Here is a 56,388-nt window from a genome sequence, read left to right as displayed (position 1 = left end):
GGGCCGATCGGCACGCGCCACAACGTCGATGGTGGCAGTGTCGACGACGGGCCAACTGCTGGCGGTGGCATACATGCTTGCACCGTCGGCCAGCACGCGATCATGCATGCTCCGCGTCAACAGATGGAAGTTTGAGGCCGATACGCTCGCCCATTTGGCATAGATGTCGCCCTCGCGATCGTCGATCACCGTGACCATCGTGGCCGCAGAGAGCACCTGCTTGGCTCGATGGGCCGTGCTGATCCAACGTTCCGACTCCTTCTGCTCCAGTGGCCGCTGATCGTGCGGCACCGTAACCCGGCCCTGGCGCGTCCAAATCTTCCCGCCTACCAGCCCCAGACAGGCGTCACTGGCGGCATCCACGGCGGCCATCGCATGCAACAGCAAGCCGTGGCTGTTCCCTTTGCCGATCTCACCCAGCCCGCGCCGACGCTCGGGTTGGGTCCTAAAGTTGATCTCGCTTGTATCCTGGATCGCCAGCACGTGCCGGCCGGCCGCCGCAACCGCCGTCTGTTCGCCCCAGCCTGCGAGCAGTGCTTCCAAGCTCACGTTCTCATTGGCGAGAAATCGGCCGTATCGGACTATCTTGGCCCGATCACCATCCGCCGCTCGACGCAAGCACGAGCTGGCGCGCGTGACCATCCCTTCGAGCAGAGCCGCCCCCCTTTATCGAGACGGCCATCCCCGAACCGACCAAGCCTGAATTGTTCGTTCAACATCTTGGCACCTCAATGGAATCGAAGTGCCAGATACAGAATCACAGCAGACCGTCGCTGCGGAAGGCCAAATCAAGACATCGAGTCATTCCGTCGCAGCCGGCAATGTGTGCATCTGCTAGTGCGTTCGCAGGGACGACGGAGCGATTGGCTTCGGAGGTCGGCGACCGCCCTACTCCCCGCCGTCGATCTGACGACCCATCAGCGCGATCGCCTTCTGATAGACGCCCGCGGCATTCCAGGCCTGGATGGCGGCGAAATTCGGCTCGCCCGGCTGATAGCCGGCACCCGCGCGCCAGCCATGCGCCTTCAAAAAGTTCGCGGTCGACATCAGCGCGTTGGCCGCGTTTTCGAGATTGCCGGTGCCGTAGGCCAGAATGGCCTTGGGCATGAACTGCGTCTGCCCGACCTCGCCATGCATCGAGCCGCGCTGGCTGGCAGGGAGCGCGCCGCGGTCGATCAATTGCAGCGCCGCGTAGAGATGCTCGGTGAAATATTCCGAGCGCCGGCAGTCATAGGCCAGCGTCGCGATCGAGGCGAGCATGTTCTGATTGCCGCGCTGGCTGCCGAACCCGGTCTCCATCCCCCAGATCGCAAGCAGCGGCCCCGGCGGCACGCCATAGCGGCTCTGAATGGAAGCGAACAGCGCGGCCTGCGATTGCTTGAGCTGCCTCCCCCTCGCGACGATCGTGGTGGCGCCGCGCTTGGCAAGAAACTGATCGAGCGAAAGTTTGAAACTGCGTTGGCCGCGGTCGGCGTTGATGGTCGCCTGCGCGTAGTTCGTCGCCATCAAGGCCTGGATGGTCGAAGCGCTGATGCCTTTTGCTCGGGCTTCGCCGGCGAATTGCTGCTTCCAGGATTCGTAGCCGGCGGCGGAATTGCCGCATTGGGCGGCGTGGGATGGGGGGCCTGCAGATGCGAGGATAGCCAAGGTCAGGAAAATGGCCGTCGTAAATCTCTTGCTCTTGAACATCCCGAGTTCCTCGGCTCTACCGACTTTTCGCTCGCGCGGCCAGCTTAACGCAACGTTGGCGGCGGTCTAGGGCGTCTACTCATAAATCCGGGTATGGGCGCGTGCGGCCACATGCGGTTTTACCCACGGGGCCCGTCATGAATCAAGATCGATCATGATAGCGACGTAACGGTGTCTGCTCCGTCCGCATGGGCTGTTTAGATCATCGTGAGCTTGAGCTGGCCGCCTTCAACGGTCCCCGTCGCGAGAGCGTCGCGAGCCATCTTTTCGATGATCGGCCAATTCGCGAGAAGGTACTTCTGCGCCTGTGCCTTCGTAGGGAAGCTGGTTTGCAGTATGCAGCCCTGCCGCGCGTTTCCATTCGCAATCTGAAAAGATACTGTTTGGGGTCCCTCATTGATCTCTTGTTCGGTAGGCTTGGGAAGTTTTCGCATACACTGCTCCTTATGAAAATTGCCGCGCTGGTCACGAATCAAGTTGAATGCAGATAGATAGGGTTCTGTGACCCCCGCTGCTCTAATCGACGCAGGCCGCCCAGCGGCGATCTTATTGGCTTCGGCATGCGCGTCGCCCCGTGGTCCACGCTGGGCTACGTGTACGAACGACCCCGGTCAGCATCTGTCGGAGCTAAGTCTTCGCCTTCCGGCTCCTGCGTGCCGGATTTGCCAGCTAGCCATGCACCTTATATGGGGACGCTTGAGGTAAACGCCACTGGTTACACAAGAATGGAGGCATCAGCCATTTGAGGATGGGTGTCTGCTATCCATGCTCGCTTGCGATTTCGAATTTGCCACGGCCAACCGAGGTGGACTGATCAATAGAGATCCGACAGATTCGATCAGGACCCCATATGCACGCTCGACGATGTCGTCCAAAAATCTGGTCTTCGCGAACATCTCCTGGGCTGCAGCGAGTAGCTGGTCACGAGTTGGCATGTGAGGCGGATGCAGATTCCAACGCAAATCGGCCCGCTGCTGCAATAGAAGCAGCGCGTCCCGCACCGACCACAATTCGGTCTCGTGGACTGATGATTTGATAGCCTGCGCGATGTGTTCGGGGTTGAAACGTCTAGCGAGCTGCTCAGCCGTTCGGCTTAGCACTCGTGATCCCAATCGCTGCTCATTGCGCAGAACCGGCTCCGGCGGCCTCTTTAGATCCCAGACAATCCCGAGCCAGGACAAGGCCACTAGAACATAATAGGTCCCATCAATCTCCCACCAACGGAAGCCCTGCCGAGCGCTGCTCTGGTACGCGTGATGATTGTTGTGCCAGCCCTCACCCATCGTAAGGAGAGCCAGCAGCCAATTGTTGCGGGAATCATCGCCCGTAACATACCGCTTGCGTCCGTGAACATGTGCTAGGGAATTGATGCAAAACGTTGCATGATACAGAACGACGGTGCTCCAGAGGAAGCCGACCACGAGCCCCGGCCATCCGGCGATGAGGAAGCAGAGACCAGCGATCGTGACCGCTGGCAAAACCTCGAATTTGTGCAGCCACATCAACTCAGGATACGATGCAAAATCCGAAACCTTTACCAGATCGGTTGCATCGTGCTGTCGATAGAAGATCCAGCTGACATGACTGTGCACGAAGCCTTTGTGCCGGGGTGAATGCACATCTAGCTCGGAATCTGAATGAAGATGGTGATGTCGGTGTTTCGCAGCCCACCAAAGGACGCTTTTCTGAGCGCTGCTTTGGGCAAGGAATGCAAGGATGAATTGAAACACCCGGCTTGTCGAGTAAGCTCGGTGCGAAAAATACCGATGATACCCGGCACCGATCGCAAACATGCGCAGCCAATATAGAACGACGCAAATTGCAGTCGCTTGCCATGTGATGCCCGACCAGAACGCCGCGACGCACCCTGCGTGGACCAAAAGAAACGGGAGGACCTGCGGGTACATGATGTCATCATGTTCCTGATCTAGATTGATATTGGTAGGCACGTTCCCGACCTCAGTTTTGTTTCAACGGGCAGGCCACCGCCAACAGACTGCTCAAGGCTAAGTCTTAAGGCCAAGTCTTAAAGGCCAGCTTGGCGGCATTGCCGCGATATGCAAAAAAGAACTCCGCGACCGGTAAACCCGGCGCGGAGTCGCGAACCAAAGGCTCTGCCAGTACATCCGTGGTCAAAGCAGCATGGCGTCGGTTGCGGCAGATTACGCGGCGCGCAGATTTTCCGCGGCAGATTTGCCAGTCCGGCGATCTGCAACGACGTCAAAGGAAACCTTCTGTCCCTCGTTGAGGGTACTCATGCCGGCGCGTTCGACAGCGCTGATATGAACGAAAACATCTTGGCTTCCCTGGTCCGGCTGAATGAAGCCGAAACCCTTTTGGCTGTTAAACCACTTCACAGTTCCCGTATTCATGGGAGATCGTCCTTCAAGATAGATGTGTTTGGAACCGCGCTCAAGAACGCAGCAGGCTAATTTCGAGGTCTGGGGAGAGGGTCGTCAGTCAGGCGCGCTATGAGCGGCGAGGCCAAGTCGTTCGGCCGAAACTCGATTGACCATACATGGCTATTATTCGATCATTTCGCAAGTGGCTTCCACTTTCTTTGGCAATGAGCGAACTGCAATTGTTCCCCTTCGCTCCGCGGAAAGGAATGCTGTCGCGGTCGGCATCGCTCCGGCGCGTGCATTCCGAGCTGCTCGGCGGGCGCTCCTCCGAGGACAATGCCATGACCAGGTCCAGTGGTTTCAAAGTCGGAATTGTAATTGTGATCGCCGCACTCACGGGAATCCAGAAGGCGGCCGCCCAGGCGCCGACGCTCTCCGTCGACCCTTCACGATTGCCGCGTCTCGGCACCGTCGACGAGCGCTTTCAATCGTACAATGTGGAAATGGTCGAGGTCACCGGCGGACGCTTCTGGAAGCCTTACAGGGCGAGCGCAGCAGCGCCGTCAGATCGAGGTGGTGATAATGCTGGGAATCTTCCAGCCGGCGCGAATCCCGACCTCTTCGAATATCGAAAGCCCATCGATCTCTCGAACGCCCGGCTGCGCGCATTGGCTGCCGCGCTGGCCCCGGCCTACCTGCGCGTCAGCGGCACCTGGGCCAATAGCACCTACTTTGCTGAAAGCGATGAGACGCCATCAACGCCGCCCAACGGCTTCCGCGCGGTGCTGAGCCGCGAGCGCTGGAAAGGCGTCATCGACTTTGCCCGCGCGGTCAATGCAGAGATCGTGACGTCGATGGCGATAAGCCCCGGTGCCCGGGACGCAGCAGGTCGATGGCGGAGCGATCAGGCGCGTCGCTTGTTCGCCTACACCAGATCCATCGGTGGCAGAATTGCCGCCGCTGAGTTCATGAACGAACCGACGCTGGCCGCCATGGGCGGCGCGCCGAAAGGATACGACGCGGCAGCTTACGGGCGGGACTTCAAAGCCTTTGTTGCATTCATCGGGGACAACGAACCGGATGTGATCGTTCTGGGCCCTGGTTCGATTGGCGAGACAACAGCGTCGCAGTCCGGCTCCGGCTTCATCAGTACGCGGGATCTGCTTGCCGCATCCGGCCCCGGCATCGATGCGTTTTCCTATCATCACTATGGCGCCCTCTCGCAGCGATGCTCCGGAATTCCGGGCCAAACCACACAAGAGGCCGCCCTTTCGGAAGCGTGGCTTAAGAGCACGGAGCAGACGCTCGCGTTCTACCGATCGCTGAGAGACGAGTTTACGCCTGGTAGACCGATGTGGCTGACCGAAACCGCCGAGACAGCCTGCGGCGGCAATCCCTGGGCTGCCACGTTCCTCGATACGTTCCGATATCTCGATCAGCTTGGCCGGCTTGCCAGGGCCGGCGTCCAGATGGTGGCGCACAACACGCTGGCGGCAAGCGACTACGGCCTGCTTGACGAGACGACGCTGCGGCCGCGGCCAAATTACTGGGCGGCGCTGCTGTGGCGCAGACTGATGGGAACGACCGTTCTCGACGCCGGCGTGCACAAGGGGATTCACCTGTACGCGCATTGCCGGCGAGGCGAACGTGGGGCCGTCATATTGCTCGCCATCAATACGGACAGGACGGCCACTGCCCTCTTGCGATTGCCCGCGGCCAGCGAGCGTTACACGCTGTCGGCGGATCATCTGGAAAGCGCCGGCGTGAAGCTGAATGGAACAGTTTTGGATCTCGGCCCGAATGACGGTCTTCCGCGGCTCGCAGCGGTGACGTCGCCACCGGGTTCGGTTGAGATCGCGCCTGCCACCATTACCTTCCTCACGGTCGCGGATGCCAACAACCCGGCATGCAATTGAATCTTTCCCGGACGCTGGTCGCACGCTCGCGCGGCGGATTGATCAGGCTTACCAGCGTGTAGCTGATGATCAGCAGCAAAAACCATGACCCGAGCTTGCCGAAGGACACCATCGACCAGCCCTGCTGCTGTGACGGATAGAGCCAGATCCTGGTGAACGTGCCGATGTTTTCCGAGAACCAGATGAAGAGCGACACCAGCACGAGCCCGAGCAACAGCGGCATCGAACGATGGTCGTGCCAGATCCTGAAATACACGCGGGTGCCGAAGAAGATCCAGCCCGCCCATGCGAACAGGATCCAGCGCAGATCGACCATGTAGTGATGGCTGAAGAAGTTGACGTAGATCGCGACGCTGAGCACGATGAGGCCGAGGCGCCGGGGGTGATCGGAGAACTCGAAATCGAACAGGCGCCACGCACGGCAGAGATAGCTGCCTATGCAGGCATACATGAAGCCGGAGAATAGCGGCACGCCGCCGATCCGGAAGAAATTCGGCTCCGGGTAAATCCAGGAGCCGACCTGCGTCTTGAATATCTCCATCACGGTGCCGACGAAATGATAGATCAGGATCACCTTCGCTTCGTCCGATGTCTCCAGCCGGCCCGCGAAGAGGGCGACCTGAACGGCGATCATGCAGAGAAACAGAAAGTCGTAGCGGGCAAGCGGCGCGCTCGCCGGATAAAAGAGCCAGGTTGCGACCATCAGGAAAATCGCGATGCCGCCGAACAAGCAGGCCCAGGCCTGCTTCACGCCGAAGCGGAGGAATTCGTAAAGGGCTGAAGTTGAGCGGCGCCGCGCCATGAAGCGGCCGAGCCGATGTTCGCGCGCGATGAAGCGGCGTAGCGGCGGCCAGATGGCGGCGGCACTCGGGCCGAGGCGCCGGGCAGCCTGGTTCGGGAGGTGATGCACGCCGCGGAGGGTGGCTGACAATCGGGATCAAAGGTGGGCGGAGATTTGCAGATTTTGCTCAGACAAATGGACTTTCAATCCGCGTGCAGCCGAAGGCAGAGCGCCGCGCTAGCCAGCGCTGAAACTCCCAGAAGCACGGGCACGCCGGAGAATCCACTCAGCGCGAAGACGATGCCTCCGAACGTCACTCCGACTGTGCCGCCTAGAAAGCTGCACGAATTCAGTAGCCCAGAGCCTTTTCCCGCCTGCGATTGGGGCAGCGTTGCAAGTCCGAGCCGCGGCGCCGAAGCGTAAATGAGGGCGATTCCAGCGCCGGCGACAAAGAGACCGGGCATCAGAAGCGCAAACCTCGCTTCGATCTGCAACGACGACCAGATGATCGCGCAGCCGAGCGCAAGCAGGAGCGATCCACCTGTCAGCATGCGCCGCACGCCGATCCTCATTCCAATGGAGGGAGCCGCTCGCGCGAAGGCGAACAGCGCAACGGAGAGCGGCAGCAGCGAAAGGCCGGCCGCAACGGCGGACATGCCGAGTCCGCCTGCGGATTGCGCAAAGAGGTTGTAGTAGAGCAGCAGCGTCATGATGTCGAACATCACGAGGAACAGGAGGCCGGCGGCGATCGCGAAATTCCGGTTCGAAAACAGGCCGAAGTCCACCAGCGGCTGACGGCACCGTATCTCCGTCCGGATCAGTCCACCGAACGCTATCAGCGCCAGCGCGAGCGGGACGATTGCGGCTTGCGGATTGACGCGAACATGCGCCAACGCCTGCAACCCCGTTATCAACGTCACCATGAAGACCGCGAGAATACCAAGGCCCACCCAGTCCATCGACATCGTGCGACCGCCTTGCGCTCCGGGGTGCCGCAGCAGCATCAGCGCTGCGGGCACCATGGCGGCGACGTTCAGCCAGAAGATAAAGCGCCAGCCCGCGTAATGCGTCACGGCGCCGCCGACGAGCGGACCGATGCTGAAGCCAAGCATCAGGAAGCCGGTCCATGCCCCGATCGCCTCCGCCCGCCGCGAGTCGGGCGCGGCTTCGGTCACCGCGGCAAGCGTGCCGGCCACGGCGAACGCGGCCCCCAACCCTTGCAGCGCACGTGCCCCGACCACCACGAATCCGGCTGGTGCAAGCGCAATGATCAGTGAGGCGAGAGCGAACAGGGCGATGCCGGCAACCGAGGATCTTTGCGCCCCAAGCTGATCCGCCGCGCCGCCGCCGACGATGATGAATATCGCTGCGGTGAGTAGATAGGCATTGACCACCCATTCGACTTCCGCCGGACCAAGTTGCAGGCCAGCTCTCATTTCGGGCAGCGCCGCCATGATCGCCGTGCTGTTGTCACCCACCGCCAGCATGGCAAGGCAGCAGGCCATCAGCACCGGTCGGAAATCACTCTTGGTGTTGGAAGCTGCCGGCATCACCAATGCCCTTCCCCTTGTTCCAGGCGAACAGTATGCCGGCAAAGTGGCCATAGACAAATCGCGTCGCCGACGTCCCGCAGGGCAAACCGGCGCGGAGCGAGGGTGATTGACAGCGGCGATCCTATCGAGGACAAGCCGCCCATGGCCAAAAAACCCGGAACCAATCCCAAAGGCGAGTTCGCCTTCTTCAATGTCGTCTACGAGGATGACTCGCAACGCTCCAACCGGCGGGTGCCTGCCGAATTGCTCGGTGGGCTCGACGGCGACGAGCCGGCGCGCGGCTACATTATGGAGCAGGACCGCGAGATCGCTGAGAAATCCGGCCGCGCGCCGCTCAAGATCAAGAGCATCAGCCGCGTCGGCGTGAAGAAAAAATAGTCGGCTAGCGCCTGATAAAGCAAGCTTTCGTCAATGTGATCCATCATCCTGAGGAGCGACGCTTTTGCGTCGCGTCTCGAAGGACGACGGCCACCAGCGGGGCCGCACATCCTTCGAGGCTCGCTGCGCTCGCACCTCAGGATGACGGGTCGCAGATAGCACACAGATCCAACTCAGCGCGCCGAAAATAAGAACGGCGGGCTTTCGCCCGCCGCTTTTGTCTCGATGGATTGCCGGTCAAGCCCGGCAATGACAGTCAGTACTGACTGAGAAAATCAGTTATCGAGGAAACTCCGCAGCTTCCTGCTCCTTGACGGATGCTTCAGCTTGCGCAGCGCCTTGGCTTCGATCTGACGGATACGCTCTCTCGTCACCGAGAACTGCTGGCCGACTTCTTCCAGCGTATGATCCGTGTTCATGCCGATGCCGAAGCGCATGCGGAGCACGCGCTCTTCGCGCGGGGTGAGCGAGGCCAGGACGCGCGTGGTGGTCTCGCGCAGGTTGGACTGGATCGCCGCATCGATCGGCAGGATCGCGTTCTTGTCCTCGATGAAATCGCCGAGGTGTGAATCCTCTTCATCACCGACGGGCGTCTCCAGCGAGAGCGGCTCTTTCGCGATCTTCAGGACCTTGCGGACCTTCTCCAGGGGCATGCCGAGCTTTTCGGCGAGTTCTTCCGGCGTCGGCTCGCGGCCGATCTCGTTGAGCATCTGGCGGCTCGTGCGCACGATCTTGTTGATGGTCTCGATCATGTGCACGGGGATGCGGATGGTGCGCGCCTGGTCAGCGATCGAGCGCGTGATCGCCTGCCGGATCCACCACGTGGCGTAGGTCGAGAACTTGTAGCCGCGGCGATATTCGAATTTATCGACCGCTTTCATCAGGCCGATGTTGCCTTCCTGGATCAGGTCGAGGAACTGCAGGCCACGGTTGGTGTATTTCTTGGCGATCGAGATCACCAGGCGAAGGTTGGCCTCGACCATTTCCTTCTTGGCCTGGCGCGCCTCGCGCTCGCCCTTCTGCACGCCGTGCACGATCTTGCGGAATTCGCCGATCTCAAGCCCCGTCAGCGCCGCCAGCGACTGGATCTCGTGGCGCAACTCCTTGATGCGGTCCTTTTCGTGATGGACGAAATTCTTCCAGCCCTTGGCGGAGAGTTTCGAGACACGGTTGAGCCAGCGCGGATCGAGCTCCGAGCCCTGGTAGTTGCGTAAAAAGTCCTCGCGCGCAACGCCGTGGCTGTCGCCGAGGCGCAGCAGGCGGCCTTCGAACGAGACCAGCTTCTTGTTGATGTCGTAGAGCTGCTCGACGAGTGAATCGATACGGGCCTGGTTCAGCCGCAGCGATTTCACCTCGACGATGATCTCGTCCTTCAGCTTCTTGTACTTGCGCTCCTGCGAGGGCGAGAGCGACTCGCTCTGAAGCTGGTTGGCGATGTCCTGTTCCTGAAGACGCCGCAGCTTCTTGTACTCGGACGCGATCTTGTCGAAGGTCTCGACCACCTTCGGCTTCAGCTCGGCCTCGATTGCAGCCAGCGACATCTGGTTTTCGAACTCGTCGTCATCCATGTCGCCTTCGGCGGCGGCTTCCGCCGGATCCTTCTCCTCGGTCTCCGCATCTCCCGCAGGGGCTGTACGGAACGGAGTCGGCGCGGGAGGTGCAGCCGGCGGCGCGACATGCGCGGGCGCGGCCTCGCCGTTGGCGGCAGCGCCTTCGGCGGGGGCGGCGATCATCGCCGGGTTCATGTTGTTCTTGGCGTCGGGGCCGGCGTAAGTCGCTTCGAGATCGATGATGTCGCGAAGGAAGATCTTTCCTTCGTTAAGCTCATCGCGCCAGATGATGATGGCCTGGAAAGTCAGCGGGCTTTCGCAGAGACCCGCAATCATCGCCTCGCGGCCGGCCTCGATGCGCTTGGCAATCGCGATTTCGCCTTCGCGCGACAGCAATTCCACCGTGCCCATCTCGCGCAGATACATGCGGACGGGATCGTCGGTGCGCTCGCCGGGCTCGGACTTCTTGACCTCGGTGACAGCCTTCGCCGTGACCTCGACAAGCTCGTTGTCGGTGTCGTCGTCGGCCTCTTCCTTCTCGGCCTCCTCGTCGGCCTCTTCGGCCTCGGAGACGTTGATGCCCATGTCCGAGAGCATCGACATGATGTCCTCGATCTGCTCGGGCGAGGTAGTGTCGGAGGGCAAGACTTCGTTGAGCTGATCGAAGGTCACGAAGCCGCGCTTCTTGGCCTGCTTGATCATCTTCTTGACCGCGGCATCCGTCAGGTCGAGCAACGGCGACGGCGCGTCGGGGCTATCCTTCTCAGGGGCGTCCGCTGCCTTGTCGTCTTTTTCCTTGTCCTTAACCTGCAGCGTCTTTGCCTTGGTGGCCATTCATCAAGCTCCCGAAACGCGCTTCATGCAGGCGTGCGTCACACCAACCCGCAGCTCTTCATTCAATTCGTTCGAGATGACGACGTTCGATCGCCACCTCGCTCTGTTCATTCGCCTTCGCATGATCGGTCGAAAGCGGCACCCGCTTTTCCGCACCATGGTTACGACGCGCAAAGGGCGGCGCAGACTGTCGCCACCCCTGCCTTCCGCATCACCGGTTTCTGTCTTTCGTAGCCCGAAGGCCCTTAAGCTTTGCTTAACCCTGTTTTTGCCGCCAAATCATAGATTTGGCGAGTCTTTTCGCGGGCCCGGCCAGAGCCGTCCGCATCATTTTTTAATCGTCAAACGCTTTTGCGGAACCGGCCCGAAAGCTCGCCAAAACCCTCAATCAGGGCCTCGGTGCCGTCGAGGGAGTCCAGCCGGGCGCTGACATCCTTCAGCCATGCCAGATTGGCCTCGCTGGTCTCCTCGGCCAATGCCAGTTCGGCATCTTTCTTCTCCCTAAGTAGGGCGTGCGTTTTCTGATGCAAGACAACGAGTTGCTGCCAAGTGGCCAAAACGTCCTCGCGCGCCGCGCCGGGCCTGGCGGCCCACACCGCCACCGTCGTGATCGCTCGCTCAACCCGTTGAAGAACCTCGCCTAATCCGCGGGCCTCGAGATCGGCGCGCATTTTCTCGGCCTGCTCCTCGACGTCGGGAGAGTGGTGATGATCGTTGGCGAAGGCGGCGATAATGCCGGCGCGGAGCTTGTTGGCCTCGGGATGCGCCAGTTCCAGAGCGGCCACCTCCTCCAGATGATCGTGCAGCAGCCAAGGGTGGTTAATCAGGGATTGCAGGATTAGGGCCTCGCGGCGGGACATCGCGCTGCGTTGGCCGCGCATGATCGGACTGGTCGCAAGCTGGGGGCTCGCCGCCTGGTAGGGGCCGGGGGCGATTCCTGAAGTTATCCCCGGCGGGCGGCCGCCGCGGGGGGCGAATCGGCCGGCCGGACCCGCTCCGCGCGGGGCAAACGCGCGGGGTGATTCGGGGCGGCCGGTCCGGAAATTACCCCGGCCGTAGCCGCCTCGCGCGCCTTCCGGCGCAAACGCGCGCTGCAGGCGTTCGGCGAGATCCTGCCGGTAGTAGCGGCGCACGACCTCGTCGCGAATGCCATTGGAGAGTTCGTTGATGCGCGCTTCCAGCGCCGCACGCCGTTCGGGGGTTGCAAACGTGCCGCCCTCGATCTCGCGCGACCAGATCATGTCGGCGAGCCCGCGCGCGGCACCGATCACCTCTTCGATCGCGACGCGGCCGCCGGTGCGGGCGAGGTCGTCGGGGTCCTGCCCCTCGGGCAGCAGCGCGAAGCGCAGGCTCTTGCCGGGCGTGAGGTTGGGCAGCGCCAGGTCGGCGGCGCGGTACGCTGCTTTCTGTCCGGCGCGGTCGCCGTCGAAACAGAGGATCGGCTCGTCCGCCATCTTCCAGAGCAGCGCAAGCTGGTTTTCGGTCAAGGCCGTGCCAAGCGGCGCCACCGCGCCAGCAAAGCCCGCGGTGACCATGGCGATGACGTCGACATAGCCTTCGACCACGATCAGCGGCGAACCGTCATGGGTCGCCTGTCGCGCGGTGGCGAGGTTGTAGAGATTGTCGCCTTTGTGAAACAGCGGGGTTTCCGGCGAGTTCAAATACTTTGCCGGAACGTCCTTTTCCAGCGCGCGGCCGCCGAAGGCGATGACGCGGCCTCTGGCGTCGGCGATCGGAAACATCACGCGGTCGCGGAAGCGGTCATAAGGAACAGGAATATCGTCGCCGCCAACGAGCAGCCCCGCTTCCACCATGTCCTCGGTGGAAATGCCCTGCGCGCCGAGATGCTCCTTCAGCGCAAAGCGCTCGCCCGGGGCATAGCCGAGGCGAAACTGCAGCTGCGTCGCCGGTGAAATGCCGCGGTCACCGAGATAGCCGCGCGCCTTGGCGCCGTTCCGCGAGGCCAGCGTATCGGCAAAGAATTTTGCCGCGAGTTCCATCACGTCATGCAGCGTTTTGCGGCGCTGCTCGTGGCGCGCAGCGTCAGGTGTCGCCGCCGGCAACGGCAGGCCGGCCATGGCGGCGAGGCGCTCGACGGCCTCCGGAAACGAGACGCCTTCCGTCTCCATGACGAAGTCGAAAATGTTGCCGTGCTTTCCGGTAGAGAAGTCGTGGTAAAATTGCTTCTGGTCGTTGACCGTGAAAGAGGGCGTCTTCTCCTGCTGGAAGGGCGACAGGCCCTTAAACTCCCTCCCTGCCCTCTTCAGCTTGACGCGCCGGCCCACGACTTCCGAGACCGGAAGCCGGGCACGCAGTTCGTCGAGAAATTGGGGCGTGAAGCGCATGGGGTGAGTTTTTGCCTGGCCGTGGGCGAACCGATCATGGATATATGGATGGACCGGTAAAATACGAAGGTTGTTATGATTCTCCCGGTTATTCACAGGCCCTGTCATTCCGGGGCGATGCGTAGCATCGAATTATGGGGCGCCCTTGCGCCCCTGAGAATCTCCGGATTCCGGGTTCGCGTCTTCGACGCGCCCCGGAATGACGGTGACTAGCTTGATCCGATCGCGGTTCCGCGCTTCCATACCCCGCATGTTCACGGTGTTCCGGGGTGGCAGGAGCGGGGCGTGGCGGGTGACGCGGTTTGCGCCGGTGAAGGGCGCGTCGCTTTCGCCGACGCCGTCGCTGTCGGTCGTGCATTCCCTGTCGATCGCACTGCCGATCCTGCCCTCGCCGACCTCGTGGCGGCTGGCCGGCGTCGCCAGCCACCTGCGCTATACCGAGCGGGCCGAGAAGACGCAGCTTGACGCCGTGCCGGCCGAGATCGGCCGACCTGAGGCGACCTATGCGGCGCTGATCCCGATCAAGAAATCGGCGGCGTGGTGGGAGCTGACGCAGGAGGAGCGGCGGCAGATCTTTGAGGACAGATCGCATCACATCGCCGATAGCCTGAAATACCTGCCGGCGATCGCCCGCCAGCTCTATCACAGCCGCGATCTCGGAGAGGCCTTCGACTTCCTCACCTGGTTTGAATACGCGCCCGAGCATGCGGAGGAATTCGAGGAGCTGGTCCGCACGCTGCGCGCGACCGAGGAGTGGAAATATGTCGAGCGCGAGGTGGACATCAGGCTGGAACGGGAGAGGCTGGATGCTGGGTGATGCTCATGCCCCGGATGCTGCGCAGCACGACAGTGATGCGCTGCTAAGCCGGGGCCACACGTGCGGCATAACGAGCATGGGTCCCGGCTCTGCGGCGCAGCGCACTGGACGATGCTTTCGCATCGCCAGGAGCGCTGCACCGCGTCCGGGACATGCGAGCTAGTTCTCCAAAAACCTGCCCGACGCAATGCGCGGCAGGCCGGTGACCGGCCAGTTGTAGAGATAGGTCCACGCCTCGCCCGCCGTGCCGTCTTCCAGCGTCACTTGTAGCATGCGGCGGATGTATTCGGTCGGTTCCGGAAATCCGGCGCCGCAGGCCTCATACATGTCGAACTCGGCCAGCAACGCGTCGCGATCGCGCAAACGATACAGTTCACCGAACACGATTTCGTTGGCGTCATCCGACAGCACCAGCCCCGGATAATGCTTGATCAGATAGAGCCGGCCACGACAGGTAGCCGTGCCCAAAAAATCCGCACTGCGCGACAATAGCTGCGCCATCGGATGGTCGAAGCCGCGCATCAGCGTGCCGTAGACGAACAGTCGATCTGAAATCATGGGTTTTGCATTTGGCTGTCATTGCGAGGAGCGAAAGCGACGAAGCAATCCATACGGTGTTTGCGATGTGCGCAGCAATGGATTGCTTCGCTGCGCTCGCAATGACGGGGCTACGCCGGCACGACCTCCTCGCTGATGACGAAAAATTTCACCAGATCCATCCGGCCAAAACTCGTGGTCAGCGCGACGTCGGCAGCATCCCGGCCGGTGGCCATCAGGATACGGCCGATGCGCGGCACGTTATGGCGGGCGTCGAAGGTGTACCATTGGCCGGAGAGATAGACCTGGAACCAGCCGGAAAAATCCATCGGCGCGGGATCGCGGGGCACGCCGATGTCGCCGAGATAGCCGGTGCAGTAGCGCGCCGGAATGTTCATGCAGCGGCAGAAGGTCAGCGCCAAATGCGCAAAGTCGCGGCAGACGCCGGCGCCCTCCGCGTAGACGTCGTGCGCCGACTTCATGTGATGGGCGTGCTGATAGCCGAAGCTGACGTGGTTGTGCACGAAGTCGACGATCGCCTGCACCCGCGCCCAGCCCGGCGCTGTGTTGCCGAATAAAGACCAGGCAATATCGGTGAGCTTGTCGGTCTCGCAATACCGGCTCGGCATCAAATATTGCAGCACTTCATCCGGCAGTTGATCGATCGGCAATTGCTGCGCGGTCGGCACTACGGCGTCCGGCAGGCCGGAATCGCGCACCAGCGCGTCGCCGCGCAGCGTGACGCCGCCGGCGGGTGCGACCAGCCGGCCGCAGACGTTGCCAAAACCGTCGCGGTAGAAGCCGATCGGCACATCGGGCTCGGCTACAATGCGCTCGGTGCCGACGATGTCGGCAAAGCGCGACGGGTGTATCGAGAGCATGATCACCATCGGCGTCGGCTGCACGGCCGCATAGGCGATTTCGAAGCCGACCTTGATCTCCATGGCTCAGACCTTTTCCGCCTGCTGTACCTCGTGCTGCGCTTCCGTCTCCTGGCCGGCCGAGACGACGTTGACGCTGACCTCCATCCCGGCAAACGCGTCAGGCGAGCCGAGATAAGTGCCATGCAACGGAATTGCCTGGCACGGATCGCGCGCCACCGCGACGCGAATGAGATCGCGGGTGCCGACGATGCCGTTGGTCGGATCGAACTCGATCCACCCTGCGCTCGGCAGATAGACCTGCACCCAAGCATGCGTCGAGCCGCCGCCGACATGACCATGCGCGCCGTCGCCAGGAATGAAGATGTAGCCGGAGACGAAGCGCGCGGCGATGCCGAGCCGGCGCAGCGCCTCGATCATGAACAGCGCATAATCCCGGCAGGTACCGGAGCCAGTCTGCAGCGTGTCGAGCGGATGCTGGGTGCCCTGCTCATGGCGCTTGCGATAGGTAAAGGCCTCGCGAATGCCATGCGTCATGCCGCTCAGGACCTTGAACGTTGGCGTCGGCGCCTCGGCGTCCAGAAATTTCCGTGCCCAACCCGACAGCTCGCCGTTGGGGTCGCCATATTGCGGCGTGACGAATTGCAACAGGTCGGGAAATTCCTCGTCGTCGTAGAGGAACGGATAGAAATAGGCGGGATCGTCCGGCGTCAGCGCAAACTTTTCGGCCGGATTGTGCTCGACGGTAGCGGTTGCGGTGAATGACAAGGTGTCGGCGCGCTCGTCGAAGGTCGCGATCGCAACCGTGTTGCCGAACACGTCGTGAATCCATCGCAACGACATCGGCTTCGGTTCGATCTCGAGTTCGCTTGCGCGGATCCTTAAGTCATGTCCCGGCAGCGGGCGCAGCATGATGCGGTGCTCGCCGAATACGACCGGACGGGTGTAGCGATAAACGGTCTTGTGGTTGACGGTCAGGAGCGGCATCGTCAAACAATCGTCGATTCTGGCAGGTCTGGTAAGGGCCGAATCCTGCCCAATTGTAGATCGGGGTGCCGCTTCGATGGGCAATACTCCAAGGAAAACGCTTTGAACGACGCCGCCAGCACAGCCCTGCTCCTCAGCACCGAAGATGCTCCTCCAGTCCGTGAATATAACGAATCAGGGCGCTCGCCGTTCCTGCTCACCTCCGATCACTATGGAAGGCTCATTCCGCGCGTGCTTGGCGATCTCGGCCTGCCCGAGAGCGAACTGACACGCCATATCGCCTGGGACATCGGAATTGCCGGCGTCGCGGAAGCGCTCTCAAAACATCTCGATGCCCATCTGATCGTGCAGCGTTACTCACGGCTCGTCATCGACTGCAACCGCCCACCGCACGCCGCAGGCTCGATCCCGCGCATCAGCGAGGCGACCACGATTCCCGGCAATGAAGGCATTTCGCGCGAAGCCGCCGCGATACGGCGGGCGCAGATCTTCGATCCCTACCACCGGCGCATCGACGAGATCATCGACCAGCGCGGAAACGCCGCCATGCCGACAGTGCTGGTGTCGCTACACAGTTTCACGCCCGTCTATGCCGGGATTGCGCGGCCTTGGCACATCGGCACGCTCTACCATCGCGACAAGCACCTCCCGCCGCTGTTGCTAAAGCTGTTGCGCGCCGAGGGCGATCTCGTAGTCGGCGACAACGAGCCTTATGCGGTCAGCGACGAGACCGATTACACGATCCCCGTGCATGGCGAGGCGCGCGGGTTGATGAACACGGGAATCGAAATTCGTCAGGATCTGATTTCGGATCAGGCGGGCGAGAAGGCATGGGCGGAGCGGCTGGCGCGGATACTTGGCGAGATTGAGGAGATGTTGCGCAAGCAGCAATTGATCGGGTCTCGCCAAGGCGAAGGTCGCGTTCCCTTCCCCCTTGCGGGTGGAGGCTAGGGAGCACGCCGCTGCATGCGACACCAGTTCGCGGCCGATCGGGACCAGCACATCACATAGACCGCGAGTTCACTTTGCCCGCGTCAGTGCCAGCCAGATGCCGCCGCCGATCATGAAGCCGCCGGAGACGCGCGACACCAGCCGCGTCCGCTCTTTGGAGAAGAACATTCGCGCGCGGCCGGCGAGCAGCGCATAGATCGCATCGGTCGCTGCCGCGATCACCATGAACGTGATGCCGAGCAGCGCCACCTGCGGGAAGTGATCCTTCTCCATGTCCATGAACTGCGGAATGAACGCGCCGAAGAACACCAGCACCTTCGGATTGGAGAGCAGCACCAGCAGGCCCTGCAGGAAAAATCCGCCGCGCGGCGGCGGTGGCGGCTCGTCGGCGTTGACGCCCTCCGCAGGCGACCAGATCAGCTTGATGCCGAGCCATATCAGATAGGCCGCGCCGGCAAAACGCACCCAGTCGAACCAGTAGCCCATGGTCGCCATCAGCGATGTCAGCCCGACTGCGACGATGCCGATCACGATGGCAAGCCCGGTTTGAGCACCGGCGCAATTGATCAGCGCCGCGCGCGTGCCGTGCCGCAGGCCATTGGCGATCAGCAGCGTGACTACAGGACCCGGCAACAACGCGAGCGCGATGCAGGCAGCGACAAAGGCGAGATAAACCTGAAGGGACATGGAGGAGAACTCGGTGGGAGAGCGGTTACGTCATTATGCATGCGGAGGCGACAGATGGAAGCCGCGCTCCAACTCCCTCTCCCCGTTCTTTACGGGGAGAGGGTCGGGGTGAGGGGCTCTCTCCGCGAACTGTGGCCGTTGCTAGACCTGTACCCCCTCACCCGGATCGCATCTTCGATGCGATCCGACCTCTCCCCGCAAGCGGGCGAGGTTAGGAAGCACCGCCTCATCGTTCATCCATCGCAGCCATCATCCAGCGCGTCATTTCGCGGGTCGCCAGCAGCGCCAGCGCCGCGCGCCGCACCTCAGGCGCGTCACCGTTACCGTGCGCGACGGCGACGAGGAGGTCGCAGCGGCGCGAGACGGCGATCCCGATGGCGACGCGCCGCAAGCTGTCGGAGAGTTTGAGATCATAGGCCCTGGTCCGCCCGGCCATATCGGCGACATGGACGATCTCGCCCGGCGCGAGCGGCACGAAGGACTCGCTGATCAAATCAACATCGGTGACACGATCGACTTCGTCGTCGTCGGCGACGCCGCGATCGCAGTTGCAGAAGCCGATTTTCGGCCGAACGTATACCTCGATGCCATCACCACACAACGCGCCGCGGCAACGAAAAGCGCGTCCCGCGGGCCAGCCGTCGCGCGGGAATGGCCAGGCGACTTCCTGCCACGAGTCTTTCTGTTCGCCTTGGCGCGGCACGGTTTGCTGATAGGCCACGGCGCCCGACAACGCACCGAGCGCCGCGGCCGCAACAACGATGACCGGCCATCGACGCATCACCGCCCCTCACGGCAGACCGGCGACGGCGCGCGCCGGGCCGGTCAGTTCCAGGATGTGCAGGCCGGTATTGGCGCGGTCGACGATGTAGATGTAGCCGCGCTCGTCGGTTTCGACATTGTTGGTCTGGATCGCGATCTTGCAGCGATCCTTGCCGTCGATCTTAACGCAGCGCTTGTCGGTCGCCGCCGTGATCGACGGGATGAAATAGCCGACTTCCCTGGGATGATAGGGATCGCGAATGTCGAGCGCGCGCACGCCCGCATTGAAGAAGGAGATGAAGGCCATCTTCTTGTAGAAAACCGGCGCCATGCTCTCGTTGGAAGAATGCGCGCCGAACCGCCCGCCCCGCTCGCAGAAGGTCCCGCTCGCCTCCGGCACCGTATAGCTCGATATCATCATCGGCCGGTTCTCGACGGTAACGTCGGCGAACCACACCATCTGCCGCGGCTCGTTGCATTCGTTCAAAATCGCTTCATTGACGATCATCATGATGTCGCGGGTCTTGCCATCCTTGTCGCGCGCGAATTCCGCAATCGGCATTCCCGGCATCGGAAACGTCGTATGCGCGCCGTTGAACGGCGACATGGTCAGCCGCGCAATTTCCGGCGAGCGCAGATTGTCCGGGGTTGGCTCTTTGGGCCCGTTGAGCAGTTTCTCGCGATCGACGATCTGCAAAATCCCGCCCTTGTTGGTACCGTAGCCGAAATAGATCCGGTTGCCGGAAGGCCCGGTCGAGATCGGCCCGTGCAATTCGGTCGGCACCGCACCGGTCGAGCCCGGCTCCTGACCGGGAAGACCAAAATCGCGGATTTTCTGCGGGTGCGCGGGATCGGAAAGATCATAGATTTGCGTCATGCGGCGCGTGCGCCAGTCCGGCGCGCCCGACACCAGGAAGGCAATGCCGGTGTCGCATTCCCACCAGCTCTTGTGCGTGTCCTTCAGTCCCGCAATCCGCGTGATCAATACGGGATTGGCGGGATCGGCAACGTTCCAGATCTCATGCGCCTCGCCGCCGAAGGTGCGCAGCATATAGACCGAGTTGCGATCGCCCCTTGGCAACGCCTTGCCGTCGCAGATCCGCACCATCTGCGCGCCGCCGCCCTCATACTTGCCCTCCTGACCCGGAAGGTGGCGCAGATATTTCGGCTGTGAGGGATCGGTGACGTCGACGATCGACGTGCCGTTCGGCTCGGCCTTGCCAGTCTGCGGATTGACTGGCGCCGGAATCTCATCGCTGCCGCCGTGATGGCCGATATAGGCGATCCAGCGGTCGCCCTGATGATGGATGGTCGGCTGGTAGGCGCTGCGCGCCTGCAGGTCGCTGGTTCCAACCAGCTTCATGTTGAGTGCTTCGGGCGGCGCGCCGATCACCTGTTGCTGCGCGCAAACGATGCCTGACGATGCGAGGAAACAGATCGAGAAGCAAGCTGCGAGCTTGAGGCGACCGCTCATGTTCCACCCCGACTGTTTAAAACCAATCTGTGTTGGCTGACGGCACGATAACACAGCCTTGGACTGCGCCCCAAAACACACGCTTGATACGCAACCTTTCGGTTGCCTATTATTTTTGGCATGGATGAGGTCTTCAAAGCGCTCGCCGACGCGTCACGGCGTTCGCTGCTGGACAGGCTTCACGCCAAAAACGGACAACGCTGAACGAGCTTTGCGACGGCCTCGACATGACGCGGCAGGCCGTGACCAAGCACCTTGGGATTCTCGAAGCGGCCAACCTCGTCACGACGCACAAGCATGGCCGCGAGAAGCTGCACTACCTCAATCCGGTTCCGATCCATCAGATCGGCGAACGCTGGATCAAGAAATTCGAGCGCGGGAAACTCACTGCGCTCAGCGAGTTGAAACGGCAATTGGAGAAGCGTGATGAGTAAGCCGGAATTCGTCTACGTCATCTATATCGAGACCACGCCGGAGAAATTGTGGGAGGCACTGACGTCCAGCGAGTTCTCCAAACGCTACTGGTTCGGCACCGAGCTGAAATCCGACTGGAAGATTAGTTCGCCGCTGGCGCTGGTCATGAACGGCACCACGACCGATACCGGGGAGATTCTCGAGGCCGATCGGCCGCGGCGGCTCTCCTACACTTTCAAGCACGTGACCAACGAGGCATACCGCAATGAGAAGGCTACGAAGGTCGTCTTCACCATCGAGCAGCACGGCAGATTCGTAAAGCTCACGCTCACGCATGAAGGATTTGCAGAGGGAAGCAAGCTGTTGGATGGCATCTCCAAGGGATGGCCGGCCATTATGTCCAGCCTCAAGAGCCTGCTGGAATCCGGCACCGCGCTCGAAATTCCGGTTTCCGCTCTCGGCACCGAAGGTGTGTCATGAACGTCAAGAACTTCAAGCCCGCCATTGTCTACACCATCTACATCGCCTCGACGCCGGAGAGAGTGTGGGAGGCGCTGACGCAGGCGGAGTTTTCCAGGCAGTATTTCTCCGGCCAGGCGGTCGAGGTCGATCTCAGGGTCGGCGGTGCCTTCATCATGCGCACGCCGGATGGCGCCCTGCATATCTCGGGCGAGGTAATCGAGTGCGAACCGCTGAGGAAGCTCACCGTCACCTTCAACGTCAACTGGCCGGCGCTGCTCGAAAAGCTCGGGCCAACGCTCGTCACTTACGAGATCGAGCAGGTCGGCGATGCAGTCAAACTGACGATGCTGCAATCGCATGACCGGGAGATCAGCGACGACATCCTGTCCGGCGGACGTACAGGCTGGCCGGCAATCCTGTCGAGCCTGAAGAGCCTGCTGGAGACCGGCAACGCGCTGACAATCAAGATGCAGCCGCCGGAGCGGATGCTGGCCGCGCTGAAGGAATTAGGGATCGGGACACCGTAGGTCTCGCTGTCGTCCCTGCGAATCCAGGGTCCCAAACTTCGCGGCCGTTCTTTGGAACAAACTTGATCGATTGGTCTGCAGAGGTAATGTCGTTACCTTCACGCTGTCATACCCCGCGCATGCGGGGTATCCAGTACGCTGCGGCTTCTCGATTTATAACGGCTGTCTTGGAACACTGGATCACCCGCCTCCGGACTCAGGGCTGCCCAGCCGATCATCGGTAGCGGGCGCAGGTGGTTCCCTGCCCCCGCTCTACAGCGGCCGGACACGGGATTGCGCTTGTCAGGAACTGCGCACGAGCAGGAGGGCCACGGCAAGATTCGCCGCGAACAGCATCGCATCGATGACAAAAATCCGGAGCATCGGCCCCTTCAACACGGGCCAATACGCCACCCCGACGCGTCCGCCGCGCATCAGGACCGGAAGGTTGTAGGCAAACTGGCTGAAGTGACACGCGGCGAAGAACAGGAACAACGCGAGCTGCGCTTCGATCGCCTGAAAGAAGGCCGGCCGGGCGACCAACAGATACAGCGACAGGAGGCCGATCGGCAGATTGATCCCGCCCAGAAACGCAACGCTGGCCGACAAGGTTGGGGCGATCGGATTTCCGCGCTCCTCCCGGGGTACCAGTATCTTCAGCGTATTGCCCTGGGCAACGCTGAACTGGATGAATGCGGCGCCGAACCAGAGCGTGTTGAGGAGCAGGACGAAATCCGAAAATCGCATGGCTACTTTCCGTAAAAGGCCTCGCTGCGCACCACACGGCCAGCACCGTCGAAGTCCATGAACTCGCTGGCGCGCGCGTCGCCCAGCTGCCACCACACCGTCAGGCGCGCGATTGTATCGTCCCAGCTCCAGTTCAGGATTCTCAGGTCTGCGCTCTCGATGCCACCGTAAGCCCTCTGCCAGTAGGCACGGATGTTCTCGGCGCCAGCGACTACCGGGGAATCCATCAATTTGAGCGCCAGCGGGCTGCGCATCTCGGCGTTTTCGGCGAAGTGCGAAACGACCGCGTCGATATCGACCTTGCGCCAGTTCGCGCACCACGTCTCGACAAAGCGTCCGGCCGCCGCGCGGTCCATTGTCTGTCCAGTCATGCTCGCGCCCTCCCTCGGTGCAATTGCCGGGAAGAGATGACACAGGGCGACTCTCACGTCAATAAAGTTGACCTGACAGGCTATTAATTGTTGTCAGCAATGACCCCCATGACGGTCATCCAGGCGGCAGCGCCCGGCGGCCCGACACGATCAAACGCCTCGCGTAGGACCTTGCGCTCGTAGCCAGATGCCCGTTGCTCAATGCGCCGACCGGCTTCCGTCAGCAGCAATAATTTGGAGCGATGCTGCTCGGGCGACCGCTTCGACGTCAGAAGTTTACGCTGCAGCAACAGGCTAAGCGGCCGGTTCACGGCTTGCTTGGATATGCCGAGGATTTCGATCAGCGACCCGATCGAGATGTCGGGCTGTCGCGCAACCACATAGAGAATGCGATGGTGCGGGCGCGACAGGCCAAGCGTGGCAAGATACTGGTCGGCCGAGAGCGTCATCCCGCGCCAGCCATAATACATAAGCTCCAGCGCCGCATCCAAATCATGGAGCTTCTTGAGCGAGGCGCGGTGCAGGCCCGCGGCGTGAGAAGTTTTCTTTTGCATTTTTCTACCGCGTCGAATTGACCGAAGAGCCCTATCCCAGCGCCCGCAACTCGCGCCGCAGCACCTTTCCCGTGGCCGTCATCGGCAGCGTTTCGGCGAACTGCACGAAGCGCGGGTATTCGTGGGCGGCGAGCTGTACTTTGACGAACTCCTGGATCTCGCGCGCCAGTTCATCGCTCGCGGCAAAGCCCGGGCGCAGCACGATCCAGGCCTTGATGGATTCGGTGCGGATCGGATCGGGTATGCCGACCACCGCCGACATCGCCACCGCCGGATGCTTCATCAGCGTATGTTCAATTTCCGACGGGCCGACGCGATAACCGGCGGTGGTAATCACGTCGTCCTCGCGGCTGACGTACCAGAAATAGCCGTCCTCATCCTGCACGCCGAGATCGCCGGTCAGCAAAAATTCGCCGGCATATTTCTTCGCAGTCGCTTCCGGATTCTTCCAGTATTCGATCATGGTGCAGGGACAGGGCTGGCGCACGCCGATGATGCCGCGCGCACCTCTAGGCAATTCCTCGCCGCGATCGTTGACGATGCGGACGTCGAAGCCCGGCGTCGCCTTGCCCATCGAGCCGGGACGGATCGGAAACAGGTTCGAATTGCTGCCGATCACGAGGTTGCATTCGGTCTGGCCGAACACTTCATGCGCGTCGATGCCGAAGGTTTCGCGCACCCAGCCGAGCAATTCGCCGCCGAGCGATTCACCGCCGGTGAAAATGCTGCGCAGTCTTACGCCGGAATTCTTCACACCGGCCTGCCGCATCAGCTTCAGCGCGGTCGGCGGCAGGAACGTGTTGCGGATGCCTAGGTCGGCCATCATCGCCATCGCCGCCTGCGGCTCGAATTTGCGGGCGCGATGGCCGACGAGCGGAATGCCGTGATACCAGAACGCCAGCAGGCCGTTGATCAGCCCGCCGATCCAGGCCCAGTCGGCTGGTGTCCACATCAGGTCGCCGGGCCGCGGCAAGAAATTGTGGCACATCTCGACGTTCGGAAGATGGCCGAGCACGACGCGATGCGCGTGCAGCGCGCCCTTCGGATTGCCTGTGGTGCCGGAGGTGTAGATGATCAGGGCGGGATCGTCGGCCGCGGTGTCGACGGTCGCAAAATCCGGCGACGCGGCCTTCAGCGAGGACCAGAACGGCTTTGTGCCGGCGGGCGCGCGGTCGCCAATCACGTAGATGTTTGACAGCGCAGGAAGGCGATCGCGTATTTTCGCGAGCTTCTCCCAGCCGCTCTCGTCGGTAACAACAGCCTTGGCCTCGGAATTCGACAGACGGAACTCCAGCGCGTCCTCGCCGAACAGCGCAAACAGCGGGATCGAGATCATGCCTGAGCGAAACGCGGCGAAATGCGCGATCGGCAATTCAAGCGATTGCGACAGAAACACCGCGACGCGGTCGCCGCACGACAGGCCGTCGGCTTTCAGGACGTTGGCAAAACGGCGCGACTGCTCGGCGACCAGGTCAAACGAGGTACGCGTCGTGGCGCCGCCCTCGTCGACATAGATCAGCGCCAACCGGCCTGAACCATCCGCATGCCGGTCGCAGCATGCGGTCGCCATATTGAAGCGAGCAGGAATGTCCCAGCGGAAGTCGCGGTAGAGCTCGTCGTAGGTGGAGGCTTCGGTGAGCATGGCCTTGGTTGTTTCCTCTCGTCATGGCCGGGCTTCATCCCGGCCATCCACCCTTCTTGCTTGCCGCGAGTTTAAAGACGTGGATGCCGGGGACAAGCCCGGGCATGACGCGGAGGCTACGTTTTGTGGCCTGACTTAAGACGCCCGCGCCTTCTCCATCGCAAGCTCTGCCTCGAGGCTTGCGATGTCCCGATAGATCGAGGCGACGGCCAGCACGCGGCCCTTGCTCTTGTACTGCAGCAGGCAATCCTTGCCGGGGATGTCGCCGTCTACGGTGATTTCGTCCCATTTCTCGGCGTAACCGACATAATTGATCGGCACATCGTAGTGCTGGCTCCAGAAAAACGGCACCGCATGGAACGGCACGCGCGCTCCGAGCATGTTTCGCGCGGCGGTCTGGCCCTGACGCTCGGCCACCACCCAATGTTCGACGCGAATGGTCTCAAGAGAATGCGGATCGGGCCAGCGCGCGATATCGCCCGCGGCATAGATGCCGGGGACGCTGGTTTCCAGATAGGCGTTGACGGTGACGCCCCGATCGATTGCCAGCCCCGCCTTCTCGACCAATTCAAGGCGCGGACGCACGCCGACGCCGACCACCACGATATCGGCCTCGATCGCGCCGCCGCTTTTCAGCGTCGCGCGTTTGCCGTCGATCTCGGTTACGGTATCGCCGAGATGGAAGATGACGCCGTGCTCTTCATGCAGAGCGCGGACGAAGTCGCCCATCTCGGGCCCCAGCACGCGCTCCATCGGCCGCTGCTCGAGGCCTACGACATGGACCTCGATATTTCTGGCGCGCAGCGACGCCGCGACTTCGAGCCCGATGAAGCTCGCGCCGATCACGACGGCGCGCCGCGAGCCTCCGGCCATTGCAATGATGGCGCGGGAATCGGCCAGCGAGCGCAAGACGTGAACATGGGGCTGGTCCGCGCCAGGTATCGGCAGGCGCACCGGCTCCGCACCGGTCGCCAGCAGCAAGCGGTCATAGGGAATGGTCTCGCCGCCTGATGTGACGACATGGCGTGCGCCAGCGTCGATTGACGTGACCTCGGTGTTGAGCCGCAGGTCGACCTTCGCTTCGGCGTAGAACTCATCCGGCCGTAGCGGCACCCAGTCCTCCGGCGCGCTGCCGGCGAGATAGTCTTTTGACAGGTTCGGCCGATCCACCGGTGCCGCGGCCTCATGGCTCAGCATCACGATGCTGCCGCGATAATCCTGCCGCCGCAGCATCTCGGCGGCGGCAAAACCCGCCGCGCCACCGCCGACGATCACGATTCTTTCGGGCGCATCGGTGACGCCCATTACCTGCGGCTTGGGCTGCTCGCGCTTTTCCCGAACGAAGATGCGACCGTCTTGCTGCTCGACCTTCCAGACTGCGACCGGGCTGAGCGCCGGTGCCCGGACGGCTTCGCCGGTGCGCAAATCGAAACAAGCATGATGCCAGGGGCACCGGATGCCCTCGCCGGTGACGAGACCCTCTGCCAGCGGCCCGTGATAATGGGTGCAATGCGCACCGATCGCGAAAATTTCCGATCCCGAACGCACCAGCAAGACTTCATCGTCGCCGACATGGCCGAGCAACATCTGGCCCGCGAATTCCGACGGGGTTACGCCCTTTGATAGATCGGGACCGGCGGGTGGCGCTTGCTGATCAGCCATGCCTTCCTCCGCTCGCGTTGCGCTACGTCACCACTCCGAGCTTGAACTCATTCGATGTTTCATCAGCGCGAAGGTTCCCGGGCACGAAAAATTTATCCCGTCAGCGCCGTCTTCACCAAACCGCTCGCCTTGCCGAAATCCATCTGCCCGGCAAACTTCGCGCGCAGCACGCCGATCACCTTGCCCATGTCCTTCATGCCGGCGGCGCCGGTCTCGGCGATGACGGCCGAGATCGCGGCCTTCACCTCGTCGTCCGACATCTGCTTCGGCAGATAGGCCGAGATCACGGCGATCTCCTCGCGCTCCTGCGCGGCGAGCTCGGCGCGGCCGCCCTTGTCGTAGAGCTCGACCGATTCCTGACGCTGCTTGATCATCTTCTGCAGCACGCCGAGCACGTCCGCATCGGAGAGCGGCGGCTTGCCCTGCCCGCGCGCGTCGATGTCGGCGTTCTTGATGGTCGAATTGACCATGCGCAGCGTGGAGAGCTTGCGCTCGTCCTTCGCCCTCATGGCGTCCTTGACCGCATTATTGATTTGGTCGCGCAGCATGGTCGCCTCACTGAGAATGGTGCCGCCGGAAGGCGCTTGGTCGGAAGATTCCGCGTCTATATAGGGGCTGCGCCGGCCGCGCCACTGGCATTCCGGTGCGATCCGCGAGGGCCGACGCGCCGGAGACGGGGAGCATCGGCACCGAATGTCCTCCCGCTTCGGCCGGATTTGGCCGAAAACGGCTGACACGGCGGAACCGGCTGTCAAATATGCGGCAAACGCATGTGAATCCCCCGCTTTCTTGGCCGTCCGGCTTTGACGGGCGGGGGCGCTTGCGACTATGAAGTGCGCTCATGACAACATCTGAAAATGCTTCAGCCTGGCCGGACCAGAAACCGACCGCGCTCCTCGTGCTTGCCGATGGTACCGTGCTGGAGGGCTTTGGCCTCGGCGCGGAAGGCCATGCCGTCGGCGAAGTCTGCTTCAACACCGCGATGACCGGTTATGAGGAGATCCTCACCGATCCCTCCTATGCCGGGCAGCTCATCACCTTCACCTTCCCGCATATCGGCAATGTCGGCACCAACGACGAAGACATCGAGACGGTGAACATGGCGGCGACGCCGGGCGCGCGCGGCGTTATCCTGCGCACGGCTATCACTGATCCCTCGAACTACCGCGCCACGCGGCACCTCGACCAGTGGCTGCGCGCCCGCGGCATCATCGGGCTGTCCGGCATCGATACCAGGGCGCTGACTGCGCTGATCCGCTCAAAGGGCATGCCGAACGCGGTGATTGCGCACGCCAAGAACGGGGTGTTCGACCTGCACGGCCTGAAGGAAGAGGCGCGCGAATGGCCCGGCCTGGAAGGCATGGATCTGGTGCCGATGGTGACGTCGGGCCAGCGCTTCACCTGGGATGAGACGCCGTGGGCCTGGCAGAAGGGCTTTGGCCGGCAGACCGAACCTGAGTTCAACGTGGTCGCGATCGACTACGGCATCAAGCGCAACATTTTGCGGCTCTTGGCCGGTGAAGGCTGCAAGGTCACGGTGGTGCCGGCGACGACCTCGGCCGAAGACATTCTGGCGATGAAGCCGGACGGCGTGTTTCTTTCCAACGGCCCGGGTGACCCGGCCGCGACCGGCAAATATGCGGTGCCCGTGATTCAGCAGGTGATCCAGTCCGGCACGCCGACGTTCGGTATTTGCTTGGGTCATCAGATGCTGGGCCTGGCCGTCGGCGCCAAGACCAAGAAGATGCATCAGGGCCATCACGGCGCCAATCATCCGGTCAAAGACGAGACCACCGGCAAGGTGGAGATTACTTCGATGAACCACGGCTTTGCCGTCGACCAGGCTACGCTGCCGGAGGGCGCGATGCAGACCCACATCTCGCTGTTCGACGGCTCCAATTGCGGCATCGAGCTCAAGGGCAAGCCGGTATTCTCCGTGCAGTATCACCCGGAAGCCTCGCCGGGGCCGCGCGACTCGCATTACCTGTTCAAGCGGTTTGCGGATCTGATGCGGGCGAAGAAGCGGGCGTAAGGCGCGCTCTCGTGCCCCGGATGCTGCGCAGCGCGAAGCGGTGCGCTGCTGATCCGGGCCCACGCTCCATCCCAGCCCAGCCAATGGGTCCCGGCTCTGCGGAGCAGCGTTGCACGCTGCACCGCGTCCGGGACACGATGGTTGCGGGCATCGGCACCGGTTAATATGATACTCATCATCGAAATCAGGAGCCAACTCCATGGACGACGATCCCGTCGCCCCGCAGGTCGAATACGGCGTAGCGCCGACCGACGTCATGGCCTCGATGTCCGGCCTCGACTTCGTGCGCGGCATTTTCAACGGCAAGCTGCCGACACCACCGATCATGCAGAACGTCGAGCCGTTCGATTCCACCGCCGAGAAGGGACATGTGGTGTTCTACAGCGTGCCCGGCTTTCGGCACTACAATCCGATCGGCTCGGTGCATGGCGGTTATGCCGCGATCCTGCTGGATTCCGCGATGGGCCTTGCGGTGCATACCGCCCTTCCCGCCGGCACCGGCTACACCACGCTGGAATTCAAGATCTCTTTCATCAAGGGCATGACAAAGGATACCGGGCCTGTCCGCACCGAGGGCAAGACGCTCAATGTCGGCCGCCGCGCCGCCACCGCCGAGGCGCGGATCACCGACGCCAACGGCCGCCTGCTCGCGCATGCGACGACGACGTGTCTGGTTTTCGAGATTCCAAGGGAACGTGAGGCGCGGAGGGCGGTTTGAAGTTGTAGGATGTTACTCAGACCTCATCCTGAGGAGCCGCGTAGCGGCGTCTCGAAGGATGGGCCACGGGCCTCGTGATTCGAGACGGCGCTGCGCGCCTCCTCACCATGAGGGTCTAGTGGTTGCTGCCACTCGCGGAGATCAACAATGTCCGTCGTCAGCGCCGATATTGAGCCGCTCACCTTCGTGTTCGAGGATGACGGCCTCGTGCCCAACAATCCCCTGCCGTTGCTGGTTTACAAGGGCGCGGTCTATATAGCCAACGATCACCCGGAAACGATCACCCGGAAAAGACCATCGAGGCGCTGTTCGGCGCCAATGGCTGGGGTGCGATGTGGCGCAACGGCATCTACGACTATGTGCACTACCACGCCACGGTGCATGAGGCGCTTGGCGTTGCCCGCGGTCGTGCGCGCGTCCGCTTCGGCGGCAACCGCGGCAAGGAGCTCGAAATCACGCCCGGCGATGTCGCGATCCTTCCCGCCGGCACCGGGCATCAATGCGTGTCCGCCAGCCCCGATTTTTGCGTCGTCGGCGCCTATCCGCCGGGACCGCCGATGCAGATCACGCGCCCGACGCCGGAGAACCACGCCAGGGCGCTGAAGACGATCCCGGAAGTGAAGCTGCCGAAGACCGATCCGGTGCTGGGCGAAGACGGGCCGCTGGTCCGGTTGTGGAAGCGCGGCACGCGATGAGACGGGGCGCCTTTTATCGGCGCCTGGCAATCGGGACATTTGTGCGCGCCCGTTTTTTGTAACTGCCGCTGCGGCACCCGAAGAAGTCGGAGGGTGGACTAGCACAGCGTAATCCACGCAGGACATGACGGGTTGCGCTTCCGCTAACCCGCCTTTACTCCAACCGCTCACGCCACGTTGGCGCCTTCCTGGCGGCTGGCCTCGAACAGGAACCAGGTGCGGCGCTCGGTCTCGTCGATGAAGGTCTCAAGCAGGCCCGCAGTGCCGGAATCCTCGTGCTCATCGGCGAGCTTGTGCGCCTTGCGCATCGCCGCCGCCACATGCTTGTTGTCTTCCATCAGCTCGCGCAGCATTTCGCGCGGCGGCACGTAGTCTTCGTTGTTGTCCTTGATGGTCTGCAGCTTGGCAATCTGTCCGATCGAGCGTAGCGTGGCGCCGCCAAGTTTGCGCACCCGTTCAGCGAGTTGGTCGGTGGTGGCGAAGATCGCTTCCGACTGCTCGTCCAGCATGAGGTGATAGTCGCGGAAATGACGGCCGCTGACGTGCCAGTGGAAGTTCTTGGTCTTCAGATAGAGCGCAAATGCGTCCGCCAGCAGCGTATTGAGCGAGGCCGAGATCTTGTCTACGGCGGCCAGCGGCAGGTCGGTCGGCGTATCGAGGTTGGAAGATACCTTATCGGATTTATTGCTGGTTTTGCTCACGTTGAACCTTCCTGTTAGGAATTGGGCACGACGGCATTGGCAGGGAACGCCGGGCCGTCTAACGCCCCACCTAAGTAACGGTTCCGTTGCCGGAACCCCCAGTTTTGCCGGACCCGACTGCGATGGACGAATGGATCGACTACTACGATTCCACGCATACGATTTATGCGAGCAAGCTGCATCGCGACCTGCATTTCCAGATCATCGCGCGCGATATCATCGGCTATATCGCTTCGCCCGACGCCGTCGTGCTGGACTATGCCTGCGGCGAAGCGCTGTCGGCTGCCAAGGTGGCGGATGCCTGCGCAAAACTCTATCTGGCCGAACCCGCGCCCGGCGTTCGCGGCCGGCTGATCGCGCGTTTTGCGCCAAACACCAAGATCCGCGTGCGCTCGCTCGAGGATCTCACGCGAATGGCGGAAAACTCGGTCGATCTCGTCGTCATGAATTCGGTCGCGCAATACATGACGCCAGGGGAACTGGATTCGGCGCTTGGCGTCATTCGCCGGTTGCTGAAGCCCAAGGGCCGCCTCGTGCTCGGCGACATCCTGCGGCCGGAAGTCGGCATGGCTAGGGACGTGCTGGCACTTCTGAAATTCGCCGCCTCCCACGGCTTCCTGAAAGACGCCCTGTACGGCCTCGCGAGCACGGCGCTGTCGGACTATCGGCAGCTACGCACGCGCGTCGGGCTGCAGCGCTACAGCGAAGACGAGATGATTGAGAAGCTCGCCGCCGCCGGCTTCACCGCCTCGCGCGCGCATCAGAACATCGGCCACAACCCGTGGCGGATGACGTTCGTCGCGCGGCACGCATTCCAACACAGTTGAGTTCCACGCGCGTTAAGGTTGTTAACCCTAAGGCACGGTAAGGATGGTTCACCGCACCCTGATGGGCAATGATTGCCACGGCCCGGTGGCGGAAGCGTCGACGCGGGAGCAGTGCAATGCTCTTTATCCTGGTTCAAATCCAGGCCGGGCCTCCATGCTTCGCCCTGACGGCTACGCGTGGCGCAGCCACGCAGGAGACCGGCGGGGTAAAGCGTGTCCGGCGTAGCTTGAGCAAAGCGAAAGCGTAGACGGACCGGCCCCACCCATAGCTCGAAGAGCGCAGGCGGGCCTCGACAGATACCCTTCGATTTCTCCCAAAATGACGGTTGATGGCCGGTTTTTGGGGGTTTCGCGGGTGCGGAATCTGGTCTAAAGACCACCCGCGCGCGAGGGTGACCCGCGCTCTTGGCTTAGGGGACGCGCGGCTGCGCGCCCTTTTTTTGTGCCCAAAATCCAGTCTGAGAGCTGATGCCCAAAAGAACAGATATCTCCACCATCCTGATCATCGGCGCTGGTCCCATCGTGATCGGCCAAGCCTGCGAATTCGATTATTCCGGCACCCAGGCGGTGAAGACGCTGAAAGAAGAGGGCTACCGTATCGTCCTCGTCAATTCCAATCCGGCCACCATCATGACCGATCCGGAATTGGCTGACGCGACCTATATCGAGCCGATCACGCCCGAAATCGTCGCCAAGATCATCGAGAAGGAGCGCTACGTCATCCCCGGCGGCTTTGCGCTGTTGCCGACCATGGGCGGCCAGACCGCGCTGAACTGTGCGCTGTCGCTGCGCCGTCAGGGCACCCTCGACAAGTTCGACGTCGAGATGATCGGCGCCACCGCTGACGCCATCGACAAGGCCGAGGACCGCCAGCTTTTCCGCAACGCGATGGAGAAGATCGGTCTTCAGACGCCGAAATCGCGGCTCGCCAATGCCTCGGCGCTGAAAAAGTCCTATCGCGACAAATACCTCGCCGAACGCGAGAAGCTATCCGGTGACGCGCTGGATGAGCTCGAACGGCAATGGACGCTTGGCGAAAACGAACGCCGCAAGCGTTACCAGGAGCATGCGCTCGGCGAGGCGCTGATGGCGCTGTCCGAAATCGGGCTGCCGGCGATCATCCGCCCCTCCTTCACCATGGGCGGCACCGGCGGCGGCATCGCCTACAACAAGGAGGAATTCCTCGACATCATCGAACGCGGCCTCGACGCCTCCCCGACCAACGAAGTGCTGATCGAGGAATCCGTGCTCGGCTGGAAAGAGTTCGAGATGGAGGTGGTGCGCGACAAGAAGGACAATTGCATCATCGTCTGCTCGATCGAGAACCTCGATCCGATGGGCGTGCACACCGGCGATTCCATCACCGTGGCGCCGGCGCTGACGCTGACCGACAAAGAATACCAGATCATGCGCGATGCCTCGATCGCGGTGCTGCGCGAAATTGGCGTGGAGACCGGCGGATCCAACGTGCAGTTCGGCGTCAATCCCGACGACGGCCGCATGGTGGTGATCGAGATGAACCCGCGCGTGTCGCGCTCCTCGGCGCTCGCATCAAAAGCCACCGGCTTTCCGATCGCAAAAGTCGCCGCCAAGCTCGCGGTCGGCTACACGCTCGATGAAATCGCCAACGACATCACCGGCGGCGCGACGCCCGCCTCGTTCGAGCCGACCATCGACTATGTCGTGACCAAAGTCCCCCGCTTTGCGTTCGAAAAGTTTCCCGGCGCGTCCACCACGCTGACGACCTCGATGAAGTCGGTCGGCGAAGTGATGGCGATCGGCCGCACGTTTCAGGAGAGCCTGCAGAAGGCATTGCGCGGGCTCGAGACCGGACTGACCGGGCTTGACGAGATCGAGATCGAGGGGCTCGGCCGCGGCGACGACAAAAACGCGATCCGCGCCGCGTTGGGCACGCCGACGCCGAACCGCATCCTGCAGGTGGCGCAGGCGATGCGACTCGGCTGGTCGAACGACGAGATCTTCAATTCCTGCAAGATCGATCCGTGGTTCCTCGCCGAGATGCGCGGCATCATCGACATGGAAACCAAGATCAGGAGGCACGGCCTGCCGCCGAACGGCTATGGCATGCGCATGCTGAAGGCGATGGGCTTTTCCGACGCGCGGCTCGCCGTGCTGTCCGAGTCCACCGAAGCCGAGATCACCGCGAAGCGTCACGCGCTCGGCGTACGCCCCGTTTTCAAGCGCATCGACACCTGCGCCGCCGAATTCGCCTCTCCCACCGCCTACATGTACTCGAGCTATGAAGCGCCGTTTGCGGGCGCGCTGGCCGATGAGAGCGCTCCCTCCGACCGCAAGAAGGTCATTATTCTCGGCGGTGGCCCGAACCGGATCGGCCAGGGCATCGAATTCGACTATTGCTGCTGCCACGCCTGCTTCGCGCTCGACGATGCCGGGTATGAAACCATCATGATCAACTGCAATCCGGAGACGGTGTCGACCGACTACGACACCGCCGACCGGCTATATTTCGAGCCGCTCACTGCCGAGGACGTTCTGGAAATCGTCGCCACCGAGCGCCAGAACGGCACGCTGCACGGCGTCATCGTGCAATTCGGCGGCCAGACCCCACTGAAGTTGGCGCGCGCGCTGGAAGCCGCCGACGTGCCGATCCTTGGCACCTCGCCCGACGCCATCGACCTCGCCGAGGACCGCGACCGTTTCAAGCGCGTTCTCGACAAGCTGAAGTTAAAGCAACCGAAGAACGGCATCGCCTATTCGGTCGAGCAGGCGCGGCTGGTGTCGGCCGATCTCGGCCTGCCGCTGGTGGTGCGCCCCTCCTACGTGCTGGGCGGCCGCGCGATGCAGATCATCCGCGAGGAAACCCAGCTCGACGATTACCTGCTCGGGACGTTACCCGAGCTGGTGCCGGCTGACGTGAAGGCGCGCTACCCCAACGACAAGACCGGGCAGATCAACACCGTGCTCGGCAAGAACCCGCTGCTGTTCGACCGCTATTTGTCTGATGCCACCGAGATCGACGTCGACTGCCTGTGCGACGGCAAGGACACCTTCATCGTCGGCATCATGGAGCATATCGAGGAAGCCGGCATTCACTCCGGCGATTCCGCCTGCTCGCTGCCGCCGCATTCGCTGGATGCGAAGATGATCGAGGAGCTCGAGCGGCAAACCCGCGAGCTCGCGCTTGGCCTCGACGTGGTCGGGCTGATGAACGTGCAATATGCGATCAAGGACGGCGAGATCTACGTGCTCGAGGTCAATCCGCGGGCCTCGCGCACCGTGCCGTTCGTCGCCAAGGTCATCGGCACGCCGGTGGCGAAGATCGCGGCACGAATCATGGCCGGCGAGAAGCTTGCCGATTTCAAGCTGAAGAAGAAGCAACTCGGCCATGTCGGCGTCAAAGAGTCCGTCTTCCCGTTCGCGCGCTTCCCCGGCGTCGATACCGTGCTCGGTCCGGAGATGCGCTCGACCGGCGAGGTGATGGGCATCGACCGCTCGTTCGAGGTGGCGTTCGCAAAAAGCCAACTCGGCGGCGGCACCCGCGTGCCGCGCAAGGGCACCGTCTTCGTCTCGGTGCGCGAGATCGACAAGACTCGTATCGCCGAGGCGGTCCGGCTCTTGCACTCGCTCGGCTTCAAGGTGATGGCCACCTCGGGCACCCAGCGCTTCCTCGCCGACAAGGGCATTCCGACCGAAAAAGTCAACAAGGTGCTGGAAGGGCGGCCGCACATCGTCGACGCCATCACCAATGGCGACATTCAGCTCGTTTTCAATACCACCGAAGGGCCGCAGGCGCTGGCCGACAGCCGTTCGCTGCGGCGGGCTGCCCTCTTGCATAAAGTGCCGTATTACACCACTCTTTCAGGTGCTGTGGCCGCCGCCCAGGGCATCCGCGCCTATCTGGGCGGGGACCTTGAGGTCCGCACGCTACAGAGCTATTTTTCCGAAAACTGATCGTTCGGCGGGCGAAAATGCCCGCGAAACGATCGGCAACAAAGCCGGCATGGCTGGAACCCACCGCCCGTTTGGATGTTGTAAGGCCCCTAACGGGGCCTAACATCAATAGGCCGGCGGGTTCGTGTGTGTCGAGCTCAAGGGCCTGATCGAAATCGTAAGCGTAGCTCGTGCGCGCTAGCTTCTGGCGGCTCGCACGAGGGAAGGACGGAAAGAGATGATGGACAAGGTTCCGATGACTGCTAGCGGGTATGCCGCCCTGGAGGTCGAATTGAAGCAGCGCCAGTCGGTGGAGCGTCCGCGCATCATCGAGCATATCGCCGAGGCGCGCTCGCATGGCGACCTCTCCGAGAACGCGGAATATCACGCGGCCAAGGAAGAGCAGTCGCACAACGAAGGCCGCATCGCCGAGCTCGAGGACAAGCTCGCGCGCGCCGACATCATCGACATCTCGAAGCTGTCCGGCGACACCGTCAAGTTCGGCGCGACCGTCACGTTGGTCGACGAGGACACCGAAAAGAAAGCGGTGTGGCAGATCGTCGGCGAGCCGGAAGCCGACGCCAAGAAGGGCCGCATCTCTATCACCTCGCCGCTGGCTCGCGCCCTGATCGGCAAGAAGAAGGGCTCGACCGTGGAGGTCGTGGCTCCCGGCGGCGCCAAGGCCTACGAGATCACCAAGGTCGAGTGGCGATAGAGCGCGATGACGTTCTTCGAATCGTCATCCCGCTCCGTCTCATTTATTCGAGCATGATCTCCGCGCTAACGCGTTCCGCGTTTGTCGCGAGGGGAAACCGGTATCAGCTTTGCGCTAACGCGGCCCTTCGGGTCCGGATCATGCTGTAGTCACCTGCAAGTTACTGTTGCGACAAAGCCGCGTTCTCCACGCGGCTTTTTTGTTGCCGCGCTGCTGACAGGATTGTGAGTGGTGGTGCGGCACATTTCAGAATATCCGAACTCCGGACAATGGTTATTGACTATAACTAAGTGGATCGGCGACGCCGGCGCGACGAAACCTCGTCGTTCGCGCGGATAGACAGCAGGCTGCCGTCTGCCAGGGGCATCTTGTTGCGCTGCAATCGCGATAGCGTCGCGGAGCGGCGACTTGAAGGGGAATGATTCAATTTCACGGGTGTTGTGTCGGCATCACAGGCAATTCGCCAACACCGTGTAATTTCGTCACGCTAGTTTCTAGCGTGCCAAACAAGGGGACGATGACATGGACCAAATCGACAAGATGCTCGTGAAATGGCAGCCGACGGCGCTGAGCCTGTTTCGCTTCATCACTGGACTGCTGCTGTTTCAATACGGCGTCGCCAAGATCCTGAAGTTTCCGACAATTCCGGAGGGCAACCCTTACGCCTTCCTCAACAAGGTGGAATTGATGTCGCTATCGGGAGCTGCCGGTCTGATTGAGTTGATCCTCGGCGCGCTTTTGCTGCTCGGCCTGTTCACACGGCCCGTCGCCTTCATTCTTTCCGGTGAGATGGCGTTCGCCTACTTCATCGGTCATGCGCCGAAGAGCTTTTTTCCGCTCATCAACGGCGGCACGCTTGCGATCCTGTTCTGCTTCGCCTGCCTTTATCTTTCGACTGCAGGCGGCGGCCCGTACAGCGTCGACGCGATGCGGAAGAAGTGAGCTGAGGTCTCGCCTCGTCATTGCGAGCCAACGGGTCGCGCGAATGCGCGCCCGATGACAGGCTCCGCGAAGCAATCCATCTCTCCGCGTGGGAAGAATGGATTGCTTCGTACTTTCGCTCCTCGCAATGACGGGGATAGGCCGGAGCACCTCACCCCGCGACCTTCACATCGAGCGGCACCGCCGCTTCATATTTCGAATTGTGCAGCACCAGCGACGTCCTGACGTTGCGTACATGCGGCGCGGCCGTCAGGTGCGTGACGAAATCCTGAAACGTCGCCATATCGGGCGCGACACATTTGAGGATGAAGTCGATCTCGCCCGACAGCATCCAGCATTCCCGCACCAGCGGCTCGGCGCGCACGAAATCCTCGAACGCGCGCAAATCCGCGTCCGCCTGGCTGGACAAATGGACCGAAGCAAACACGGTGACGTCGAAGCCGAGCCGGCGCGGATCCAACAGGCCCCGATAGCCCTGGATGTAGCCTTCTTCCTCCAACGTGCGGACCCGGCGCAGGCAGGGCGGCGGCGAGATACCGACGCGCTTGGCCAGTTCCACGTTGGTGATTCGGCCGTCGGCCTGGATTTCGGCAAGAATTCGAAGGTCGATTTCGTCAAGATTCTTCGACACGCGCGTCGGGTTCCCTAATTCTGGCCGCGTGGGCTGGCCTTCCTGGCAACTCTCTTAGCGCACGCCGGGCGCCTTGCGCAATTTTATTGCGCGACCAACGTCATATTTCGCGATTGTTACTTCAGTTCCGGGGAAAATTCGCTGGGATGAATTGCAATTCTTGCATAGCTACCCAGATATCATAGACTTGGATTTGACACTTTTGGCGCCGCCGCGATGCCGGCCTGAGCGCTTTCCGCACAAGTCCTCATCAAAATCCTCCAAAGAGAGGGAATCGCCGATGCCCGCGCCTATCCATGCCAAGGTCGTCATTATCGGGTCCGGCCCCGCCGGTTACACCGCGGCGATCTACGCGGCGCGTGCGATGCTGGAGCCGGTGCTGATCCAGGGCATCCAGCCCGGCGGACAGCTCACCATCACCACCGACGTGGAAAACTATCCGGGCTTCGCCGACGTCATCCAGGGTCCGTGGCTGATGGAGCAGATGGAGAAGCAGGCGGCGCATGTCGGCACCAAACTCGTCACCGATCTCGTCACCAAGCTCGAACTGGCGCAGCGGCCGTTCCGCCTGACCTGCGACAGCGGCGACGTCTATCTGGCGGAAACCGTGATCCTCGCCACCGGCGCGCAGGCGCGCTGGCTTGGCATTCCCTCAGAAGAGAAGTTCAAGGGCTTTGGCGTCTCGGCCTGCGCAACCTGCGACGGCTTCTTCTACCGCGGCAAGGAAGTAATCGTGGTCGGCGGCGGTAACACCGCGGTCGAGGAAGCGCTGTTCCTGACCAACTTTGCCTCGCAGGTAACGATCGTGCATCGCCGCAATCATTTCCGCGCCGAGCGCATCCTGCAGGACCGCCTGTTCAAGAATCCGAAGATCAAGGTGGTGTGGGACTCGGCGATCGACGAGATCTGCGGCGCCGAGAACCCGAGCAAGGTCACCCATGTGCGGCTGAAGAACGTCAAGACCGGCGCACGCAGGGATGTTGCGGCCGACGGCGTCTTCATCGCCATCGGGCATGCGCCCGCAACCGACCTCGTCAAAGGCCAGATCAAGCTGAAACCATCAGGCTATGTCGAGGTGGCGCCGAACTCGACCGCAACCTCGATCCCCGGCCTGTTCGCCGCGGGCGATGTCGCGGATGAAACCTATCGGCAGGCGGTCACGGCTGCCGGCCTTGGATGCATGGCGGCGCTTGAGGCCGAACGCTTCCTGGCTTTGCGCGCGAGCGATCGCGCGGCGGCTGAATAGTCATGGCTAGATCACGGGACGGATTTGACATGGACTGGGACAAGCTGAAGGTCTTTCACGCGGCGGCTGAAGCGGGAAGCTTTACCCATGCCGGTGAGCAATTAGGATTATCGCAGTCCGCGGTGTCGCGGCAGGTCAGCGCGCTGGAGCAGGAGCTTGCGGTGTCGCTGTTCCACCGCCACGCCCGCGGGCTCATCCTCACGGAGCAGGGCGATCTGCTGTTCCGCACTGCGCATGACGTGTTCATGCAGTTGCAGGCGGCGCGCGCCAAACTCACCGACAGCCGCGAGCGGCCGAGCGGTGACCTCAAGATCACGACGCCGCCCGCGCTCGGCATCAACTGGCTGATCCCACGGCTCGACGAGTTCACCGCGCTTTATCCGGACATCCGCATCTCGCTGATCGTCACCGACGAGGATCTCGACCTGTCGATGCGCGAGGCCGACGTCGCGATCCGGACCCGCAAGCCGACCCAGCCCGACCTGATCCAGCGCAAGCTGTTCTCGATCGGCTTTCATGCCTATTGCTCGCCGGAATACATCAAGCGTTTCGGCACGCCGCGCACGCTCGACGACCTCGATTCGCACCGCATCATCATGCTCGGCGACGCGCAGGTGCCGTCGCACCTGCAGAACCGGAGCTGGCTGATCGATGCCGGGCGCAATGGCTCGGGTCCGCGCGAAGCCTACTTCAAGGTCAACAACATCTTAGGTTTAGTCCGCGCCTGCCAGCAGGGGCTCGGCATCGCTGCCCTGCCCGACTATCTGGTCGAAGAGAACAACCGCCTGGTGCAGTTGTTCGGCGAGTCCGATTCGATCCAGCTCGACACCTATTTTGTTTATCCCGAAGAGCTGAAGACGGTAGCGCGCGTGCAGGTGTTCCGCGACTTCGTCGTCAGCAAGGCGCAGCGCTGGCCGTCCTAGAGGCGGTAGCCTTCCGCTCGCGGATTAGCCTATTTTATAGAGGCCCCGCTCTCCGCATGACTGACATGCGGCTCGGACGGTTGCTGCAAGGCACTGATGAGGATCATAGTGCTCAAACGCTGAGCGGTCGCGTCGCGCATATGTCCCCCTCCTCCAGTGACGCGGCGGTTCAGTAATCCCTCTTGGAAGGTGATTGTGTCGGCCTCACGTGGCCAATACCTCAAGCCGGGCTCATTCGAGCCCGGCTTTTTTTCACGTCCGCGTCATGTTCCCGCACAGATTGACATTGAGGTTCTCGGCCTCCATCATCCGCACATGATCACGAGTTCGTGCGCAGCCCTGTCGTCGAAAAAAGGTCCCCATCCGGGGACCCGAGATCGACGCGCGCGCTAGACAGCCGCGAACCCACGATCCCGAAGCCCCGCCGTCTGGACGGGGTTTTTTATTTGGTCCCGTCTCCGGCTCACCCCCAAGAGGAGATGGAACGATGACTGCCCCTTCGACCAACGACCTGGCAAGCCGGCTGCAGGGCCTGTGGCTACCGCTGATCACGCCGTTTCGCGACGGCGAACTCGACGAGGCGTCGCTGCGCCGGCTCGTCCGACACTATGCGGCGGGCCGCGTCGACGGCTTCATTCTCGCGGCGACGTCGGGGGAAGGCATGTCGCTCCGCCCTGGCGAACTCGAGCGGTTGGTGACGGTGACGCGCAGCGAGCTCTGCGCCAGCCGGCGCCACCTGCCGATCCTCTTGGGCCTGTCCGGCGCCTCCACCGCGAAGATGAAGGATGCGCTGGATGAGACCGCGACCTGGCCGATCGACGGCTATCTGATCGCGAGCCCCTATTACATCCGGCCGTCACAGCGCGGCCTCGTGCAGCACTTCACCGCGCTCGCCGATCACGCCTCATGGCCGATCGTGCTCTACAACATTCCCTACCGGACCGCCGTCAGCCTCACCAACGAGACGTTGCTGCAGCTCGCGGAGCATCCGAACATCGTTGGCATGAAGGATTGCGGCGCCGACCGCGCGCAGTCGATTGATCTGCTGGCGAGACGCCCATCGGGGTTTCGCGTGCTGACCGGCGAAGACGCGGAGTACCACGACGCGCTTGCCGACGGCGCCGATGGCGCGATCCTTTTGTCGGCGCATCTGGAGACCGAGGCCTTCGCATCGCTACGGACGCTGCTGAAGCAGGGCGACCGCGACGGCGCGCGGGCCTGCTGGAAGGAGCTCTCCCGGCTGACCCGGCTGCTATTTGCCGAACCGAGCCCGGCGCCCGCAAAGTACTGGCTGGCGCGCAACGGACTGATCGACAGCGCCGAGGTTCGTCTGCCGATGGTGGAAGTGAGCGCGGAACTCGCGGCGTTGCTCGACGAGGAAATCGAGCGGCGCAGGCCACAGCTTTTGCGGCGGGCTTAAGCATGCGATCGGCTCCCTCTCGTCTCACCAGCGAGAGGGAGAAGCCGAATTAGCTGACCAGCAGGCGATAGGTCATCACGGGCGCGAAGCCGAGCAGCATCGCCCAGGCGGCGAATGACGACACCAGAAGAACGTCGTGCATGCTCTGGGCGTACTCAGCCATCGGAAATTTCTTGCCGTGAGTGCTCATCGCCATCCCCGTCTTTTCTCTTGGAGGAAGATCAATACGCTTAAAATTCTAATGTTACGGGCGAGGCTTCGCTCGAGTTTGACGCCGTGCGATCAGGGAAAGTTAACCAGACATGGCGGTGGTTAATCGACGGTAGCAGGTGCGGTCAAATGCAAGCGAAATGGCAAGCGGGTTTTTAAAACCGTTCGCGTATCAAGATCCCCATACAACAGAAAAACGCGGGGCGCGTCGTGCATTTCGAGAACAACAACATTCCTGAACAGGGCTTTTCGACCGAGGACATTTTGTGGGCCGTCGGCATCTGGTCCGTGATCCTGACGCTGTCGCCGGTCGTCGTGTTCTACGTGCTGATGGTGGCGTGAGGCGGCCATCGCCGCTCTATCCGTCATTGCGAGCCAACGGGTCGCGCGAATGCGCGCCCGATGACAGGCTCCGCGAAGCAATCCATCTCTCCGCGCTGGGATAGATGGATTGCTTCGTCGCGGGGTTTATCATCGGGCCGGCCAAAGGCCGGACCCGTTGGCTCCTCGCAATGACGAGGAAACAATTTTGCAGTCCCACCAAAAGAAAAACGCGCGGAGCCCGCGCGTTCTTTATCGGTCCGGCAGATCGAGAGCGGCGTTGTTACGCCGCCTGCTTGTGCATGGCGCCCGATGCCGACGCCGTTCCGCGGATCGCCTTGATCGAACGTTCGATCGCGCCCCACAGCCTGCTGATCTCGGCTGCCGCCCGGCCCTCCGCGTAATATTCGCGGGCGCCTTCGCCCTGGCTCAGCGCCATGATCAGATCGGCGCGGTTGGTGATCTGTCCGCTCCACACCGGCGCGCGGAATTTCGCCAGCGCTTCGCGCGCGATGCTGACGATGCGGCTCTCGGCGCCGTCGCGTTCGGCAGGCGCGCCGTTGATCACGACCGCGTAGGGCTTGCGCGCCGAGCGGCAGGTCTGAATGGTTTCCTGCACCGCGTTGACGTCGAACACGCCGGGCCGCGCCGGAATAATCACCATGGTGGCGTTACGGATCGCATCGTCGACGACGGCCGACAAATTCGGCGGCGTGTCGATGAACACCCATTCGATGCCGTCGCGCTTGGCGGCAGCGACGATGCCGCTGACGGAATTCACCGCGGCCTTGATCGGCGGCTCGTTGGTGCCGCGCAATTTGTGCCAGAGCGTAAGAGACCCCTGCGGATCGGCATCGACGAGCAGGATGGGCTTCGTTGCCTTGTGAACATGGGCAGCGAGGTGAGCAGCCAGGGTACTCTTTCCCGAGCCCCCCTTACGTGATGCGAAAACAATTACGTTCATACCTTGGCCTCCAGTTGACCCCAGAAGCCGAAAATGAATCAGCGCGCTGATTCGTGAAAGAAAAATTTATCACTCGCCGCGATGAAGCCACTTAATTGCCAATAAGGCTGGTTTTTGAGTCACACCGTGCAACCCCGGTCACCCAAAGGAAGCGGAAAAGCCCGGCTTGCTTGACTCATTGCGCGCTTTTTGCGCGCTCGCGCTCGCGTTCGAGCTTTGCGCGCTGACGTTCGAGCCATTTGCGTTCGATCCATCCAAGCCCCTGCGCCAACGGCTTCTGCAGCGGCGGCACGTCCTGCGCGAACAAAAGGAGTCCGAGCGGCAGCATCCAGAGCCCGAGCACCGGCAGGAAGCTGAGGAAGCCGCCGGCGACCAGCAGTATGGCGAGCGGTACTCGGACGTAGATCGACGACGGCTTGCGCACCCAGCCGACGAACTTCGCCGGCCCCGGCGGCAGCTTCCTCTCGAACCAGGCAAAATGCCGGTCGAGCTCTTTTTGATGCTTACTCAACGAACCCTCTCCTCTTATCCGACGAGATGTTCATTGGAGTGGCCGCCGGCAAGTGTCGGTCTGTCACGCGAGCGGGTCTTGAAATGGTGCGCCGCCATCAGGTCGCGGGCTTTTTCGGTTTTTTGGCGTTGCGCGGCTTGGCGGTAGCGGCCTTGCGCGGGGCTGCCGGCCGGATGACCGTCGGCCGGCCTACAGGCCGGGCCCTGATTTCATCGGGCTCGGGACGGAAGTGCGCCCGGCAAGCCGGCGAGAGTTGAGACTTATTGCGCACCATGCAGGCGGTGACGCGGCCGACATCCGGGATATCCGAACTACACAGCCGGAACGCGTCGCCAGTGCAGGCCTGCTCCTGTTCGGGGGTGTAGGTCTGACTGACGGCGGGCGAGATCGAAACCGCGAGGGCGGTAGCAAGCAACAATCCGAGCTGAAAATTACCGATCCGAAAAATCGACATTAATCCCCCAAGCCGCAATGATTCCCGGAATAGTGGGTGAACGGGTGGGGCTTGGCAAGCACGGCTGGAGTACGCGCCACAGCGCAAGTGTCACGGCAGTTCGGCAGCTAATTCAACAGAGTGAAGAACTGGTACAGTTGGGTGGGCTCGAACCACCGACCTCCTGTTCCACAGACAGGCGCTCTAACCAACTGAGCTACAACTGCATCCTGCGCGGGCCCCAAAGGGGGGTCACGAATGGGCCGGAAACTAGGTGCAACGCCGGCCTTTGGCAAGGCCGGGAAGCGTCCAATTATATAGTCGTTTCGGGCGCGTGTTGCGTTCATGTGCGGGTCGCGCCGGAGCCTGGCGAGGCCCGGAAAAATGGCCCCTCTTGGGGCATCAAAAAGCCCGGGCCGCTTCGCCCGGGCTTTTCGTTGGCGATGCGGGCCGATCAGGCAGCGGGCTTGTAGTACTTCGAGGCGGAGGCCTTGATCGGCTCGACGGTCTCGGTCGCAACCTTCTGGCCGAGCTCGGCAAGCTCCTTGGCCTGCGCGGTGAAGGTCTCGTACTGCTTCTTGGCGTGCGCCGTCCACAGCTCGAGCGCCGCCGCCGGCGTCTTCACGCCGAGCAGATCCTGCGCGAAATCGAGCGAGGACGAGGTATTGGCCTTGAAGAACTCGATCAGCTTGGCGTTGTACTCGCTGGCGCCCTTGCTGGCCGTGGTGAACACGGCCTCGATGGTGCCGTTGTGGGTTTCAGCTGCATCTTTGAATTTGGCGTAGCTGTCGCGGGCCTGCGAGACGCCCTTTTCAGCAAGTGCGCGCATCTGCTCGGGAACTTCGAAGGGAATGATGGAGGCGGAGAAGGGATCGGTGGAGCTGGTCAAGGCTTGCATCCTTCACAATGGGGTTAATCGATGTTCCCCTGGCGGGTGCCGGGCGGATGACCGGAACACCGAAAGGGATCACGTACACACGCACTCACGGAAGTGCCCATCCACGGGCTCGCCCAATAAGCACCCATATCGTGTCAAATTTGTGCAACGCACTGCAATTTCTGGTGCGACGCCGCATGGGCAACCCGCACCGGATGCGCGTTCCAGCCGGTCCATTTCGCGCTTGCAATACTGCCCCGCTGCGGGCGGGTCAGGCTTTCGGCTTCGCCGCATCGATGGCGGCCTTGCCGACGATCTGGCTCATTTCGCTCGCCTGCTCCGTCAGCGCGCGCATTTGCCCCTGCACATATTCGCTGTGCAGCCGCATTACCTCGGTCAGGTCCTTGGCCTTGAGAAGTGACTGCGCGTAATCGAGCGAGCCCTGCACGTTCTTCTCGGCATAGGCGACGGCCTTCTGCCTGACATCCTTCGCGCCCTCGCGCACCGTGGCATTGCGCTCCTCGATGGTATCGGCGGTGGTCTGCGCGGCGGCGACGAATTTCTCAAACGTCTTGCGGGCCTGCTCCAGGCTCGCTTCCGCCATCGATCGCATTTCCTTGGGTATCTCGAAACGGTCTCGCACGTCGTCGCTCATGGTGCGCTCCTTTGCACGGGCAGGGATTGCGTCCAGATGCCGCCAAGGGGGTCGTACGGATCGCGCCCGGAACGGATGCGGCGCCCGGGAGGTTACTCAGGGTGGACCCCTGACGGCATTTGCAACCACCCAACGCGGCCGGCGGCCCAAGGGTTCAGCCGGGTTAAGGTTATCCGCCGCTTAAAACCACTGCCGGCCAGCCGGCCGTGGACCTGCCGCCGCCGGCTTGCGATAGTAACCATCCATTAACGCTGTCGGCATTCTGGCTGCCGATCGTGACGCCGGACGGTCATGTAGTTGCGATGAAGGACGCGGAATTTCAGTGGCGGGCGCAGAGCGATCCGCGATTGGCGGCCTATGCGGCGAGCCGCCTGCCCGCATGGCTGTGGACGGCCGACGGCAGGCAGATCCTGTGGGCCAATCCAGCCGGCGCCCGCGTGTTCGGCGCCGCCAGCGCCGCAGCCCTTACTGAGAAGACCTTCGGACCGGCCGACCGGCACCGGCGCCAGATCGCGCGGCTCGCAGGACGGCTGCTCGCCAACGGCGCCATCCGCCTGGAGCGGTTACGGGGATTTGGCGCGGCGCCCGGCATGCTTGCGACCTGCGGCTGTTCGCGGTTCGACTTTCCCGATGGCAGTCATGGTGTCCTGATCGCCGCCGGCGACATCGCGCTGATCGCGCCACGGCCGGCGCGGGCGTATGAGCCGCCCCAGAACGGGATTCAGCCCGACACAACAGCGTCAACGCCAGCCCCGCAGCCGAGCGCGCCCGTCATCGAGCAACCGGTCGCGCCGCAGCCGTCTCCCGACTACGAACAACCGGCGCAATCGGGCGAAGCGCCCGCCGAGTTTGCATTGTTCGATGCGCTTGCCGAGCCTGCCGCCGCGGATGAGCCGGCCGCGATTAAGCCTGCTCCACGCACTCCAATACCTGCGCTCGAAGCATTTGCCGGCCAGCCGACCCGCCGCCTGCCGCTGCGCTTCACCTGGCAGATGGATCGGGAAGGCCGCTTCACGCTCGGCACCGACGAATTCACCGGCCTGATCGGCCCGCGCACCACGGCCGGCTTCGGCCGGCCATGGCGTGAGATCGCGGAGAAATTTGCGCTCGATCCCGAGGGCCGGGTGATGAAGGCGTTCGCCACATGCGCGACCTGGAGCGGCATCGTGCTGAAGTGGCCGGTCGATGGCGGCAGCACTCTGCCGGTTGAACTATCCGGCTCGCCGATTTTCGATGGGCAGCGGAATTTCATCGGCTATCGCGGCTTTGGCGTCTGCCGCGATTTCGACGCGCTGGCCCGGCTCGCCGCCCTGCGCCTGGCGGAATTGTCCGGCGGGATGGCAATGCCGCAAGAACCGCCCGCCCCGGAATTTCCCGAGCCGACAGGCGTTGCACCGCCTTTGGTCGACGAATTGCCCGAACCGATTGCTGCCGCGACTTCACATCGAAACGATTTGGAAACGCCCGTGGAACCTCCCAAGGAAAGCGTCAAGGAAAGCGCCAAAGAAACCGTCAAGGAAAGCGCCGGGGAAAGCGCCAACGAAGCCTCGAAGAGCACCATGACGGAATTACCCGCAGACGCTCCCAACGTGGTGCCATTCCGCGCCCCCGGCGAGGCGAAGCCGCTATCGCTGACGCCGGTCGAGAACAGCGCCTTCGACGAACTCGCGCGGCAATTGTCGGCGCGGCTCGACACCGAGAATGGCAACGAGGCGGTGCCGAACGTCACCGGTGAAACGATCTTTGAACCGACCGTCGCATTGTTCGCGCGCGAACGAGCCGGCGAGCCGCCCGAATGGCTAGCGCCGCCCGAACCGCCCGCGCATGGCGAAACCGCGCGCGACAAGGCGCTGCTCGATCTCTTACCCGTCGGCATCCTGATCTACCGCCTCGACCGCCTGCTCTATGCCAACCCCGCCTTCCTTACGCAGATGGGCTATACCAGCCTGCATGCGCTGGAAGATGCTGGCGGCCTCGACGCGCTCTATGTCGAACCCGGCACGTCGAATGCGTCCTCGACATCGGACACCGGCAGGCCGGTGACGATTTCCGCAAGCGGGCCTGCGGATGCAGATGCGCCGTCATCGGCCGCCGAGGCCCGCCTCTACACGATTTCATGGGACGGCGATTCGGCGCTGGCGCTGATCTTCTCGACCACGCGCCATGAGGGCGCGGCGATCGCGGCCGCCATCGCGCAAGCCGAGCCGGTAGCGGAGCTGGACATCTCCGAACCGTCCGATGTCGGCCATGCCAATGCCGAAGAACTCGCTGCCATCCTCGACACCACGGCCGAAGGCATCCTGATGTTCGACGCCGAAGGCAACATCCATGCAGCCAACCGCAGCGCTGAAGCGCTGTTCGGCCATGACGGCGACGAACTCATCCAACGCAATCTCGCCGATCTCTTTGCGCCCGAAAGCCAGCACGGTGTGTTCGAATATCTCGCCGGCATCAAGGCTTCCGGCGTCGAAAGCCTGCTCGATCACGGCCGTGAGGTGCTGGGCCGGGAAAGCAAGGGCGGCATCATCCCGCTGTCGATGACCATCGGCCGCACCCGCCCTGACGGCCCGAATTTCTTCGCGGTGTTCCGCGATCTCTCGCAGGCCAAGAAGACCGAGAGCGAATTGCGCGAGGCGCGGCGGCTGGCAGAACGCGCCGCCAACGCCAAGGCCGACGTGCTGGCCCGGATCAGCCACGAGGTGCGGACGCCGCTGAACGCCATCATCGGCTTTGCCGAAGTGATGATCGGTGAGCGTTTCGGCGCGCTCGGCAACGAGCGCTACCGCGAATACATGAAGGACATCCGCGCCGCCGGCGAACACGTGATCGCCATCGTCAACGACCTGCTTGATCTCTCGCGGATCGAAACCGGCAAACTCGATCTAGCCTTCACCAACCAGAATCTCAACGAGCTGGTCGAGAGCTGCGTGGCTGTCATGCAGCCGCAGGCCAATCGCGAGCGCATCATCATCCGCACTTCGCTCGCGCACACGCTGCCGCCTGTGATCGCGGACGCGCGGGCGTTGCGCCAGATCACGCTTAACCTGATCGGCAATTCGATCCATCTCGCCAATGCCGGCGGCCAGGTCATCGTCTCGACCGCGCTATCCGATTTCGGCGAGGTGATGCTGCGGGTCCGCGACACCGGCCACGGCCTTAACGACAACGAGGTTGCCGCTGCGCTAGAGCCGTTCCGCACGCGGGCGCCGTCGGATCAGTCCGAGAGTGCGGCCGTCAGCCTGTCGCTCACCAAGGCGCTCGTGGAAGCCAACCGCGCCAAATTCCAGATCAAGACCGGCGGCCGTTCCGGCACGCTGATCGAGATCGTGTTTCCGCACGCGGTGGCGCGCATCTAAAGCGGACGAAGTAACCTCGAACCACGTGATCCGTCACCCTGAGGAGCGCGCTTGCGCGCGTCGCGAAGGGCGACGGCCACCGGCCGGGCCGTGCATCCTTCGAGGCTCGCTGCGCTCGCACCTCAGGATGACGGTGAGAGCGCGTGCGTAGCCGCAAGCGTCGATCACGTCGCTGTTGACGGCAGAAACGCGGGGACGCTGAGACCCTGGCTGCGCAAGTAATCGGCCATCGGTTCGACGACCTTGATGACCGCCGGTCTTGCCGTCATGCGCTGCCGCCATTGCAGCAGCCTCGGCGTTTCTTTTGTCATGTCGGCGCCCCAGCGCGCGCCGAAGAGCTGGGCCATATAGAACGCGATATCGGCAAAGGAATAGGCGCCGCCGACAAACTCGCGGTCATCGAGCACGCGCTCCATGGTCAGATAATAGGCCGCAGCGCCCTCGCGCGCGAGCTCCGCGGCGGGATCGAGCGGCGTCTTCCAGAGCTGCATCAATTTGATGATGTGAGGGAAGTAGACTTCGTCCGATTCATGCTCGAGCCGGCGACACCACGCCCGCGCCGCAGAGCTCGCGGGCCACAGCGCAGGATCCGGCTTGATGTCTTCAAGATACTCGAAGATCTGGGTGGAATCGAAAATCTCAAGATCACCGTCGATCAGCACCGGGACCTGGCGCTTCGGATTGATGCGCAGGACTTCCGGATGCTTTGGCGCGTAGCCCACCTTCATGGTGAAGGGGACCATGATCAGTTCGAAATCGATGTTCTTCTCGTGCAGGGCGATCTGGACCTTGGCACCGAACATGCTCAGCGGACCGGAGAACAGCCGCATCTTGCGGTCGCTGCTTCGATCGGCTTCTCGACTGGAGTGAACGTTTTCGGGCATCGATTTCTTATCCCACACCAACGGCCTTGGTCACTTTCGTCATGGCATCTTATTCGGGCGCGGTAGCCCAAGCCAAGGCGCACAAAGTACAGGCCCTGTTCGGACGTGTGCCGAGCAATCGGCGTCTCACTGGCGGTCGAGACGAATGCCGAGGCCAACGCGCGCGCTGCAAAGCCATAGCGAAAATCTGAAAGATCTGGTCCGCCACGCAAAGGTCCTTCTGGACAGCGGCGGGTTTTCCGGCTGATATGCGACGAATTGACACACAGCGGCTCCGCGCGAGCCTGGAGGAAATCCCATGATGCCGTTTCATGCGCGCCTGTTCGGCGCGGTCGTCGCGTTGACGCTTGCGGCAGGCAGCCCTGCCCTCTCGCAGCAGCTCGAGCTCAAGATCATGGCGCCCGCGGCCCCTGGCGGCGGCTGGGATCAGACCGCCCGCGCGATGCAGCAGGCTTTGGTCGCCGCCAAGATCGCCCGCAGCGTCCAGGTCACCAATGTGGCGGGCGCCGGCGGCAGCGTCGGCATCGCGCAGTTCGTCAATAGCGCCAAGGGCGACGGCAACCAGATGATGGTGAACGGCTTCGTCATGGTCGGCGCGCTCGCCATGAACAAGTCGCCGGTGACGCTCGAACAGGTGACGCCGATTGCGCGCCTGACCGAGGAAATCCAGGTGATCGTGGTGCCGGCGAATTCGCCGCTCAAGACGGCGCAGGACCTGGCCGCGGCCGTGAAGGCCGACATCGCCAAGGTGACCTTTGCCGGCGGCTCGGCCGGCGGCGTCGATCACGTGATGGCGGCGTTGTTTGCGGGAACGATCGGCGCCGACGCCAAGAAGATCAACTACATTCCGTTCTCCGGCGGCGGCGAGTCGCTGGCGGCCATTCTCGGCGGCAAGGTCACCGCAGGCATTTCCGGACTGAGCGAATACGAAGGACAGATCAAGTCCGGCAAATTGCGCGCACTCGGCGTGACGTCGGAAAAGCGTATCGCCGGCATCGATATTCCGACCTTCAAGGAACAGGGGATCGACCTCGTACTCGCCAATTGGCGTTCGGTGGTCGCGCCTCCCGGCATCACGGCAGAACAGCGCAAGACGTTGAGCGAGGCGGTCGAGAAGATGGTCAAATCCGACGCCTGGAAGGACATCCTCAAACAGAAGGGCTGGGATGACGCGTATCTTTCCGGCGATGCGTTCGCGGATTTCCTTAAGAAGGAGACGACGCGCGTCACCGACGTGCTGAAGTCGGTCGGCCTCGTCAAATCATGACAGACAGCGCGCTCAGCGATCTTCCGCAGCGGCCAGTCTCTCGACGCATCGATCCCGCGGGTCTCGTCATTGCCGCGGCGCTCGCCGTACTTGCTGCGGTGCTGGTGTGGGACGCAAGCAAGCTGGCATCCACCACGATGTACGGCATGGGCCCCGAGGCGATGCCGATCGTCGTCGCGATCGGGCTCGGCATCCTCGCGATCGCCAACCTGATCGACGCGCTGCGCGGCAACCTGCCGCCGCGCGAGAGCGCCGACCCCAAGCCTGTGCTGCTGATCCTTAGCGGGCTTGCGCTGCTGATCGCCATCATCGGCCTTGGCGGCGGCTTTATCCTGGCGACATCGGCGCTGTTCGTCACCACCTCGGCTGCGTTCGGGCGGCGTGCACTTCTCGCCGACCTCGCCATCGCCGTCGTGATGACGACCCTGATCTATCTCGCTTTCGATCGGCTGCTGACGTTGAGCCTCCCCGCCGGGCCTCTGGAAAGACTGCTGTAATGGAAACTTTCGCCGCGCTCGCGCATGGCATGGCTGTCGCCGTGCAGCCCATGAACCTGCTCTACGCGCTGATCGGCGTGTTCCTCGGCACTGCGGTCGGCGTGCTGCCCGGCATCGGTCCGGCGCTCACGGTCGCATTGCTGCTGCCGGTCACCTACAAGCTCGATCCCGGCGGCTCGCTGATCATGTTCGCCGGAATCTATTACGGCGGCATGTATGGCGGATCGACCACCGCCATCCTGATCAACACGCCCGGCGAGAGCGCGTCGATGGCGACCGCGCTCGAAGGCAACAAGATGGCCAAGGCCGGCCGCGGCGGTCCGGCGCTGGCGACGTCCGCGATCGGCTCGTTCGTCGCGGGCACCATTGCCACCATCGGCCTGGCTTTTCTCGCACCGTGGCTGGTAGATTTTGCGGTGCGCTTCGGGCCTGAAGATTATTTCGCGCTGATGTGCGTGGCCTTCATCACGGTGTCGGCGACTTTCGGCGATTCGCCGATTCGCGGACTAACCAGCCTGTTCATCGGGCTGACGCTCGGGCTGGTCGGCATCGACAAGCTCACCGGCCAGGCCCGGCTTGCTTTCGGCATCCCCGAACTGCTCGACGGCGTCGAGGTGACGACGCTTGCGGTCGGCCTGTTCGCCTTGGGCGAAGCGCTTTACGTGGCATCGCGCCGCCATCACGCCGAGGAAAAGATCGAGCCGGTGCGCGGCTCGCTGTGGATGACGAAGCAGGACTGGATGCGATCGTGGAAGCCGTGGCTGCGCGGGACGATGTTCGGCTTTCCGATCGGCGCGCTTCCCGCAGGCGGCGCGGAAATTCCGACATTCCTGTCCTACTCGACCGAGAAGCGGCTGTCGAAACATCCGGAAGAATTCGGCAAGGGCGCGATCGAGGGCGTCGCGGGACCGGAAGCCGCCAACAACGCCTCCGCCGCCGGCACGCTCGTGCCACTTTTGACGCTCGGGCTTCCGACTTCGGCCACGGCTGCGATGATGCTGGCGGGCTTTCAGCAATACGGGCTGAACCCGGGACCGCTGCTGTTCGCCGAGCGGCCTGATCTCGTGTGGGGCCTGATTGCGAGCTTGTTCATCGCCAACGTGATGCTGCTGGTGCTCAACCTGCCGCTGGTCGGGCTGTGGGTAAAACTGCTCGCGATCCCGCAGCCATGGCTGTACGCCGGCATTCTCGTCTTTGCGACCATGGGCACCATCGCGGCAAAGCCGTCGGTGGTCGAGCTGTCGATGCTGGCAGCCTTCGGCGTGTTGGGCTTCCTGATGCGCCGGTTCGATTTTCCGATCGCGCCCGTCGTCGTCGGCCTCATCCTGGGGCCGATTGCCGAAAGCCAGTTGCGCCGCGCGCTCGCGATCAGCCTCGGCGATCCCATCGTGCTGCTGCAGAGTCCGATGTCGGCGACGCTGCTCGGCATCGCGCTGATCGCGCTAGTGGCGCCATTCGTGCTGAAGGGACTCGGCCGCTTCAGGGCCAGCGAGGATTAGGGCGTGGACTCATTAGCGGGCAGCCAAATTCGGATTGAGGCGAGTTTGAATTGCCTTCCGCTTTCGGCGTCACAGCGGACATGGCTGGACTTGCCGCTGGGTCGCCCTTGTAGCGAGTGACCCATCCCGGAAGTAGGCCCTAGTCCAGCAGCGGCCTGCCCGATATGCTTTGATGCGTGGGGCTGGAACTGAGACGCACGGTGGCCCGATGTACATATTCATTCGAAAGTACACCAAGGTTCGTTCGGTTGCGGATGCCGCTCGCCGCGCCAAAAGCGGCATCGGTCGGATACTGAGGGAATCGCCCGGATTCAGATCTTATTATGTACTGGATGGGGGCGAAGGCGTCGGTGTCGCTGTGATGATATTCGAGGACCGCGAAAGCGCCATTGCGGCGAACGACAAAGTTCTGGAGTTTGTTCGAGCAAGCCTGCATGACCTTATTCTTGGCGACCCCGAAATCATCGCCGGGGAAGTTTTGGTGAATATAGAATCCGATGCGTAATTGTTCGCAAAGGGTCCTCATCCGCTACGTGCGCAAGCCTGGGACAAGACTGGCCGTCACGGCGCGCATCAAGTTGGAGATGGAGAAGTGGGGCAAGGTGGTGCGTGACGCCAATCTGAAGACCGAATGACCTGACGGAGGCAATGTCTGCGCCGGCCGCTTCCTGGCGCAAAGCGGCCGTTTCATGCTCGCACTGAGGATTTCCGGTTTTGACCGATTGTGTTGAAAAAGTCTTCGGTTGCGCTGGTTGATGTTCGCTGATTCAGTCGTTGCGAGAGGACTGAATCATGATGGGACATCAGCGAGTTGAGCAGGTCGCGTTGTTCTATGAGTTTTCGCTCGAGCGGCACGTTCCGGCCGATCATTTGTTGCGATCGATCGACAGGTTCGTGGACCTCGATGGGTTAAGGCGAGAGCTATCCCCCTTCTACAGCACGATCGGGCGGCCCTCGATCGCGCCCGAGCTGATGATCCGGATGCTGTTGGTCGGTTACTGCTTCGGCATCCGCTCGGAGCGGCGCCTGTGCGAAGAGGTTCACCTCAACCTGGCATACCGCTGGTTCTGCCGCCTTGGGCTCGATGGTGACGTGCCCGATCATTCGACCTTCTCAAAGAACCGACATGGCCGCTTCCGCGATAGTGATCTGCTGCGACGGCTGTTCGAAGACGTCTTGCGCCGCTGCATCGACGAGGGTCTGGTTGGCGGAGAAGGCTTTGCGGTCGATGCTAGCCTGATCAAGGCCGATGCTAACCGGCAGAACGGCGTCGAGGGCGAAAAGGGGTTGCCGCCAAAAGCCGCAAGCCGTGCCGTCGACGAGTATCTAGCTGTCCTGGACGATGCGGCGTTTGGGGCCGCGACCGAGATCGTCCCCAAGTTCATCTCACCGGCTGATCCTGCCGCGCGCTGGACCGGTGCCCATGGCGGACAGGCTTTCTTTGCCTACTCCACGAACTATCTGATCGATGTGGAAAATGCGATCATTGTCGACGTTGAGCCGACCACAGCGATCCGGCAGGCAGAAGTTCTCGCTGCCAAGCGCATGATCGAGCGGACCGCAAAGAACTTCGGTCTTCACCCGTCCAGGCTTCTCGGTGACAGCGCCTATGGTTCAGCCGACATGCTGGGCTGGCTGGTCGATGAGCACGGCATCGAGCCGCATGTGACCGTGTTCGACAAATCAGCGCGCAAGGATGGGACCTTCACACGGGAGGACTTCAACTACGATCCAGTCAGCGACGTCTATATCTGTCCTGGCGGCAAGACGCTGACCACAACAGGGACGCGTGTGAATGATGGCGAGACGTTGCTTTATCGAGCGAGCAAGGCTGACTGTGACGCCTGCGCCTTGAGGCCACACTGCTGCCCGAACACGCCTGCTCGAAAGGTGCCTCGCTCGATCCATGAGAGAGCCCGCGACATGGCGCGGGCGATTGCTAAATCCTGGGAAGGTCGAGCATCGCGACGGCTACGTAAGAAGGTCGAAATGTTGTTCGCTCACCTCAAGCGCATTCTCAAGCTCGACCGACTGCGATTACGTGGACCAAACGGGGCTCGCGACGAGTTCCTCCTTGCAGCAACCGCCCAGAACCTCCGGAAACTAGCCAAGCTGGTCCCAATGCCGCAGCCAAATCCGGCCTGAGAAGCGGTCGGCTGTGCCGCATTTGCGGCTCGCCTCGCTCGCGGGCCGACTTCTTCAACGGAATCGACCCATATCGGACTCTCGGCGCTTGTCAGCGCTTCTTAGAGGCGCATTGCCAAGTAGCCGGCCCCCAACGACGCGCGCAACCGTCGTGATCGAAATGGCGACACTGCTCCGCGAACAGGGCGAAGAGCTGTCAGTTTGTCAGGCGCGCCCTATCGAGGAAGAGCTGCACCTCGTGGAAAAGCTGGATCCGGTTCTTTTCCAACAGCACGAAATGGGATCCCTCGCCAATCATGACAAGCCGCTTGTCGGGGCCGCTCGGCAGCTTGCGGAAAACGGCTTGCGCGCCCTCCGGAGGGGCGAGCCCATCCCACTCCGCGACGATCACCAGCGTGGGGACCTTGATCTGCGCTGGATCATAATATGGCTTGCCTGCCTGCCAGTAATTCCGGCCGTCCTGAAATACGCCGGCTGGGCTGCGCAGCACCGGGGGCTCCTGTTTCGAGCCAACGGGATCGGAGGCGATGGCAGCCGTCGCCCACGCCTCGAACCCCGGCATCAAGTCGCGCTTTCGATCATCGGGTGCGCCGACCTGCAGGCGCTCCCGCGTGGGCGGGGCTGCAACGTAGGCGCCCAACGGAGGGGGCGCAGTTTGCGAGGGCTGCGGGGTTCGCAGCCATATGGGCGCAAAAAGCACGAGGTTATCGACCTTGTCGTTGTGGTCGCCGGTGTAGGCGCCGGTGATAGCTGTCCCCCATGAGTAGCCCACGAGACTGAGCTTGGAGACGCCTCGCCGCTGAAGGATAAAATCGACAGCAGAGCCGACATCCCTCACCGCGACATCGGTCGTGACGATAGGAGGATTACTGGCTGCTGGCTGGTCCATTTCCGGCGGCCGCGTCGATCGACCGTAGCCGCGCACATCCACCAGATACACATCCCAGCCGCGCTGGGCGATGTAGTCCATCCAGGATAGCCCTTCGAGCGGAAAATCGAATATCGCCTCGCCTGGCAAGGTCGCACCATGGACGAACAGCAACGTTTTCTGTGCCGCAAATTGCGTCATGCCTTCCGGGCGCTTGTTTCTGACGTACAGCTTTATCCCAGGATCGACAGCGTCGATCATGAAGTGCTCGGTCAAGAGTTTCGGCGTCTGGTCGGC

At 62.4% G+C, this 56,388-nt stretch carries 54 protein-coding genes, 2 tRNA genes and 2 pseudogenes (2 of these 58 cut by a window edge); 26 read left to right on the top strand and 32 right to left on the bottom strand.

Annotated elements, in window-relative coordinates; genetic code table 11:
- From RX328_RS05915 to RX328_RS05895, 5 genes are all read right to left on the bottom strand, one after another.
- On the bottom strand, positions 1–549 hold the 5' portion of the coding sequence (locus tag RX328_RS05915) for an IS4 family transposase (protein ID WP_317258526.1). It extends 639 nt beyond the left edge of the window; the window shows 549 of its 1,188 coding nt (coding positions 1–549); it begins with the start codon at positions 547–549; the stop codon falls past the left edge of the window.
- 339 nt (positions 550–888) lie between these two features.
- On the bottom strand, positions 889–1,689 hold the full coding sequence (locus RX328_RS05910) for a lytic transglycosylase domain-containing protein (protein WP_213254115.1): 801 nt from the start codon (positions 1,687–1,689) through the stop codon (positions 889–891).
- Between the two features lie 197 nt (positions 1,690–1,886).
- Positions 1,887–2,123 carry a hypothetical protein gene (locus RX328_RS05905; RefSeq protein WP_213254116.1) on the bottom strand — a complete coding sequence of 79 codons (237 nt, stop codon included), beginning with the start codon at positions 2,121–2,123 and terminating at the stop codon, positions 1,887–1,889.
- Between the two features lie 300 nt (positions 2,124–2,423).
- A complete protein-coding gene (locus RX328_RS05900) occupies positions 2,424–3,638 on the bottom strand; it encodes an acyl-CoA desaturase (protein WP_312018092.1) in 1,215 nt (404 codons plus the stop codon).
- 213 nt (positions 3,639–3,851) lie between these two features.
- On the bottom strand, positions 3,852–4,061 hold the full coding sequence (locus RX328_RS05895; RefSeq protein WP_213254117.1) for a cold-shock protein: 210 nt from the start codon (positions 4,059–4,061) through the stop codon (positions 3,852–3,854).
- Positions 4,062–4,372: 311 nt separating this feature from the next.
- Between RX328_RS05895 and RX328_RS05890 the strand changes: the two genes are divergently transcribed.
- Positions 4,373–5,947, top strand: coding sequence for a hypothetical protein (locus tag RX328_RS05890; RefSeq protein WP_213254118.1), 1,575 nt, complete (start codon positions 4,373–4,375; stop codon positions 5,945–5,947).
- Here RX328_RS05890 and RX328_RS05885 read toward each other — a convergent pair.
- Positions 5,910–6,878, bottom strand: a complete 969-nt coding sequence (locus RX328_RS05885; protein WP_249726923.1) for a DUF817 domain-containing protein — start codon at positions 6,876–6,878, stop codon at positions 5,910–5,912. The genes RX328_RS05890 and RX328_RS05885 overlap by 38 nt on opposite strands.
- Positions 6,879–6,931: 53 nt before the next feature.
- A complete protein-coding gene (locus RX328_RS05880; RefSeq protein WP_213254119.1) occupies positions 6,932–8,278 on the bottom strand; it encodes an MFS transporter in 1,347 nt (448 codons plus the stop codon).
- Between the two features lie 144 nt (positions 8,279–8,422).
- On the opposite strand from RX328_RS05880, the gene RX328_RS05875 reads away from it, so the two are divergent.
- Positions 8,423–8,659: a hypothetical protein gene (locus RX328_RS05875; RefSeq protein ID WP_213254120.1), complete on the top strand. Its 237-nt coding sequence runs from the start codon at positions 8,423–8,425 to the stop codon at positions 8,657–8,659.
- Between the two features lie 275 nt (positions 8,660–8,934).
- On the opposite strand, the gene rpoD is transcribed toward RX328_RS05875, so the two are convergent.
- Together rpoD and dnaG are read right to left on the bottom strand one after the other, a co-directional pair.
- Positions 8,935–11,043 (bottom strand): RNA polymerase sigma factor RpoD, encoded by a 2,109-nt coding sequence (rpoD, locus tag RX328_RS05870; RefSeq protein WP_213254121.1) that lies wholly within the window; start codon positions 11,041–11,043, stop codon positions 8,935–8,937.
- A 341-nt stretch (positions 11,044–11,384) separates the two neighbouring features.
- Entirely contained in the window at positions 11,385–13,388 is a 2,004-nt protein-coding gene (dnaG, locus tag RX328_RS05865; RefSeq protein ID WP_213254122.1) for a DNA primase, read from the bottom strand.
- 250 nt (positions 13,389–13,638) lie between these two features.
- Here dnaG and RX328_RS05860 point away from each other — a divergent pair, with 250 nt between their 5' ends.
- Positions 13,639–14,205 (top strand): chlorite dismutase family protein, encoded by a 567-nt coding sequence (locus RX328_RS05860; protein ID WP_213254171.1) that lies wholly within the window; start codon positions 13,639–13,641, stop codon positions 14,203–14,205.
- 159 nt (positions 14,206–14,364) lie between these two features.
- Here RX328_RS05860 and RX328_RS05855 read toward each other — a convergent pair whose 3' ends face one another.
- From RX328_RS05855 to RX328_RS05845, 3 genes are all read right to left on the bottom strand, one after another.
- Positions 14,365–14,763 (bottom strand): gamma-glutamylcyclotransferase, encoded by a 399-nt coding sequence (locus RX328_RS05855; protein WP_213254123.1) that lies wholly within the window; start codon positions 14,761–14,763, stop codon positions 14,365–14,367.
- Between the two features lie 110 nt (positions 14,764–14,873).
- Entirely contained in the window at positions 14,874–15,686 is an 813-nt protein-coding gene (locus RX328_RS05850; protein ID WP_213254124.1) for a transglutaminase-like domain-containing protein, read from the bottom strand.
- Positions 15,687–15,689: 3 nt separating this feature from the next.
- Complete coding sequence (locus tag RX328_RS05845; RefSeq protein WP_213254125.1) at positions 15,690–16,610, bottom strand: transglutaminase N-terminal domain-containing protein; 921 nt, start codon at positions 16,608–16,610, stop codon at positions 15,690–15,692.
- A 102-nt stretch (positions 16,611–16,712) separates the two neighbouring features.
- Here RX328_RS05845 and RX328_RS05840 point away from each other — a divergent pair, with 102 nt between their 5' ends.
- Positions 16,713–17,561, top strand: a complete 849-nt coding sequence (locus RX328_RS05840) for an N-formylglutamate amidohydrolase (RefSeq protein ID WP_213254126.1) — start codon at positions 16,713–16,715, stop codon at positions 17,559–17,561.
- 69 nt (positions 17,562–17,630) lie between these two features.
- Here RX328_RS05840 and RX328_RS05835 read toward each other — a convergent pair whose 3' ends face one another.
- The 3 genes from RX328_RS05835 to RX328_RS05825 form a co-directional block, all read right to left on the bottom strand.
- Positions 17,631–18,248, bottom strand: a complete 618-nt coding sequence (locus RX328_RS05835) for a LysE family translocator (RefSeq protein WP_213254127.1) — start codon at positions 18,246–18,248, stop codon at positions 17,631–17,633.
- Between the two features lie 226 nt (positions 18,249–18,474).
- Positions 18,475–19,029, bottom strand: a complete 555-nt coding sequence (locus RX328_RS05830) for a hypothetical protein (RefSeq protein WP_213254128.1) — start codon at positions 19,027–19,029, stop codon at positions 18,475–18,477.
- A gap of 9 nt (positions 19,030–19,038) precedes the next feature.
- Positions 19,039–20,484: an LVIVD repeat-containing protein gene (locus RX328_RS05825; RefSeq protein ID WP_213254129.1), complete on the bottom strand. Its 1,446-nt coding sequence runs from the start codon at positions 20,482–20,484 to the stop codon at positions 19,039–19,041.
- A 120-nt stretch (positions 20,485–20,604) separates the two neighbouring features.
- Between RX328_RS05825 and RX328_RS05820 the strand changes: the two are divergent.
- From RX328_RS05820 to RX328_RS05810, 3 genes and pseudogenes are all read left to right on the top strand, one after another.
- A pseudogene (locus RX328_RS05820) lies at positions 20,605–20,918 on the top strand (ArsR/SmtB family transcription factor).
- A complete protein-coding gene (locus tag RX328_RS05815; RefSeq protein ID WP_213254130.1) occupies positions 20,911–21,378 on the top strand; it encodes an SRPBCC family protein in 468 nt (155 codons plus the stop codon). The pseudogene RX328_RS05820 and the gene RX328_RS05815 overlap by 8 nt, the downstream one beginning before the upstream one ends.
- Positions 21,375–21,887, top strand: a complete 513-nt coding sequence (locus tag RX328_RS05810; protein ID WP_213254131.1) for an SRPBCC family protein — start codon at positions 21,375–21,377, stop codon at positions 21,885–21,887. Before RX328_RS05815 ends, RX328_RS05810 begins: the two co-directional genes overlap by 4 nt.
- Before the next feature lie 282 nt (positions 21,888–22,169).
- Here the strand turns inward: RX328_RS05810 and RX328_RS05805 are convergent, their stop codons facing one another.
- The 6 genes from RX328_RS05805 to RX328_RS05780 form a co-directional block, all read right to left on the bottom strand.
- Positions 22,170–22,613, bottom strand: a complete 444-nt coding sequence (locus RX328_RS05805; protein WP_213254132.1) for a hypothetical protein — start codon at positions 22,611–22,613, stop codon at positions 22,170–22,172.
- A 2-nt stretch (positions 22,614–22,615) separates the two neighbouring features.
- A complete protein-coding gene (locus RX328_RS05800) occupies positions 22,616–22,984 on the bottom strand; it encodes a nuclear transport factor 2 family protein (protein ID WP_213254133.1) in 369 nt (122 codons plus the stop codon).
- 83 nt (positions 22,985–23,067) lie between these two features.
- Positions 23,068–23,538, bottom strand: coding sequence for a MarR family winged helix-turn-helix transcriptional regulator (locus RX328_RS05795; protein WP_213254134.1), 471 nt, complete (start codon positions 23,536–23,538; stop codon positions 23,068–23,070).
- Positions 23,539–23,569: 31 nt separating this feature from the next.
- A complete protein-coding gene (locus tag RX328_RS05790) occupies positions 23,570–25,180 on the bottom strand; it encodes an acyl-CoA synthetase (protein ID WP_213254135.1) in 1,611 nt (536 codons plus the stop codon).
- A 135-nt stretch (positions 25,181–25,315) separates the two neighbouring features.
- A complete protein-coding gene (locus RX328_RS05785; RefSeq protein WP_213254136.1) occupies positions 25,316–26,842 on the bottom strand; it encodes an FAD-dependent oxidoreductase in 1,527 nt (508 codons plus the stop codon).
- A 92-nt stretch (positions 26,843–26,934) separates the two neighbouring features.
- Complete coding sequence (locus tag RX328_RS05780; RefSeq protein WP_213254137.1) at positions 26,935–27,390, bottom strand: GatB/YqeY domain-containing protein; 456 nt, start codon at positions 27,388–27,390, stop codon at positions 26,935–26,937.
- Between the two features lie 293 nt (positions 27,391–27,683).
- Here RX328_RS05780 and carA point away from each other — a divergent pair, with 293 nt between their 5' ends.
- From carA to RX328_RS05765, 3 genes and pseudogenes are all read left to right on the top strand, one after another.
- A complete protein-coding gene (gene carA, locus RX328_RS05775) occupies positions 27,684–28,874 on the top strand; it encodes a glutamine-hydrolyzing carbamoyl-phosphate synthase small subunit (protein ID WP_213254138.1) in 1,191 nt (396 codons plus the stop codon).
- Positions 28,875–29,073: 199 nt separating this feature from the next.
- Complete coding sequence (locus tag RX328_RS05770; RefSeq protein WP_213254139.1) at positions 29,074–29,592, top strand: PaaI family thioesterase; 519 nt, start codon at positions 29,074–29,076, stop codon at positions 29,590–29,592.
- A 147-nt stretch (positions 29,593–29,739) separates the two neighbouring features.
- Positions 29,740–30,287, top strand: a pseudogene (locus RX328_RS05765) (cupin domain-containing protein).
- A 167-nt stretch (positions 30,288–30,454) separates the two neighbouring features.
- On the opposite strand, the gene RX328_RS05760 reads toward RX328_RS05765, so the two are convergent.
- Positions 30,455–30,988 (bottom strand): Dps family protein, encoded by a 534-nt coding sequence (locus tag RX328_RS05760; RefSeq protein ID WP_213254140.1) that lies wholly within the window; start codon positions 30,986–30,988, stop codon positions 30,455–30,457.
- Positions 30,989–31,110: 122 nt separating this feature from the next.
- Here RX328_RS05760 and RX328_RS05755 point away from each other — a divergent pair, with 122 nt between their 5' ends.
- From RX328_RS05755 to RX328_RS05735, 5 genes are all read left to right on the top strand, one after another.
- Positions 31,111–31,815, top strand: a complete 705-nt coding sequence (locus RX328_RS05755; protein ID WP_213254141.1) for a class I SAM-dependent methyltransferase — start codon at positions 31,111–31,113, stop codon at positions 31,813–31,815.
- Positions 31,816–31,894: 79 nt separating this feature from the next.
- Positions 31,895–31,970 (top strand) — tRNA-OTHER (locus RX328_RS05750).
- 313 nt (positions 31,971–32,283) lie between these two features.
- Entirely contained in the window at positions 32,284–35,748 is a 3,465-nt protein-coding gene (carB, locus tag RX328_RS05745; protein WP_213254142.1) for a carbamoyl-phosphate synthase large subunit, read from the top strand.
- Between the two features lie 220 nt (positions 35,749–35,968).
- Positions 35,969–36,442, top strand: a complete 474-nt coding sequence (gene greA, locus RX328_RS05740; protein ID WP_141686413.1) for a transcription elongation factor GreA — start codon at positions 35,969–35,971, stop codon at positions 36,440–36,442.
- 531 nt (positions 36,443–36,973) lie between these two features.
- Entirely contained in the window at positions 36,974–37,384 is a 411-nt protein-coding gene (locus RX328_RS05735) for a DoxX family protein (protein WP_213254173.1), read from the top strand.
- Positions 37,385–37,535: 151 nt separating this feature from the next.
- Here the strand turns inward: RX328_RS05735 and RX328_RS05730 are convergent, their stop codons facing one another.
- Complete coding sequence (locus RX328_RS05730) at positions 37,536–38,015, bottom strand: Lrp/AsnC family transcriptional regulator (RefSeq protein WP_213254143.1); 480 nt, start codon at positions 38,013–38,015, stop codon at positions 37,536–37,538.
- Between the two features lie 280 nt (positions 38,016–38,295).
- Between RX328_RS05730 and trxB the strand changes: the two genes are divergently transcribed.
- From trxB to dapA, 3 genes are all read left to right on the top strand, one after another.
- Positions 38,296–39,261, top strand: coding sequence for a thioredoxin-disulfide reductase (gene trxB / locus RX328_RS05725; RefSeq protein WP_213254145.1), 966 nt, complete (start codon positions 38,296–38,298; stop codon positions 39,259–39,261).
- Between the two features lie 2 nt (positions 39,262–39,263).
- Positions 39,264–40,184, top strand: a complete 921-nt coding sequence (locus tag RX328_RS05720; RefSeq protein WP_213254147.1) for a LysR family transcriptional regulator — start codon at positions 39,264–39,266, stop codon at positions 40,182–40,184.
- 487 nt (positions 40,185–40,671) lie between these two features.
- Positions 40,672–41,604 carry a 4-hydroxy-tetrahydrodipicolinate synthase gene (gene dapA / locus RX328_RS05715; protein WP_213254149.1) on the top strand — a complete coding sequence of 311 codons (933 nt, stop codon included), beginning with the start codon at positions 40,672–40,674 and terminating at the stop codon, positions 41,602–41,604.
- 49 nt (positions 41,605–41,653) lie between these two features.
- Here the strand turns inward: dapA and RX328_RS05710 are convergent, their stop codons facing one another.
- Complete coding sequence (locus RX328_RS05710) at positions 41,654–41,800, bottom strand: hypothetical protein (RefSeq protein ID WP_317258622.1); 147 nt, start codon at positions 41,798–41,800, stop codon at positions 41,654–41,656.
- A 224-nt stretch (positions 41,801–42,024) separates the two neighbouring features.
- On the opposite strand from RX328_RS05710, the gene RX328_RS05705 reads away from it, so the two are divergent.
- Complete coding sequence (locus tag RX328_RS05705; RefSeq protein ID WP_256470245.1) at positions 42,025–42,156, top strand: hypothetical protein; 132 nt, start codon at positions 42,025–42,027, stop codon at positions 42,154–42,156.
- 262 nt (positions 42,157–42,418) lie between these two features.
- On the opposite strand, the gene RX328_RS05700 is transcribed toward RX328_RS05705, so the two are convergent.
- The 6 genes from RX328_RS05700 to RX328_RS05675 form a co-directional block, all read right to left on the bottom strand.
- The gene (locus tag RX328_RS05700) at positions 42,419–43,099 is read right to left on the bottom strand and encodes a ParA family protein (protein WP_065743187.1); all 681 of its coding nucleotides are present in this window, start codon (positions 43,097–43,099) and stop codon (positions 42,419–42,421) included.
- A 175-nt stretch (positions 43,100–43,274) separates the two neighbouring features.
- Positions 43,275–43,610 carry a hypothetical protein gene (locus RX328_RS05695; RefSeq protein WP_213254151.1) on the bottom strand — a complete coding sequence of 112 codons (336 nt, stop codon included), beginning with the start codon at positions 43,608–43,610 and terminating at the stop codon, positions 43,275–43,277.
- A gap of 97 nt (positions 43,611–43,707) precedes the next feature.
- On the bottom strand, positions 43,708–44,064 hold the full coding sequence (locus tag RX328_RS05690; protein ID WP_249726926.1) for a hypothetical protein: 357 nt from the start codon (positions 44,062–44,064) through the stop codon (positions 43,708–43,710).
- Between the two features lie 129 nt (positions 44,065–44,193).
- A tRNA-His gene (locus RX328_RS05685) sits at positions 44,194–44,270 on the bottom strand.
- A gap of 227 nt (positions 44,271–44,497) precedes the next feature.
- Positions 44,498–44,932, bottom strand: a complete 435-nt coding sequence (locus RX328_RS05680; RefSeq protein ID WP_213254153.1) for a phasin — start codon at positions 44,930–44,932, stop codon at positions 44,498–44,500.
- Positions 44,933–45,191: 259 nt separating this feature from the next.
- Positions 45,192–45,575, bottom strand: a complete 384-nt coding sequence (locus RX328_RS05675; protein ID WP_213254155.1) for a phasin family protein — start codon at positions 45,573–45,575, stop codon at positions 45,192–45,194.
- Positions 45,576–45,781: 206 nt separating this feature from the next.
- On the opposite strand from RX328_RS05675, the gene RX328_RS05670 reads away from it, so the two are divergent.
- On the top strand, positions 45,782–48,931 hold the full coding sequence (locus tag RX328_RS05670; RefSeq protein ID WP_409410880.1) for a PAS domain S-box protein: 3,150 nt from the start codon (positions 45,782–45,784) through the stop codon (positions 48,929–48,931).
- 164 nt (positions 48,932–49,095) lie between these two features.
- On the opposite strand, the gene RX328_RS05665 is transcribed toward RX328_RS05670, so the two are convergent.
- Complete coding sequence (locus tag RX328_RS05665; protein ID WP_213254157.1) at positions 49,096–49,815, bottom strand: glutathione S-transferase family protein; 720 nt, start codon at positions 49,813–49,815, stop codon at positions 49,096–49,098.
- Between the two features lie 298 nt (positions 49,816–50,113).
- On the opposite strand from RX328_RS05665, the gene RX328_RS05660 reads away from it, so the two are divergent.
- The 6 genes from RX328_RS05660 (at position 50,114) to RX328_RS05635 (ending at position 55,223) form a co-directional block, all read left to right on the top strand.
- The gene (locus RX328_RS05660; RefSeq protein ID WP_213254159.1) at positions 50,114–51,082 is read left to right on the top strand and encodes a Bug family tripartite tricarboxylate transporter substrate binding protein; all 969 of its coding nucleotides are present in this window, start codon (positions 50,114–50,116) and stop codon (positions 51,080–51,082) included.
- A complete protein-coding gene (locus tag RX328_RS05655; protein WP_213254161.1) occupies positions 51,079–51,579 on the top strand; it encodes a tripartite tricarboxylate transporter TctB family protein in 501 nt (166 codons plus the stop codon). The genes RX328_RS05660 and RX328_RS05655 overlap by 4 nt, the downstream gene beginning before the upstream one ends.
- Positions 51,579–53,078 (top strand): tripartite tricarboxylate transporter permease, encoded by a 1,500-nt coding sequence (locus RX328_RS05650; protein WP_213254163.1) that lies wholly within the window; start codon positions 51,579–51,581, stop codon positions 53,076–53,078. The genes RX328_RS05655 and RX328_RS05650 overlap by 1 nt, the downstream gene beginning before the upstream one ends.
- Positions 53,079–53,286: 208 nt before the next feature.
- Positions 53,287–53,583, top strand: coding sequence for a hypothetical protein (locus tag RX328_RS05645; protein WP_028349245.1), 297 nt, complete (start codon positions 53,287–53,289; stop codon positions 53,581–53,583).
- Positions 53,576–53,713: a hypothetical protein gene (locus tag RX328_RS05640; protein ID WP_213254165.1), complete on the top strand. Its 138-nt coding sequence runs from the start codon at positions 53,576–53,578 to the stop codon at positions 53,711–53,713. Before RX328_RS05645 ends, RX328_RS05640 begins: the two co-directional genes overlap by 8 nt.
- A gap of 157 nt (positions 53,714–53,870) precedes the next feature.
- Entirely contained in the window at positions 53,871–55,223 is a 1,353-nt protein-coding gene (locus RX328_RS05635) for a transposase (RefSeq protein ID WP_213257637.1), read from the top strand.
- A 196-nt stretch (positions 55,224–55,419) separates the two neighbouring features.
- Here the strand turns inward: RX328_RS05635 and RX328_RS05630 are convergent, their stop codons facing one another.
- Positions 55,420–56,388, bottom strand: the 3' portion of a protein-coding gene (locus RX328_RS05630) for an alpha/beta hydrolase (protein WP_213253313.1). It continues 81 nt past the right edge of the window; only the last 969 of its 1,050 coding nucleotides appear in the window; the start codon falls outside the window, past its right edge; its stop codon occupies positions 55,420–55,422.

Origin of the sequence: Bradyrhizobium sp. sBnM-33 (genome assembly GCF_032917945.1) — a bacterium.
Lineage (GTDB): Bacteria > Pseudomonadota > Alphaproteobacteria > Rhizobiales > Xanthobacteraceae > Bradyrhizobium.
The sequence above is the reverse complement of the archived record's forward strand: the minus strand, read 5'-3'. Positions and strand labels throughout refer to the sequence as shown.

What these genes read in the sequence shown, in the direction of transcription:
- RX328_RS05910 (WP_213254115.1), bottom strand. Translation starts at nt 1,689, where the DNA reads ATGTTCAAGAGCAAGAGATTTACGACGGCCATTTTCCTGACCTTGGCT.
- RX328_RS05905 (WP_213254116.1), bottom strand. Translation starts at nt 2,123, where the DNA reads ATGCGAAAACTTCCCAAGCCTACCGAACAAGAGATCAATGAGGGACCC.
- RX328_RS05895 (WP_213254117.1), bottom strand. Translation starts at nt 4,061, where the DNA reads ATGAATACGGGAACTGTGAAGTGGTTTAACAGCCAAAAGGGTTTCGGC.
- RX328_RS05890 (WP_213254118.1), top strand. Translation starts at nt 4,373, where the DNA reads ATGACCAGGTCCAGTGGTTTCAAAGTCGGAATTGTAATTGTGATCGCC.
- RX328_RS05880 (WP_213254119.1), bottom strand. Translation starts at nt 8,278, where the DNA reads ATGCCGGCAGCTTCCAACACCAAGAGTGATTTCCGACCGGTGCTGATG.
- RX328_RS05875 (WP_213254120.1), top strand. Translation starts at nt 8,423, where the DNA reads ATGGCCAAAAAACCCGGAACCAATCCCAAAGGCGAGTTCGCCTTCTTC.
- rpoD (WP_213254121.1), bottom strand. Translation starts at nt 11,043, where the DNA reads ATGGCCACCAAGGCAAAGACGCTGCAGGTTAAGGACAAGGAAAAAGAC.
- dnaG (WP_213254122.1), bottom strand. Translation starts at nt 13,388, where the DNA reads ATGCGCTTCACGCCCCAATTTCTCGACGAACTGCGTGCCCGGCTTCCG.
- RX328_RS05860 (WP_213254171.1), top strand. Translation starts at nt 13,639, where the DNA reads ATGTTCACGGTGTTCCGGGGTGGCAGGAGCGGGGCGTGGCGGGTGACG.
- RX328_RS05855 (WP_213254123.1), bottom strand. Translation starts at nt 14,763, where the DNA reads ATGATTTCAGATCGACTGTTCGTCTACGGCACGCTGATGCGCGGCTTC.
- RX328_RS05850 (WP_213254124.1), bottom strand. Translation starts at nt 15,686, where the DNA reads ATGGAGATCAAGGTCGGCTTCGAAATCGCCTATGCGGCCGTGCAGCCG.
- RX328_RS05845 (WP_213254125.1), bottom strand. Translation starts at nt 16,610, where the DNA reads ATGCCGCTCCTGACCGTCAACCACAAGACCGTTTATCGCTACACCCGT.
- RX328_RS05835 (WP_213254127.1), bottom strand. Translation starts at nt 18,248, where the DNA reads ATGTCCCTTCAGGTTTATCTCGCCTTTGTCGCTGCCTGCATCGCGCTC.
- RX328_RS05830 (WP_213254128.1), bottom strand. Translation starts at nt 19,029, where the DNA reads ATGCGTCGATGGCCGGTCATCGTTGTTGCGGCCGCGGCGCTCGGTGCG.
- RX328_RS05825 (WP_213254129.1), bottom strand. Translation starts at nt 20,484, where the DNA reads ATGAGCGGTCGCCTCAAGCTCGCAGCTTGCTTCTCGATCTGTTTCCTC.
- RX328_RS05815 (WP_213254130.1), top strand. Translation starts at nt 20,911, where the DNA reads ATGAGTAAGCCGGAATTCGTCTACGTCATCTATATCGAGACCACGCCG.
- RX328_RS05810 (WP_213254131.1), top strand. Translation starts at nt 21,375, where the DNA reads ATGAACGTCAAGAACTTCAAGCCCGCCATTGTCTACACCATCTACATC.
- RX328_RS05805 (WP_213254132.1), bottom strand. Translation starts at nt 22,613, where the DNA reads ATGCGATTTTCGGATTTCGTCCTGCTCCTCAACACGCTCTGGTTCGGC.
- RX328_RS05800 (WP_213254133.1), bottom strand. Translation starts at nt 22,984, where the DNA reads ATGACTGGACAGACAATGGACCGCGCGGCGGCCGGACGCTTTGTCGAG.
- RX328_RS05795 (WP_213254134.1), bottom strand. Translation starts at nt 23,538, where the DNA reads ATGCAAAAGAAAACTTCTCACGCCGCGGGCCTGCACCGCGCCTCGCTC.
- RX328_RS05790 (WP_213254135.1), bottom strand. Translation starts at nt 25,180, where the DNA reads ATGCTCACCGAAGCCTCCACCTACGACGAGCTCTACCGCGACTTCCGC.
- RX328_RS05785 (WP_213254136.1), bottom strand. Translation starts at nt 26,842, where the DNA reads ATGGCTGATCAGCAAGCGCCACCCGCCGGTCCCGATCTATCAAAGGGC.
- RX328_RS05780 (WP_213254137.1), bottom strand. Translation starts at nt 27,390, where the DNA reads ATGCTGCGCGACCAAATCAATAATGCGGTCAAGGACGCCATGAGGGCG.
- carA (WP_213254138.1), top strand. Translation starts at nt 27,684, where the DNA reads ATGACAACATCTGAAAATGCTTCAGCCTGGCCGGACCAGAAACCGACC.
- RX328_RS05770 (WP_213254139.1), top strand. Translation starts at nt 29,074, where the DNA reads ATGGACGACGATCCCGTCGCCCCGCAGGTCGAATACGGCGTAGCGCCG.
- RX328_RS05755 (WP_213254141.1), top strand. Translation starts at nt 31,111, where the DNA reads ATGGACGAATGGATCGACTACTACGATTCCACGCATACGATTTATGCG.
- carB (WP_213254142.1), top strand. Translation starts at nt 32,284, where the DNA reads ATGCCCAAAAGAACAGATATCTCCACCATCCTGATCATCGGCGCTGGT.
- greA (WP_141686413.1), top strand. Translation starts at nt 35,969, where the DNA reads ATGGACAAGGTTCCGATGACTGCTAGCGGGTATGCCGCCCTGGAGGTC.
- trxB (WP_213254145.1), top strand. Translation starts at nt 38,296, where the DNA reads ATGCCCGCGCCTATCCATGCCAAGGTCGTCATTATCGGGTCCGGCCCC.
- RX328_RS05720 (WP_213254147.1), top strand. Translation starts at nt 39,264, where the DNA reads ATGGCTAGATCACGGGACGGATTTGACATGGACTGGGACAAGCTGAAG.
- dapA (WP_213254149.1), top strand. Translation starts at nt 40,672, where the DNA reads ATGACTGCCCCTTCGACCAACGACCTGGCAAGCCGGCTGCAGGGCCTG.
- RX328_RS05710 (WP_317258622.1), bottom strand. Translation starts at nt 41,800, where the DNA reads ATGGCGATGAGCACTCACGGCAAGAAATTTCCGATGGCTGAGTACGCC.
- RX328_RS05700 (WP_065743187.1), bottom strand. Translation starts at nt 43,099, where the DNA reads ATGAACGTAATTGTTTTCGCATCACGTAAGGGGGGCTCGGGAAAGAGT.
- RX328_RS05690 (WP_249726926.1), bottom strand. Translation starts at nt 44,064, where the DNA reads ATGTCGATTTTTCGGATCGGTAATTTTCAGCTCGGATTGTTGCTTGCT.
- RX328_RS05675 (WP_213254155.1), bottom strand. Translation starts at nt 45,575, where the DNA reads ATGAGCGACGACGTGCGAGACCGTTTCGAGATACCCAAGGAAATGCGA.
- RX328_RS05665 (WP_213254157.1), bottom strand. Translation starts at nt 49,815, where the DNA reads ATGCCCGAAAACGTTCACTCCAGTCGAGAAGCCGATCGAAGCAGCGAC.
- RX328_RS05660 (WP_213254159.1), top strand. Translation starts at nt 50,114, where the DNA reads ATGATGCCGTTTCATGCGCGCCTGTTCGGCGCGGTCGTCGCGTTGACG.
- RX328_RS05655 (WP_213254161.1), top strand. Translation starts at nt 51,079, where the DNA reads ATGACAGACAGCGCGCTCAGCGATCTTCCGCAGCGGCCAGTCTCTCGA.
- RX328_RS05650 (WP_213254163.1), top strand. Translation starts at nt 51,579, where the DNA reads ATGGAAACTTTCGCCGCGCTCGCGCATGGCATGGCTGTCGCCGTGCAG.
- RX328_RS05645 (WP_028349245.1), top strand. Translation starts at nt 53,287, where the DNA reads ATGTACATATTCATTCGAAAGTACACCAAGGTTCGTTCGGTTGCGGAT.
- RX328_RS05640 (WP_213254165.1), top strand. Translation starts at nt 53,576, where the DNA reads ATGCGTAATTGTTCGCAAAGGGTCCTCATCCGCTACGTGCGCAAGCCT.
- RX328_RS05635 (WP_213257637.1), top strand. Translation starts at nt 53,871, where the DNA reads ATGATGGGACATCAGCGAGTTGAGCAGGTCGCGTTGTTCTATGAGTTT.